Source organism: Salinicola sp. 4072, from assembly GCF_036663415.1.
GTDB classification, from domain to species: Bacteria; Pseudomonadota; Gammaproteobacteria; order Pseudomonadales; family Halomonadaceae; genus Salinicola; species Salinicola salarius_A.
In genome coordinates this window covers 57,298-108,003 of the sequence record NZ_JAXOVV010000012.1, presented here as the reverse complement: position 1 = coordinate 108,003, position 50,706 = coordinate 57,298, and the positions used below count along the sequence as shown (strand labels likewise).

Genomic DNA, 50,706 nt, shown 5'->3' with positions numbered 1-50,706 from the left:
AGGTGGATAGGCTTTCACCCATAGCGGATGGCTCTCTTGGTTCAGATTCTTGGCGGAACACACTGAATTTTCAAGAGAATACCATCCGCTATCTTCGTTTTCGGGCCGGCCTCATGAATAAGCCGGGATCAAGCTGGCCGACATCAGCAGATGCTTAGGATTCAGCGTAGCCACCGTGTCAGGGTATTCGCGCCATTACGTGGCCGCATTAGCCGAAGAGCTTCTGAACACTTCTGTCGACACCCGTGAGGCCTATGAAGGCTGGCGTCGTGACTTCAATACCTTCCGCTATTCTCTTGCCAATACGCGGCGCTCACGTGAAGTTCTCACGCGACTCACACGTCTGACCATTGAGCACCTCCACCGCGAGGGCCATACAGTCGCTTATAGTGAGGTTCTGCGGCTCTCCGAGCACAACGATCGTCGCATTAAGCAAGAGATACGTCGTTGGGAAGAAGAAACGGGGCATCAGGCGAGACCATTGCGGGTATGGAAGGATATCACTCTGCAGATGGTGTTCGACAGCGTATCGCCGGCACTCCATCACCTGCCGTTGACCTTTCTGGAATCACCGAGCATGGGGCAGTATTTCAAGGAGTCACAACGACGAATGATACACTCCATTTCGCAGCCGAAACTGCGAAATGTGGCCTTCTTTGTCATGACCTTCGCCGACGGAAATCGGCGCAACGACATCACCTTCTTTGCCAGCATGTCGCGCTATCTGAAACTGTTGAAGCTACCGGATATCGACGCACTAGACCCCGAAGTGTTTTACCGAAGATACCATGATGGAGAGGTAGTGCCGGAAGAAGGCTCACCCAAACGCGGTCGGTTCCTGCAGACCTACTTCCGCCTGCTGCGCAAACAAGAGGATTACCTGCTCAGACTGACGCCCGAGCAGCGCCGGGCCGTGGCGCCCTGGCAGCTCAGTGGATTGAAGGATGACCACTTCTGGCACCGCTCCACCATCCACCGAGACGTGAGAACCGACCAGAGGATGCGTCGCAAGGCAGCGACCGCCGTTGTCCACGATCGATTCTATCTGCTTCGTGATGTGGCCGAGCGTCGATGCACTCAGGTCGAGCGACTGCATACAGCCTTCCAGGATGCCATTGCCCATCATGAACGGGAGGGGGAGGCCCTGCCGATGTCATTCTCGATCACCGATGAAACGGTATCAACATCAGGCCGCACTCGACCGACACAGCAGCATTTCAGGCTCTGGGATGCAGCAACATTGCGTTCTGTGCATGAGCCCGTGGCAGAAGACTTCTATTATCATCAGGATCAGCGTCAGCGTATACGTGCGACGGTATGTGACCAGGCAGGTTACTTCCTAAGCTATGAGAGTGGCCATGCTCGCAATGATACCACTTTGATAGAGCCCTACTGGTTCATCGAGCTTCTGCAGGCCAATGTACTGAAGTCTCAAGTTACCGATTCTGACTTTCTGACGCTTAACGGCTACTCAAAGGGGGCTTTCCAACTTCCGCCCCAATCAACTTGGGGGCTGTCGACATCCCATTGGTTGGAGCGAATCTCGCGGGATATTGGCATAACCTTTATTCCACTGGAGGCACTCAGGCTAGCTGCTCTCGTCGGGCATGCGGCCATTCAGATCATGACCAAGACCGGTGCTCGCATGAACGAGTTCCTGCAGATCAGATTGAGTCAAGAGCACTTATCACGAGTGCTGCTCGCCAAGGAGCGTGAAGCGATTGCCTTCCGCGCGATCCCCAAGGGGCGCCAGGCAGAGGAACCCTATTATATTGACGAACGCTGCATGAGAGCGCTACATGCCTGGTGGAAGTTCCAACGAGAGCGGGGACAGAGCCTGGAGACCATCCCGCCTACCAGAAGTTTACGGCATAAACTTCGACCGGCGCCCTACTTATGGCAGCATGCCGGAAGGCATTTCAGCCATAAGGATATCAATGCGACGATGTCTATCATGTTGCACGGTATCTCGCTGCAAACTGCTGCCGGTGAGGCCGTACGGGTCACCTCCCACCTGCTGCGCCACGGCTTTGCCACCGAAATGCGGGCGTTAAACACGCCTGTGGATGTGATCGCACTACTCATGAAGCAGCGAGATGTGCGAGTGACCGAATACTATTCCCAGCCGACGCCGGCCAGGCTGGTGGAGTTGCAACGAAAGATCTTTGAAAGCCGTGTGGATCTGTCCCGTACCCATATACGATCCCCAGCGCAAATCCGGCGGCAGGTCGAAGCCGCGCAGGAGCAGGTGGGTGCACTGATCCCGGTTATCGGTGGACGTTGCACAGTGGCCAGTCAGTGTCCCATCAAGTTCGCCTGCATCGGCTGTGCCGGGAATGCACCCGACTGGCGCAAGCGCGACCAAGTTATCATCTACCGGCAGGCCTGTGCGCAGATGGCAGAAATGGCGGAAGCACAGAACCTACCCGCGGAAGGGCGCAAGGCAAAGGAAGCCATGTTGAGCTGCGACGATGTGCTGGCCGAGATGGAACTTCTTGAGCAAGCTGATCAGGCGGCAGCAAATCCCGTCATACTGATCATCGGGAGGAAGGAGAGATGACACGACAATCCAGTAAGGCACGTTCAGAGGCTGCGATGGCTGGTTTGAAACGCAGTCATCAGCAGCGTCGCAATCGAAGCGTTACGATCGTGCGCCGGGCGATCAGTCGGCTACAAGAAATCGACAGCCCCGTGACGCTGGGACGTATTTCGAGAATATCGCATGAACTCTCCGACACGGGAGTTGGTGTTTCCGAATCCACCATTCTTCGAAATCCTGAATGCCGTCAATTATACGAAGAAGCCGCCCAACCTGTTCGCCGGCGGCGTACTGTTGGTCGGCCACTTGCTCGCGAGGTGGAAAGACCCAGCGATGCGGAGCGGCGTCGCATGCATTACTTGATGCGCCAAACCAAAGCTGAGCTGGCCGCCCGCATTATCGCTGTGGAGCGAGAGCTGGCTTGCTCCGAAAAATCGAATGGAGTCCTGCGCGATCAGATTATCCGGGAAAAGTTGGGTCTATAATCACCTTCTCAATTGTTATTTGTCAGAGTCCTGGGACTTAAGCGGCGAACTCTTAGCTTGACCAAGAATAGGGCCGCAACACGCAGCGCGCCAAAACCTGTCACAGGCCCGAACCGATGCCCTGTTTCGATGCATCATTTGTAAACAAACTGCAATCTTTACCAAATAGACTTTCCATTGATTCTTCAATACCCACAAGCAAACTGAAAGGAAAAAACCACTATGAGCAAGAAATATTTGGGCTTGGCTTTGGCGATTTCTGCAGCTTCCGCCGCACAGGCCGGAACTGTTACGTCCAGCGGCGAAGACCTTGTGATTGATACCAAGAGCGGAATCAAGGTTAAAACGTCTGACAATTCAGCGTCTTTTCAGCTCGGCGGGCGCCTTCAATGGGATTACGACGCCACGCAGTCTGACGACAACGGTGTTGACACTACCGATTTCGACGTGCGCCGGGCACGCCTCTACGCCAAGGGCCACTTTGGCGACTGGGCGTACAAAACCCAGTTCAACGTGGCTGAGAGTGATGGCGCCGACGGCGGGACCGCTGAGGACCTGTACATTCGCTACCTGGGATTTGGCTCGACGGCAACCGTGACTATTGGTAAGCAGAAAGAGCCATTCGGCCTGGAACAATTAACGAGTTCAAAAGACATCTCGGCCCTTGAGCGATCCGCCATGACCGAGCGTTATACCCCCGGTCGCAGCGGCGGCATCCAGCTCAGTGGCAAAGGCAGCAACTGGACCTACGGTATCGGCTATTTCGAGGCAGACGGCGATGGCAGCGACGACTTCAATAACACGGCAGTAACCGCGCGGGGCACATTTGCACCCGTTCAAACGAATAATGCTGTTGTTCATCTTGGCGCGGGCTATACCACGCGTGACGCCGACGTTCAGGCCGATGAGGTCGATACGTTTAATCTGGAATTGGCCGGCGCTTCCGGGCCCTTCCATGCCCAGGCCGAATATTTCGATTCCGAGGAAGGTCAGGTGGATGTTGATGGTTATTACGTACAGCTTGGTTGGGTTGTCACCGGCGAAAGCCGTCCTTACAAGGCTGGGGCGTTCAAGCGAGTGAAACCGTCATCGCCCAAAGGAGCCTGGGAAGTTGTTGCCCGTTTTGAAGATGGCGACGGAAAATACAGTGATGTGGGGCTGGCCACAACTGACGGCGAGCAAACGACACTGGGGCTCAACTATTACGCCAACAGTAATGTCCGACTTGGCGTGAGCTATATGGATGGGGAAGAAGCCAATGGCACTAGTGGAGATGAAGTGCGTGCAAGGTTGCAATATGCATTTTGAACGCATGGGAGAGTGCTTGGTTGAGCTCACCACTTGATAGGGCACTGGTACGGGAAACATTGTCCTGAATCCGTGAAGCCGGCGCCGACACTTTCCCTATCACCGCCAGCGAGCACTTTTTGATCATTCGCCCCGTGCAAGTTGGCTTTCGCAAGCCCGTTATTGCCAAAACCCACCGTGCTGATCGGTGCTGACGGCCCGTTTTGTCATGCCTTTCCACCCGCCAGGCACGACATATCTGGCGATCGCGTGTCGCTTGGAACTGCTTGTGGATAGAGTGTCGCCGATTGACGGTCAGCATGGCGTTCCTCGTGGATAACGCAGTCGGCTCCGCAGCGTCTTGAGCACCGTCATGCGCCCGATATCCTGCCCGAAGTCGAGGATGATCTGCCGTGCCTTGTGAATCACGAGAGCCGCACGGTGCACCAACTCTTGTAGCACGGTGCGCAGCCGGCGCCGCTTGGCCGGGTGGCGAACCGGGCTCAGCTCGCCGGTCATGCCCAGCTGTCCCATCAGGCGCAGGATGTTGTAGGCCAACTGGGCGAGATGCAGGATCAGATCGTTGGTGGCGAACTTGCCGGACGGCAAGCGCTCCAGGTCGAGATCGGTCTTGATCTCGCTGTGAAACTGCTCATGGGTGGCATGCGCCTGGTAGCGTTTGATCACCGCCTCCGGCGCCTCGTCCAGGCTGGTCCACCAGCCTTCCAACTCATAGTCCGGTTCGAGCAGCAACTGGCCATCGCGATCGGCGGTGCGCTCTACCAGGCGCATCACGCGTTGGACGACGTATTCGGTCTTGTTGTCGTCGTGGATCGAGACGGTCTGCGGCCACAGCGCCTGGCTGTCGAAGCCGCTGTCCTCGCGTAACAGGATCGGTTGCTTGGTCAAGCATTGGGCGCGAGGCAGTACCCGCTCCAGGAAGGCGTTGCTCTCCTTCATGGTGTGCTGCTTGCCAGGCCGCAGTTCCAGACCCAGGCACCACCCTTCGTTGCCCAGGTAGGCGGCGATCGGGGTGTAGCCATCGACCTTCTGGTAGGTCCGCGAGACGCCTTCCTTCTTCGAGTTGCTGTTGTCCATGACGAAGGTGTCGATGTCCAGGCAGACGTGCGTCGTCTCGGCGGTGATCGGTGCTTCGATCAGTGACAGCAGGGTCGTGGACCAGGTGGCGGTGCGCGCCTGCAGGTCGTTGGCGGCAAGTTTTTCCAGCCGCTGTCGCAGCGTCGCCGCGCTCGGCACCTTCTGCAGGGTCAGCAGTTGTTGGAAGGGCTTGTCGCGGCGGAAGTTCTCGACAGCGTCATAGTCGCTCATGCCCAGACACAGCAGGCCCAGGTAGCTCTTGATCACGTCACTGGTGCGCATGCCCAGCGTGGTGGGGAAGCGGCTGTCGATGCTGTCGACGCCAGCGATCTCGAAGCATTGCCCGATGATGGACAGCCCGGCGTGGCTGGTGAGGGTGCGGCAACTGGCGCGGAACTTTATGTTGGGCATGGCACTGTCTGGGTGAATGGCGATAATGGCTATATTGCCATGCAGGTCAGTGGGTTAGAAGTGCTTCCGGGGGCCGGTCTCACGGATTCAGGAAGACTTCAGGGCTTCAGCCCCTAATCAAAAGTGGGTGGGTGATATCACCTACTTGGCGACGGGTGAAGGTTGGCTTTATCTTGCTGTGCTAATTGATCTTTACTCTCGCAAAGTCGTTGGTTGGGCAATGAGCGAGCGTATGACGGCAGATCTTGTCTGTGATGCACTACAAATGGCGCTATGGAAACGTAAAATGCCAACAGGCGTGATCGTCCATTCAGATCGAGGTGGTCAGTACTGTTCGACGCTGTATCAGTCGCTACTGACGCGACATGAACTCAAGTGCAGTATGAGCGCGAAAGGCAACTGTTATGATAACGCCTGTGCCGAAAGCTTCTTTCACAGCCTCAAGGTGGAAGCGATCCACGGCGAGAACTTTAAAACGCGAGATATGATGAGACGCCAGGTGTTTGAATACATCGAACTGGACTACAACAAGCAACGACGGCACAGTGCTATAGGGATGATCAGCCCAGAGGCGTTTGAAGTCCGAATGATCGCTTAAACGAGTGTCCACTGTTGCTGGGTAAGATCAGCATCGTGTCATCAATACCAGTGGCCGGGAACGCTACTCCATAGCGACCTTTTATGACCCCGACTATACGGCTCGCGTTGACCCTGCCGACCTTGGTGTCTCAGCAGCAGAAGCTCAATATCCACCGGTAGCCGCGGGTGACTACATCTTGGGTCGCATTGATGCCTCAATGAGCTACCGCAAGGCCGCCGCATCCTGATGAGGAGCAATCAATGAAGCTGCCTGAAACGTTACGCTATGCCGAGCTTGTGCCGGTCGCTTGGCAAAATGGCGGTGGAGTGACACGTGAAGTGGCGCGCCAGGAGGGTGATGGGGAATCGCCGGACTGGCGGGTTTCGGTGGCTGAACTTGACAGGGAAGGGCCATTCTCGATTATTACTGGGGTCAGGCGTCACTTTACGGTGATAGGCGAGCATCCGGTCACGCTTGTTTTGCCTGATCAGCGTGCTGTTTTGGCATCTCGGGAAAGCTTTATCTTCAAAGGTGAGGCAGTGGTGAATTGCTTGTTGCCCGAGGGGCCGAGCCAGGCGCTGAATATAATGTATAATCCAGCAAACTGGCAGGCTTCTGTTCGTTGGCTAACGCCTGGGGAGCCGCTAAAGCAAGCCCCAAACGCTGAGACACTTATCTTAGCCGTTGGTGGGCAGGCGTGGCGGGTCGGTGAGCCGTCGCTGCCACTTGGTAGTGGTGATGTTTGGCACTGGCCCAGGCTAAACGCTGATGACGAGCTAGCGACCGATAGCAGTAACACAATGACATTTGAGACGCTGCCTGCAACGCGCCTGATTAGGGTCGACCTGTCTCCGCGGGGTTGATGCTCCTTTTCAGAGTGCTAAGCGGGGTGGTGAAAGGGATTTGAGGAGAGCACGTGGGACGCCAACCGCCCCGGTATCAACAGATTAAGCAGTACTTGCTGGATAATATCCAAACGGGGCATTTTCCCGTCGATCACAAGATCCCGCCTGAGGAGCAGCTTGCGGTTACCTTTGGTGTCAGCAGGATGACTGCCAATAAGGCAATTCGCGACCTAGTGCAGGAAGGTTATCTGGTGCGTCAATCGGGGATCGGTACTTTTGTAACGGATCGCCGCTCTGAGTCGTCATTGGCCGAAATTAATAATATCGCTGATGAGGTACGCAGCCGTGGCCACGAATACGCTAATCGTGTGGTGAGTTGCGAAGCGTTGAATGCTGACGATGAGGTTGCCCTGCGGATGGGTGTGCGTATTGGGACTAGGTTATTTCATTCGATTCTCATTCACCTGGAAAATGGCCAGCCGATCCAGCTCGAAGAGCGCTTCGTCAATCCACGTTGGGTGCCTGGCTATCTGGAGGCAGACTTCAATCGCCAAACCCCCAACGAGGTGTTGGTTGCCGCTTGCCCGATTACCGATATGGAGCACGTGGTAGAGGCGGTGCTGCCTGAAGCGGGCGCGGCAGAGTGGCTGGAAATTGATGCTGCGCTACCCTGCCTTAGTGTTCGTCGGCGCACTTGGTCAGGCGACCGCCTAATTAGTTATGCTCACCTGCTGCATCCCGGTGACCGCTATAAATTGCGTACTATGGCGCGTTCAAATACCTAGCCCGCTACCCAAGCTGCAAAATAACCAGCGGGAATGGCCAGTGTCAGACTGAGCATCGTTCGGATCAACCAAATGATGACGATACGGCCAACGCTGAGTGGAATGGTCGTCGATAAAATGCACGGAATTGATGCCGAGAAGAACAGAATCGACGATACGGAGATCACACCGGCGGCGAAGCGTGCAGGCAAGGTCGCATCAGCCATCAGTAGTGCTGGCAGAAACATTTCGGCGAGTCCTGAGGCTGTTGCCTGGGCTAGTTGGCTGGCTTCTTCTATGCCGAACAGGGCGATTAACGGATAGAAAATTAGTCCCAGCCAGTCGAATACCGGGGTGTATTTGGCCAATAACAGGCCGAGCAATCCAACTGAAAGGATAGAGGGCAGGATGCTCATGGTCATTAGCATCCCTTCCTTAAAGTTGATTGCCACGCTGCGCAGGAGTCCAGGCGCGCTTTCAGCCGCGGTTAGACTCTCCTGCCAAGCCCTTGTCAGCCGCTGGCCGTTCGCTACTGGCGCCTCTTGGTGAGTTGTCTCATCGTCCATTCGCGAGAGTGGCGGCAGGCGTACGGTGATCGCGGTAACCGTGAAGGTGATCAGTAGCGTCAGCCAGAAGTACAGGTTCCACATTGACATCAGGTTGAGGGTTTTGGCGACGATGATCATGAAAGTGGCTGATACAGTAGAGAAGCCGGTGGCAATAATCGCCGCTTCGCGGGCCGAATATTGGCCCGATTGGTAAACGCGATTAGTAATAAGCAGGCCGATTGAGTAGCTGCCGACGAATGACGCGACAGCGTCAATGGCCGAACGGCCTGGGGTGCGCCACAAGGGACGCATAAGGGGCTGGCAGAGGACGCCGACGCCCTCAAGCAGGCCGTAATTGATGAGCAGTGCCAGAAAAACTGCGCCGATCGGTACGATCAAGCCCACCGAGATGACCAATTTGTCGAACAGAAAGGGCAGCATATCTGGCGTATGCAGTGCCGACGGCCCTGCTCCGGTTAGCGCCATGATAGCGCACAAGACCCCCACCCACTTGAACACGGTGAATACACGCTCGGTGCGATTAGCCCGCCAATGACCGGTAATCACCGGATAGAGGGCGCCTGCGACAATCACCGCCATGGCGTAGTAGGCCACGGCGCCCCCTAATATGCTGCGCACGGCGCTTACCATATGATCGAGAAGAATCGTGGTCTTGCCGTCAAAAGGTAGTGGTACAAAGAACACCAGGATGCCTAGCAGGCTTGGCACCAGCAGCTTAAACAGAAGGGTTGGTGTGGCTTTGAGGGTGTAGTTATTGTCAGGCATAGGGGCTCCAGGGGCAGGTGGAGAGAGTTGACCAGTGGGGCGCTATTGGCTAGGCGATCTCACCAAACAGCTTGGTCAGTGCGGCATTGTTCGCTTCGTCAAGGGCGTGACGCCGCTGCTGGATAACCCAGCGGCCTGCGACCATGACATCGCGTATCTGTTGCTTGGAACCGCCAAACAGCCAACGCCCTAGCCGCGTTTCGTCTGAACTGGTGGCGAGGTAGGGGTCACTGCCATCAAGAACGACAATATCGGCCCGCTTGCCCGCTTCGAGCGCGCCGATGGGTTGGCCAGAGGCCTGGGCGCCTCCCGCTAATGCATGGCGGTAAAGCCAGTCGCCCACCGGGCGTATGTCGCTATTGTGCAGGCAGTTGCGCTGTTGGGTGGCAAGGCGCTGGCCGTACTCAAGCAGCCGTAGCTCTTCAACCACATCGAGTGATACATGGCTATCAGAGCCAATGCCCAGACGCCCACCCTGGGCGGCATACTCCACTGCGCGGAAGATGCCGTCGCCCAGATTGGCCTCGGTGGTCGGGCAGAGCCCCGCTACGGCGCCGCTAGTGGCGAGGTCATGTACTTCTGAGTCGTCTAGGTGAGTGGCATGGATCAAACACCAGCGCTCATCCACCTCAACGTTATCCAGTAGCCAGCGCACAGTGCGTTTGCCTGAATAGGCGAGGCTGTCTTCCACTTCGCGTTGCTGCTCGGCGACATGAATGTGGCGTGGCCCGACAGGGTTCGTCGCCAGCACCGCCTGGATCTCTTCCAATGTCACCGCGCGCAGGGAATGAAACGCCATGCCTAGTGCCTGTGTGGAGTGGTCGGCAAAGCTTGGCTTCAACGTCTCAAGCAATTTCAAAAAATCTGGTACGGCGTGGATAAAACGTCTTTGCCCATGATTGGGTGGCTGGCCGCCAAAGCCGCTGTGGGCGTAAAGCACCGGTAGCAAGGTAAGCGCAATGCCACTGCGATCGGCTGCTTGGCTAATCGCCCAGGCCATTTCAGCCGGATCGCTATGGGCTTGGCCCGATACATCGTGGTGCAAATAATGAAATTCGCTGACCTGCGTATAGCCGCCCTTGAGCATTTCGATGTAGAGCGCCTGGGCAATGGTGCCCACTTGATCCGGTGTCAGGCGGTCAACCAAGCCGTACATGCGGTCTCGCCAGCTCCAGAAGCTGTCTGGCTGGGGGCTACCGACTTCTGCTAGGCCCGCCATGACGCGCTGAAAAGCGTGTGAATGTAGGTTAGGCATACCGGGTAGCGCTGGCCCGGCTAAGCGCTGGGCGTTGCCGGGCGAGCTGTTGGGCAGTACCGATGTAAGCATGCCCGTGGCATCGACTTCGAACAGCACCTGAGAGGCCCATCCAGTCGGTAGTAGGGCATGATCAGCAAAATAGCAATGGGTCATTGGAGCTCCTTTTTGTTAACGAATAACGGGTAATGTATATACATATAGCGAAGTCCGCTTCTTAGGTAAAGAAGAGAGTTGGAATTTCCTCGTAAAGTCCATTTTGGTGCGTAATTTCGCCATATTTTTGGCGTTTGCACTATGTTGGCGAATATTTGGGGCTGAGTTGTTTTTTTGCTAAAAAGGGCGATTTAGGTGATTGCGCAGAAGCGTTTGTTGCCATAATGTATATACAAGCTTTGACAACAAACAGGAGTTACCATGTCTCTTTCACGCTTTCGCGATACCGAAATTCGGGCACCTCATGGAGTCGAGCTCTCCTGTAAGAGCTGGCTGACTGAAGCACCGCTGCGCATGCTGATGAACAACCTAGATCCAGATGTCGCCGAGAATCCCAAAGAGCTGGTGGTCTATGGCGGGATTGGCCGCGCCGCCCGCAATTGGGAGTGTTTCGATACCATCGTTGAAACGCTCAAACGTTTAGAAGATAACCAGTCACTGCTGATTCAGTCTGGTAAGCCGGTGGGGGTATTTGAAACCCATAAAGACGCCCCGAGGGTGCTGATTGCCAATTCCAACCTAGTGCCAGCCTGGGCTAACTGGGAGCATTTCAATGAACTGGATAAGAAAGGCCTGATGATGTACGGCCAGATGACGGCTGGTTCATGGATCTACATCGGTTCTCAGGGCATTGTTCAGGGCACCTACGAGACCTTTGTTGAGGCTGGTCGGCAGCACTACGACGGCAAGCTGGCCGGGCGCTGGATTCTGACGGCCGGTCTTGGTGGTATGGGCGGGGCGCAGCCATTGGCGGCAACGCTAGCGGGTGCCTGCAGCCTGAATATTGAGTGTCAGCAGAGTCGTATTGATATGCGTCTGCGTACCCGCTATGTGGATGAGCAGGCGAGTGACCTCGACGATGCCCTGGCGCGCCTGGAGCGCTATACCTCAGAAGGTAAAGCCGTCTCGATTGCGCTGCATGGCAATGCCGCTGAAATATTGCCGGAACTGATTAAGCGTGGCATCAAGCCGGATATGGTAACCGACCAGACCAGCGCTCACGACCCACTGCATGGTTATCTGCCCGCAGGCTGGTCATGGGATGAGTATCTGACACGCGGGAAGACCGAGCCCGAGGTGGTGGTTAAGGCGGCTAAGCGCTCCATGGCGGTGCATGTGCAGGCCATGCTCGACTTCCAGGCAATGGGTATACCTACCTTCGATTATGGCAATAACATTCGCCAGATGGCTCAGGAGGAGGGCGTTTCTAACGCTTTCGACTTCCCCGGCTTTGTGCCTGCCTACATTCGCCCACTGTTCTGCCAGGGAATTGGCCCATTCCGCTGGGTGGCGCTCTCCGGTGATCCAGAAGATATCTATAAAACCGATCAGAAAGTCAAAGAACTCATCCCAGATGATCCGCATCTGCATAACTGGCTGGATATGGCCAAGGAGCGTATCAGCTTCCAGGGCTTACCGGCGCGCATCTGCTGGGTTGGCTTAAAGGATCGTGCTCGCTTGGGGCAGGCGTTTAACGCCATGGTCGCCAGTGGCGAGCTCAAAGCACCTATTGTGATTGGTCGCGACCACCTGGACTCCGGCTCGGTGGCCAGCCCCAATCGCGAGACTGAATCAATGCAGGATGGCTCGGATGCCGTCTCCGACTGGCCGCTGCTCAATGCGCTGCTCAACACCGCCGGAGGCGCCACCTGGGTCTCCCTTCACCACGGCGGCGGGGTGGGCATGGGTTACTCCCAGCATTCGGGCGTGGTGATCGTCGCCGACGGTACCGATGATGCCCACGCACGACTTGGCCGCGTGCTGCGGAATGATCCGGCTACTGGCGTTATGCGCCACGCTGATGCCAGCTATGAGATCGCCAAGAACTGTGCCCGTGAAAACGACCTTGATCTGCCGATGGTCAAGTGAACGGCCTGACTCCAACAAACAAGAGGACATGACATGAAATATATGCCGAACAGTGAGAAGTGCCCGCTGCCTTACTCACCCTTCAAAAGCTGTACCGTTCCGCGCCCGATCGGCTGGCTCTCTTCTATCAGCCCGGATGGGGTCGAGAACCTGGCACCTTACAGTCAATGGCAGAACCTGACGTTTGATCCGCCGATGGTGATGTTTGCTGCCAACCAGTATCCCGATGGCCGGCGCAAAGATACGGTCATCAACGCAGAGAAGACCGGCTGGTTCGTCTGGAACATGGTGACCTTTGATCTCAAGGACGCCATGAACACGTCCGCCATGGCGGTGCCGTATGGTGAAAGTGAAATCAGTCTCGCTGGATTGAAGACGGTCAAGGCTGACCTGTCCAATGTGCCGATGGTGGCAGATAGCCCCTGTCATTTCGAGTGCAAGTACATCTCGACGCACCGTCTCAAAGGCAACTCGAACGTGGGTACGATCGATATTGTCTTTGCAGAAGTCGTGAAGATTCACGTCAAGGATGAGTTCATTACCGAAGAAGGTAAGATCGACATCATGAAAGCGCGTCCTATCGCGCGCATGGGCTATCACGATTATACGGTGGTAGATAACCGTTTCGAGATGAAGATCCCGAAAGCTTCTGAAGATGAAGCAGATGGCCTCGAAGGTCGCCCTTGATAACTGGCCGATGGGGGAGACCTTCTCCCCTGTCGTCATCCTAAGCTAAGAGGATGCGGGAAATGGACAATAGCGCTGTTGACAACAATGCCAAGAGAAAACATTCACTTGCCGAAATCTTGAGGGTGGCGATTCCGAGCTTCCTTGGAATCATGGTCTTCTTCGTTCCGATAACAATAGCCGAGAAGAACACCATTCTTCTCGACCATTTGGTGATCTGGTGTGAGAACCTGCTGGGTGAAAACAGCCAATGGTACGCGCTGCTGCTTATCATTGGTGGCTCGGTATTACCCATCATGCAGAAGTTCTGGCGACAGGGCTTTGGCAGTATCGTGTTCACCCTCTTCAAGTTCATCGGCCTGGTCCTGGCAGGCATGGTCATCTTCAAGGCCGGCCCGGCAGCGCTTTACGAGCCCTTCATGCTGGAGTTTCTCTGGAAGGCGCTGGTCATTCCGGTTGGTATCCTGGTGCCGATTGGCGCCATCTTTATGCCGCTTCTGGTCAACTATGGCCTGGTGGAGCTGGTCGGGACTTTGACCCAGCCCTTCATGCGCCTGGCGTTCAAGGTGCCCGGACGGTCTGCTATTGACGCGGTGGCGTCATTCATCACCAGTTTTGCCGTTGGGCTCTTGATTACCAACAAGGCTTACCTCAGTGGGGAGTACTCCGCGAAGGAGGCTGCCATTATTGCTACGGGGTTCTCCACGGTATCCGTCGCTTTCATGGTAATCGTGGCCAGAACACTGGGGCTGATGGATATCTGGGTAGTGTTCTTCCTGGCAACGTTGTTCACTACGGTTGTGGTAACGGCTATCAGTGCACGCATTCCTCCCATCTCCAGCATGGACGATCACGCCTCGAATCGAGAAGCGACACCGGACAAGGGAAATCGCGTGGCAACGGCAGTGGCGGAAGCCATTGGGGTCGCCAACAGCCCGAAGAGTTTCCTCAACCTGGTCAAGGATAACCTCAAGGATGGCATCGTGATGACGATGACCATCCTTCCAACCATTCTCTCGGTCGGCACGATCAGCCTGTTGATTGAGAAGTACACGCCAGCCTTTGACTACATCGGGTATATCTTCTACCCCATCACGCTACTCTTTGGCATGGAGAATGGGCTGGAACTCTCTTCAGCAGTGTCTACGAGCTACTCAGAGATGTTCCTTCCCGCGTTGATCATGGCAGAGGCTGATGTTGTCTCGAAGCTGGTGGCGGGGATTACGGCCATCTCTTCTATTCTCTTCGTATCTGCCTCAATTCCTTGCATCATGGCGACCAATATCCCGATTTCATTCTATGGACTGACGGTCGTCTGGGTGGTCAGAACAGCCCTGACGATGGTGATAGCCATTCCGCTGTCTATGGGTATTGCTTCATTCATAATGTAGTGTTTATTTCAGATGGAAGAGAAGAAACTCCGCTCTGCTACTGATAACCCGTTAGTGGTTCCAGTTGAAGATGACAACCAGACTGTGACCCAGGCTAATCCTCACGGCGCCTCGGTGGCGATGGCCTGCGATCTGTTGGCCATCGCGGCCTGTGAGTGGAGTTCGATCTCAGAGCGGCGCGCCTACCGTTTAGTGACCCCCCAGGCGAATCAGCTGCCACCTTTCTTGGCCACTGAAAGCGGCGTCAAGTCCGGCATGATGATCGCCCACTACTCGGCGGCTTCCCTGGTGGCGGATAACAAACGTCTGGCGCAGCCCGCAGTAACCGACAATTTTATCACCTCGGGCCTCCAGGAAGACCATCTAAGCTTTGGCGAAAGTGCTGCCCTGAAACTGGACAAGACCCTCGAAAATGCTTTCTACGTTCTTGCTATCGAATATCTACTCGCCTCTCAGGCCCTTGATTTAATTGGCAGCGATGAGTTTGCCAAGGGCACGTCGCTGGCTTGGAAATCACTGCGAGACGTCTTGCCTGCTTACCAGGAAGAGCATGCGCTGCACCTGGATATTGAGGCGACTTACCAGCGCCTAAAGGAGACTCAAGTGATCGATAAGCTCCTGTCTATTGCCCCGAACTTACTGCCGAGTCGGCAGCCTAGCGATTAGGAGGAAGCATGAAACAGCTATGGCACCACTGCCATGCGGTGACCCTGGCGGGTGGCCGCTACGGAATTGTGCGCGATGCGGCGCTGATTATAGACGCGGGACGCATCGCCTGGATTGGCACTGAGGCGCAACTTGACCGCGATGCTGCATTCGATGAAGTGCGTGACCTGGGTGGGCGCTGGCTAACGCCAGGGTTGATCGACTGCCACACGCATCTGGTGTTTGGCGGTGACCGCAGTAATGAGTTTGAGCAGCGCCTGGAGGGCGTGAGCTATAGCGAGATAGCTAAACAGGGCGGTGGGATCGTTAGCAGCGTGCGGGCCACTCGCGAGGCCAGCTTTGACGAATTACTGGCCAGCGCTGAGAAGCGCGCCAAAGTACTGCTGCGCGAAGGCGTCACCACGCTAGAGGTCAAGTCGGGGTATGGGCTTGATCTGGAGAGCGAGCGCAAAATGCTCAAGGTGGCCCGGGCGCTGGGGGAACGGCTACCTGTCGAAGTGCTTACGACGTGCCTTGCGGCCCACGCGCTGCCGCCCGAATACCGCGAACGTAGCGATGAGTATATAGATCTAGTCTGCGAGGAAATTCTGCCGACACTGGCGAAGGAAGGCCTTGTCGACGCCGTCGATGGCTTCTGTGAAGGTATCGCCTTCTCTGTGGAACAGATGCGGCGCGTATTTGAAACCGCCAAGCAACTGGGCCTGCCGCTCAAGCTACATGCTGAGCAACTGTCGCACCTTGGCGGTTGCCAACTGGCTGCGGAGTTTGGTGCGTTTTCCGCTGACCATGTTGAGTACGCCGATGAAGTCGATGCGCGTGCGATGGCACAAAGCAGCACTGCCGCGGTGTTACTGCCGGGGGCCTTCTTGACGCTACGTGAAACCCAGCTGCCGCCGATTGCAGCCTTTCGTGAGCAGGGCGTCACCATGGCGCTGGCCAGCGACCTTAATCCCGGTACGTCGCCGGTGCTGTCGTTACGCTTGATGATGAATCTTGGCTGCACGCTGTTCCGCCTTACCCCTGAAGAAGCGCTGGCAGGCGTGACCATCAATGCCGCTAAAGCGCTGGGTATTGAGGCCACTCACGGTTCGCTAGAAGTAGGTAAATGGGCAGACGCGGTCGTATGGGATATTACCGGTCCAGCGGAGCTTAGCTACTGGCTGGGCGGGCAATTGCCGGTCACGGTATTCAAAGCAGGTAAGGAGATAGAGGCATGATCGAAAGTTACCAACTCACCCAGGGCGATACGCCGCTATTGATTTCAATGCCTCACGCAGGCACCGCGCTAACGCCGGAGGTAGAGGCGGGGCTTAATAAAGCTACGCTCAGCCTTGCCGACACCGACTGGCATATTCCCAAGCTTTACAACTTCGCCGCCGAGCTTGGGGCGAGCCGTATTGAGGCGCGCTATTCGCGCTACGTTATCGACCTTAATCGGCCGGAGAGTGATACGCCACTCTATACTGGCGCGACGACCGGGCTGTTCCCCAGCACCGACTTCGACGGTGAGCCGTTGTTTGAAGAGGGGAAGGAACCCACTAAGGCTCAGCGCGACTGGGCCAAAGAGCATGTTTGGCGCCCCTATCACAACGCTCTGGCAGGCGAATTGGCGCGGCTAAAGGCGCGCTTCGGCTATGCGCTGCTATTTGACGCGCACTCTATCCGTTCAAAGATACCGCGGCTTTTCGACGACCAACTGCCTGATATTAATCTGGGTACCTTTGAGGAGCAGAGCTGTAATCCGGAGCTTAGTCAGCGGTTACTAACAGTGTGTGCCGCCCAATCTCGCTTTAGTCATGTGATTAATGGTCGTTTCAAGGGGGGGCATATTACCCGTAGCTATGGAGACCCAACTAACCATATTCACGCCGTACAGCTCGAACTTTCCCAGCGTACCTATATGAACGAACCATGCGACGAACAACCAATCTTTGCCTATCGTGAAGACCGTGCCGCTGAAGTGCGCCCACTGCTACGAGAACTACTTGAGGCCATGCAGCGGTGGGGAGAGGTTAGGGGCTGTTGAAGTTTCAGGGCAGGGATATTGGCAAAACGAGTTATTGTCAAATTCTGTGTATGGCCGGTCAGGCGGCAGTCCTGTCTGACTGATCGGTCAAGGGTTCGCCGTCCTTGAACTGGACGTTGTTCACGACCAGCTCCAGCTTGTTGAACCCCTTGATCCGCTTCCAGCGCTTCTGGGCGCTCTGAAGCAGCTTGAAGACCATCGCCAGGGTCGTCGCTCTGGAGCCGCAGTTCCGGCTGCGCTTGCTCCGCAGGCGGACCGTGGCGAAGGTCGACTCGATCGGGTTGGTGGTGCGGATATGCACCCAGTGTTCTGCCGGGTAGTCATAGAACGCCAGCAGCTCCTCCCGATCCTTGGCCAGGCACTCCATGGCTCTGGGGTACTTGGCCTCGAAGCGTTTCACCGTGCGATCGAAAGCCTTGTGCGCCTCATCGCGGGTCTCGGCCATCCAGATCTCATGGAGGTCGGCCTTGACCTTGGGCTGCACGGATTTCGGCAGTTTATTCAATACGTTGGCAGTCTTGTGGACCCAGCAGCGCTGGTGCTCGGTCTCTGGATAGACCTTGCTCAACGCCGCCCAGAAGCCCATGGCGCCGTCGCCAACCGCTAGCTTGGGGGCAGTGGTCAGCCCGCGCTCGCGTAGACCCGTGAGCAGCTCTTTCCAGCTGGCCTCCGACTCGCGTTGCCCATCCTCGACAGCCACCAGCTCCTTGCGGCCCTGATCGGTAACACCGATGATCACCAACAGGCACAGGCGGTCATCCATGCGCACGTTGCTGTACACGCCGTCTGCCCACCAGTAGACGTAGCGCTGCTCTGATAAGCCCCGCTTCTGCCACTCGGCGTGCTCAGCCTCCCACTGCTTCTTGAGCCGCGACACAGTATTGGCCGAAAGCCCCTTGGCCTGGTCGCCCAGCAGGGCTGCCAGGGCCTCCTGGTAGTCACCGGTGGAGACCCTCTTCAGGTAGAGCCAGGGGATCAGCTCTTCGATGCTCCGGGCCCGCTTCAGGTAGGGCGGCAGCAGCGCGCTGCTGAAGGTAACCCCATCACCGCTGCGATCGCGGGTCCGGGGCACCTTGACCTCGACGTCGCCGATACCGGTCTGCACCGTGCGCTCCGGCAAATGGCCGTTGCGTACCACCGCCTGTCGACCATCCGCCAGGGTCGTGTCGGCATACTGGGCCAGGAAAGTGGCCAGTTCGGCTTCCACGGCCTTGGCGATCAGGTCTCGTGCCCCTTGGCGCAGCAACTCATGCAACGGGTCGGTGGCCTCGGGTTCTGGCTGCGATAAGGCTCGGAGGGTAGAATCGGTCATGGCGTATCCACTCGTGTTGATTGAGATCTTGGTCGTGATCAATCAACAGGATACGCCACCCTTCCTACCTTCTCTCATACACCAGAAATCACCATAGCTCTGGTCGGAAGTGGAGGGAATATAAGCCGCCACGGGCTCATTATCATAGGACAAGGCATAACCTTGTATATCTCCCGGGGCATTAAAGGTTCCGTGGAATTTGAGTCCTTGATCCAATAATGCCGTAATCGATGCGGGTAGGGGTGTTCCAGTATCGGCTGTACTAATGGCCTGGTGGCCTTCAAGAGAATCGCCCCCCGTTTCCTCCGCCAGAGCGGGGAGCGTAATGAGACCGAACAGCCCTACAACAGCAAGGCAATAAGTGGAGTAGATGATTTTCTTCATGAACGGCCTCTTCATCGCTCTCTGATCAACCCGGGGAATCGAACCTGTCGTAGCGATTGGTTGTCAGCTATCACGCTTCTTTCCGAAGAACAGATACTTGGCGAGCGCGGCGACGCCAAGCACCAACGCAATAATCAGCAGGATGGAAATGAGCCCCATCCCCGCCATCCCCCACGTGCATGCTTCGCTTCCCATCATCTTGGTCTCCTATTAAATTTTGCTACTCAGACTTGGTGGGCCCGAACCGCCTGGGGTTCACCGCTCGTCACCGGCGAAGCGTCATCGATATCCGGCGTGAAGCGGCGTAGCCGCAACGAGTTGGTCAACACGAAGACGCTGGAGACACTCATGGCGGCAGCCGCCAGCATAGGGTTGAGCAATACGCCGATGAACGGATAGAGCACGCCCGCCGCCACGGGGATCAGCGCCACGTTGTAGCCATAGGCCCAGACGAAATTCCCGATGATGGTCCGATGGGTACGCTTGGAGAGCGCCACGGCATTGACGATTCCCCTCAGGTCGCCACGCATCAGCACTACGTCGCCGGCCTCGATGGCGATATCCGTCCCGGTACCGATGGCGATGCCCACGTCGGCCTGCGCCAACGCCGGGGCATCGTTGATGCCGTCGCCCACGAACGCGACCTTGCCGCCCACGGCCTGTAGTCGCTTGATCTCGTCCGCTTTCTGGTCCGGCAACACCTCGGAGAGAATCCGCTGGATGCCGACCTGTCTGGCGATGGCCTCGGCGGTGGCGCGGTTGTCGCCGGTGAGCATGGCCACTTCCAGCCCCAGCGCCTCGAGCGCCGTGATGGCCTCGATCGAGCCTTCCTTGAGCGGATCGGACACCGCGATGACCGCGGCGAGCCGGCCGTCCACCGCGGCATAGAGGGGGCTCTTGGCGTCCTCGGCAAACGCCTTGGCGCATGCTTCCGCCTGGCCGAGCTCGATCCCCAGCCGATGCATATAGCGATCGGCCCCCACATGAAGCCGGTGGCCGGCGACCTCGGCCTCGATGCCGTAGCCCGGTTCGGCGCTGAAATGACTGACGGCCGGCAGCTCGAGTCCACGCGTCTGGGCGCCGCGCACGATGGCCTCGGCGATGGGGTGCTCGCTGTGGGCTTCCACAGCCGCGACCAGTTGGAGCACTTCGCTCTCGTTCCCCTCGATCACCTCGAAATCGGTCAGCTCGGGGCGACCCTGAGTCAGGGTGCCGGTCTTGTCGAGCACGACGGTATCCATCTTGGCCAGCGTCTCGAGCGCCGCGCCCTTGCGGAACAACACTCCCATCTCGGCGCCCTTGCCGGTACTGACCATGATCGCGGTCGGGGTGGCCAGGCCCATCGCGCAGGGGCAAGCGATCAGCAGCACGCTCACCGTGGTGACGAAGGCGAAGGACAGGGCCGGCGCTGGCCCGAAGGCGAACCACACCCCGAAGGTGATCAGGGCGATGACGATGACCGCGGGCACGAACACCCCGGCGATCTTGTCGGCCAGCTGCTGGATCGGGGGCTTCTCGGCCTGGGCCGATTCCACCATCTTGACGATCTGCGACAGCACGGTGTCGGCACCGACCCGAGTGGCGCGGAAGGTAAGCGCGCCGTTCTTGTTGATGGTGCCGCCGACGACTTCGGCATCCTGCTGCTTGGCAACCGGCACCGGTTCACCGCTGATCATCGACTCGTCGACGTAGGAATGGCCTTCTTCAACGATGCCATCCACTGGGATACGCTCCCCCGGGCGGGCCAGTATGCGATCGCCGGGCACGACGGCCTCGATCGGCACCTCGATCGCTTCACCGTCGCGAATGACGCGGGCGGTTTTCGCCTGTAACTGCAGGAGCTTCTTGATCGCCTCGGAGGTGCGGCCTTTGGCGATGTGCTCGAAGTAGCGTCCCAACAGGATCAGCGTCACGATCACGGCTGCCGCCTCGAAGTAGCTCACGGCGGTACCGGAGGGGAAGAACCCGGGCGCCAGCAGGGCGGCGACCGAATAGAAGTAGGCGGCGCTCGAGCCGATCATGACCAGGCTATTCATGCCTGGGTTGGCGTGTCGGAGTTCGGCGTAGCCGGCACGATAGAAGCGTGCCCCGGCATAGAACTGCACGGGGGTGGTCAGCAGCCACTCGACGCCCATCCAGCCGCGATGCGGCATCAGACTCGATAACAGCGCCTCCAGCGCCGGGATCATCTTGCCCATGGCGATGATGGCCACCGGGATTGTGAGCACTGCAGCAAGCACGACTCGGTGGCGAAGCTGGGCTCTCTCCCGGTCCTTGCTGTCCGCCTGTTGCGGCGTACCGACATCCTGCGGTTCATAGCCCGCCTCGCGGATGGCATGCTGAATGCGCGACCGCGATACGGTCCCCGGCAGGAAACGGACAGAGGCCTTCTGGGTGGCAAGATTGACGCTCACCTCCACCATGCCGGGTAGCTTGCCGAGCGCTCGCTCTATCCGCGAGACGCAGGATCCGCAGCTCATGCCGGTGACGGGAATGTCGAGGCTCTCCACTACCGGTTGATAACCCGCCGTTTCGATGACATCGACCAGGTTGGCAGTCGTGGTGCTTCCCTCTATCTGGATCGCGGCCTTCTGCGTGGCCAGGTTCACCTGAGCGTCGATGACGCCCGGCTGCTGGCCGAGGGCCCGCTCCACGCGCCCGACACAGGAGGCACAGGACATGCCGCGAATCTCGATATCGACGCTTTCCGCCATCATTGTGCTCTCCCTACTCGATTTATCGACGGCTCGGCGTGCGAGCGTTGGATACCCTGCGTTACGCTGCCGGGGGCGACGATGTCGATCATTCGGCCTTCTCGGCGATGGCCTCGACGATCGGGCAGCCTTCCTGCATCGGCCCTTCGCCCGCACATTCGTCGAGTGTCTTCGACAACACGGCCTCGATCCGCGAGAGATGTCGAATTTGCTCGCGGATCTTGTGCAGTTTCTCTCCGGCGATGCGCTTGGCCTGCGCCCGGTCGCCGTTGGCATCCTGGAGGATCAACAGCTCACGGATTTCCTCGAGCGTGAAGCCCCACTGCTTGGCATGGACGATGAATTGCAGCCTGGCCACGGCATCCAGGGGATAACGACGATAATTGGCGTCCGTCCGCTGGGGGGCGGGCATGAGTTTCTCTTTCTCGTAGAAACGAATCGCCTGGCTGGCGACCCCGCTGCGTTCGGCAAGCTCGCCGATACTGAGTGTTTGCATAGCTTCACCTCACGACACTGTGAATCGGAGCTTCCAACAGGCCGCCTGGGACAGGCGGCCTGATTCGCGGCCGTGGTGCCGATTAGTCCGGTTGGCGCACGACTCGCAGGTAGGACGTCTTGGCGTCCCAACCCTCGGGGAAGTGTTGTCTTGCGTCGTCATCCGAGAGCGACGGCAAGATGATGACATCGTCACCATTTTGCCAGTCGACAGGCGTGGCCACCTTGTGCTTGTCGGTTAGCTGGAGCGAGTCGATGACCCGCAGGAGCTCGTCGACGTTACGCCCGGTGCTGGGCGGATAGGTCAAGGTCAGGCGGATTTTCTTGTCGGAATCGATGATGAAGACGGTACGCACCGTCACCTTGGGGTCGGCTTTCGGGTGGATCATTCCATATAACTGCGCCACCACCTGGTCCGCGTCCGCCAGCAGGGGGTAGTTCAGGGCCGCGCCCTGGGTCTGCTCAATATCCCCCGCCCAGTCGTGGTGGGAAGCGAGGGGATCAACCGACACCCCCACCAGCTTGACGCCACGCGCGGCGAACTCGTCCTTGCGCCTGGCAAACGCGCCCAGTTCCGTGGTGCAGACTGGCGTATAATCGGCGGGGTGCGAGAACAGCACGGCCCAGTCCTTGCCCAGCCACTGATGAAAGCCAAGCGTGCCTTCGGTGGATTCGACCGTGAAATCGGGAGCTATCTCCCCTAGCTGTAGGGTCATCTCGCTTTCCTTATCTCTGGCAAGTGTTAGATGATGCACTACGCACGATATCCTTAAAGTCAACTTCAAGGTCAAGGGCTTTCGAGGAAAGGAGCATATTCTTTTGCGTTATATCGGAAGATATGTATCCATGGTTGACCTTGCAGTAGATGCAACCTTTAGAATCTTTCGCCGAACCATGTCCGAAGTAGGCGGCTGGCCCTAGGCTGCTTCGCATCGAGCACCTTGCCCCCAGGAAGCGTAACGCCTTGGAATCTCTCTCTTCTATTGGCTTGATCGGCGCCTTCGCCGGCGGGTTGGTGTCCTTCTTCTCGCCCTGCACGCTGCCGCTGCTACCGGCCTACCTGTCGGTGGTCACGGGTGGTAGTGCCGGCAAGGCCGATAGACGCCTGGAGGCATTGATCCTCAGTGCCTTCTTCGTCTTCGGCTTCAGCATCGTGTTCATCCTGTTGGGACTCGGCGCCAGTGGTATCGGCCAACTGATGCGGGGGTATCGCCAGGAATTCAACTGGGTCGCCGGCTCGGCGGTGATCGTGCTGGGCCTGTTCATGACCGGTGTGTTCCGGTTGCCGCTGTTCCAGCGCACCCTTCAGTTCACACCGAACGTCCAGGGTGGCTCCCCGCTGTCGGCGACGGTGTTCGGGGTCTCCTTCGCCATCGGCTGGACGCCCTGTATCGGCCCCATCCTGGGCGCCATCCTGATGGCCACCTCCAGCGCCGCCAGTGCCCAGGCCGGCATGATCTATCTCAGCGCCTACTCGGCGGGCCTGGCGCTGCCCTTTCTCGCCAGTACCCTGCTGATCAATCGAATCGCCCTGCATCGGCAAAGTCTGGGCAGGTGGAGTGCCTATGCTCGCCCGATCGCCGGCACGATCGTGATCCTGATGGGCATCGCTATCGTCTCGGGCACCATGACGCGGCTCTCCAGCATCATGGTCGACTTGTTTCCCTCGCTGGCGACACTGGGGTAGCCCGGCCGTATATCAGTCATGCGACAACCACACTGAAGGCGGTTCCTGATGTCCTTCTACGAGAATCACGTTTTGCCACACCTCCTCCACCTGGCGTGTGGCCACGAAGTGGTCGAGCGCCAGCGGGCGGCCGTGGTGCCGCAGGCACGGGGCCGAGTCCTAGAGGTGGGCATGGGGTCCGGACTCAACCTTCCCCACTACGATCCGCGCCGGGTCGAACTGGTCTGGGGGCTCGAACCCTCCGAGGGCATGCGCCGCAAGGCGCGCCGCAACGTCACCCGCGCGCCGTTCGAGGTGCGCTGGCTGGACCTACCGGGAGAGGAGATCCCTCTCGACGACAACAGTGTCGATACCGTGGTGCTCACCTACACCCTGTGCACGATTCCGGACTGGCACCGCGCGCTCGAGCAGATGCGTCGCGTCCTCAAGCCGGGTAGCCAGTTGTTGTTCTGCGAGCACGGCACGGCACCCGACGAGGCCGTGCGACAGTGGCAGGACCGCGTCAACCCCCTGTGGTGCAAGGTGGCGGGGGGCTGCCATCTCAACCGCGACATACCCGAGCTCATCGAGCACGCCGGCTTCGGCATCCAGCGGATGGAGACGGGCTATCTTTCGAAGGTCCCGAGGTTTGCCGGTTTCAATTTCTGGGGGGCTGCTGTTCCCCGCTGATCAAGCCCTCGTGTAATGAGGCGATCAGTGGGCAGGTAATACTCCCTTCCTGCTCATGACACGCATGTACCAGGTGGGCCAGTGTCCGCTCGATACGCTGGAGGCTGGCGATCTTCCCACGTACATCCCGCAGTTTATGCTCGGCCAGTGTGCTGGCCTCTTGGCAATGAGTGCCATCCTCCAATCGCAACAGCTCAGTGATCTCGTCCAGGCTGAAGCCCAGCCGTTGGCCGGTTTTGACGAAGGTCAGCCGCGCCACGTCGGCTGTGCCATAGCGGCGAATACTGCCGGCAGGACGTTCGGGCTCTGGGAGTAGCCCGCGGCGCTGATAATACCGGATGGTCTCGACATTGACGCCAACCGCCTTGGCCAGGCCACCAATGGTCATGGTGCCCGCTACTCTATCTGCCTGTCTCTTCATGACGCTTGACTCCGTATTCAACTACGGAAGTAACCTTATCGCAGTACCTCATGTCCTGAAAGGAGAAGCGTCCATGCGGAAATCGAAAACGGGGCGAGGGCCCCTGGCTGCCGGAGGGCTTGCGGCCCTCCTTGCCTCGATCTGCTGCCTCGGCCCGCTGGTGCTGATCATGCTGGGGATTTCCGGCGCCTGGATCGGCAACCTGACGGCCCTGGAACCCTACCGCCCCCTCTTCATCGGTGTGGCACTGGTGGCGATGTTCTTCGCCTGGCGCAGGATCTTCCGGCCAGCGGAACAGTGCCAGCCGGGGGATGTGTGCGCTGTGCCCCGAGTCCGTGTGGCCTACAAAGTGATCTTCTGGCTCGTGTCGCTGCTGGTACTGATCGCGCTGGTCTTTCCCTACACATTGCCCTGGTTCTATTGAGAGGAGGTTCCCCATGAAAACTCGTATCGCCCTCATCGCGCTACTCGCGCTGCTCAGCTCGCCCGCCATGGCGGCCCTGCAGACCGTGACGCTCTCGGTACCGGGCATGACCTGCGCCGCCTGCCCGATCACCGTCAAGGCCGCACTCAACAAGGTGGACGGCGTCTCGCAAATCGACGTGAGCTACCCGGATCGTGAGGCCGTGGTCACCTTCGACGATGCCAAGACCACGGTTGAGGCCCTGCTCCAGGCCACGGCCAATGCAGGTTATCCCTCGACGGTGAAGGAATAAGCGTGAAAGGTCCGAAGAAATTTTCAAACGTCGTGCTTGGCAGCGTGCTGATGGTGTTGTGTTGCGTCGTGCCAATAGTCCTGATTCTGTTCGGCACGGCGGGCCTGGCCGCGCTGACAGGCTATCTCGACTACGTGCTTTTCGCTGCCCTGGCCCTAGCCATCGTCATCGGCTTACCTCTCTACGCTCGACACCGCAAGCGAAAGCAGGACGCCTGCCGCACCCATGAAGCCTCGGAGAAGCGTGATGATTGAACTCAACGTGAGTGGCATGACCTGTGACAGCTGTGCGAACCATGTCAGGGAAGCCCTGGAGAAACTGCCCGGCGTGCAGTCGGTCGAGGTATCCTATCCGCGGGGGACGGCATCGGTAGCCGTTGATCCGGGTACACCGGCCTCGGCGTTGACGTTCGCCGTGACCCGACTTGGCTACCAGGCCCGACTGGCCAACAGTGGGATACCTTCTCCGGCAGACGCATCGGTTTCCAAGGGCCGCGGTGCAGACGCCCCGCACATCGCGGTCATCGGCAGCGGCGGCGCCGCCATGGCGGCGGCCCTGAAGGCCGCCGAACGCGGCGCCCACATTACCCTGATCGAACGCGGTACCCTCGGTGGCACCTGCGTCAACACCGGCTGTGTGCCCTCGAAGATCATGATTCGCGCCGCGCTTATTGCCCACTTGCGCACGGCAAGTCCCTTCGATGCGGGCCTGAGCGCCCAGGCGCCGGTAGTGGATCGGGCGAAGCTGCTCGAACAACAGCAACGGCGTGTCGAGGAACTGCGTGATACCAAGTACGAGGGGATTCTGCGCGACCACCCGGCCATTACGGTCATGAAGGGGGAGGCCCGGTTCGTCGATGCCCATCACCTGGCGGTCAGGCTGGATGAGGGCGGCGAGCAGACCATCCGCTTCGATCGCGCCTTCATCGGCACCGGCGCCCGTCCCGCAGAACCGCCAGTCCCGGGCCTGGCTGACACTCCGTACTTGACATCCACCAGTGCGCTGGCCCTGGACACCCTACCTGAGCGGCTGATCGTCATCGGCGCCTCGGTGGTGGCCCTGGAACTGGCCCAGGCCTTCGCCCGGCTGGGCAGCCGGATCACCCTACTGGCCCGCAGTCGCCTGCTCTCCCAAGAGGACCCAGCCGTGGGGGACGCGGTGGAGGTGGCGTTTCGCCGTGAGGGCATCGAGGTGCTCAAGCAGACCCAGGCGAGCCGCGTGGACTACACCGACAATGAATTCATTGTCGACACCAACGCCGGCACCTTGCGGGCGGATCAACTGCTGGTGGCCACCGGACGGATACCCAACACTGAGGCGTTGAACCTGGCGAGCCTCGGCGTGGAAACCGCGCGTGGCGTGATTCTGGTGGATGAGCATCTGCAAACCACGGTGCCGGGACTCTATGCCGCCGGTGACTGCACCGATCAGCCGGAGTATGTCTATGTCGCCGCTGCTGGCGGTAGTCAGGCCGCCGTCAACATGACGGAAGGCGACGCCACCCTGGATCTCAGCGCCATGCCGGCGGTGATCTTCACCGACCCCCAGGTGGCTACCGTCGGCCTGACGGAAGCCGAGGCACTCAAGCAGGGCTTCAGCGTGGAGACCCGCGTGCTCGACCTGGAGAACGTGCCACGAGCGCTAGTGAATTTCGACACCGGTGGTTTCATCAAGATGGTGGCCGAACGCGACTCAGGGCGGTTGCTGGGGGTGCAGGCGGTGGCGGGAGAAGCTGGTGAGCTGATCCAGACGGCGGTGATGGCACTGCGGGCACGCATGACCGTACAGGCCATCGGTGATGAGCTGTTTCCCTACCTGACCATGGTGGAAGGCCTCAAGCTCTGTGCCCAGACCTTCACCAAGGATGTGAAGCAGTTGTCATGCTGTGCGGGGTGAACAGGCTGAGCTTGAGGTTCTATTGAATATCACTACTTGCACAAGTCAGGAAACAGACTTGATTGAGCTTTCAGCCAGGTTTGATGTTCTACGGATAAGGCCAGGGTGCGGGTGGGCGCCACGCCCACGCAGACGGGGATGCCGGTGAACTGGCGCACGTTGCGGTAGAGCGTGCGCGCCAGGGCCTGGGTGGTGGCCGTGTCGAAGCCGTCGAATCTCACGAACATTTCGTCGATGGAGTAGGGCTCGACGCCGGCGGAGAACTCCTCGAGGACCTCGCGCACCCGGGCGCTCATGTCGCCGTTTATGTGGAATGGAAAATCAAGAGGGATACGAACCGTTTCGTCCTTTTACTCAATAAAATACAGCGTCGCTTGTCAGGTTCTGTCTGAGAAGTCATGGCAGCAATGCTTTCCCTGTTCACTGAGCAGGAGCCCGCCAAGGCTGGCCGTTACAGCTTTCGAGCACCAGCATTCTTTGGATTTTCTGCTTTCATACCTAATGGAGATATGACTGAGCGATAGGTTTTTGGAAACAGAGGTCCCGGGGGCCTTCGCCAGTGGTGTGACAACTTCCTGTTTCAGGATGCTCTATTGCACGTCTAATTACAGACCGAAGAAGATGGCGAAAAATATGCTGGCTTTTCTTGTCTCTGTGTATTTATCATGAAGGCTGGGTAAATTTTGCACAGGACCTGCTTCATCTCATGATGTTCATCAGGCTTATTCTCATTGCGATATTGACACTATCGATTCCAGCCCTTGGGTTGGCGTCGTCAGGTGTTGGTGAGCAGTGCGAGATGATGCCAGGAACATTCATGATGCATGATGCACCTGACCAGCAGGATTGTGATGTGATGGCACAAAATTTCGCATCACAACCCGACTCGAGCGATAAATGCCCGCCAATGCAGGACTGTGTTGTCGGCATGGCGCTATATATCTCCAACTCGAATTTATCCATCTATACCTTACATCCCGTTCGCGTTTCCCCTCTGCTGTATGACCCGCCTGCCGTTTTCCGTTCTACCGACGGCTTATGGCGCCCTCCTCGTTTGAGCTGACTCCCTACTGAGATTCAACTTTCGCAGCTTCTATCGACTGCGAGGTTAAGCACGACTGTGCGTTGAAAAATCTGGAGTTAGAGCATGTATCTTCACAGATATCATGTCCTGTTTGGCTGGCTAATGAATGGCTGGCTGGGCATGGCCGGAGGCGTTCATGCCTCATCACTAAGCTTTAATGATGCCCTTGCAATAGGCGTACAAAACGCCCCCGAACTGGCTGCCAGCATGTCTGGTATCGCCAGCGCTCGTGAATTGATTGAGCCTGCCGATGCACTGCCTGACCCCAGACTAAGTCTTGGTGTCACCAACTATCCCGTTTCCGGCCCCGACAGGGGCAGCCTGACAGATAGCATGATGACGATGCAGCGCATCGGTTTATCGCAGTCCATACCCAATGGCGCCAAGCGTCATGCCCGCAAGACCATTGCCGAGGCCGAGTTGGGAAATGCCCAGGCATTGCGTTCTGTGGTGCATCTCATGGTGCATCACCATACGGCGCAGGCCTGGTTCAAGCGCTACTACCTGGAACGCAAGCTTGAACAGCTTGATGAACTCGACCAAGAAAACCGCCTTCTCACGACTACCGTTCAGGCTCAGATCGCATCAGGCAGCGCCCCGCTGACTGACAGTGTGCTTGCCAGACAAGCCGTGGCCGAACTTGCCGACCGACGTGACGCTCTGGAAAGCGAGCGGATCGCAGCCATCGCCGAGCTTCGCCGCTATGTGGGCGATGCGGCCGATGAGCCGCTTGAAGGGACACCGCCTTCTTTTGCCATTGCGCCGGAAGCCCTGCGCACACGTCTGAAACGCTATCCCGAAGTACTTGCCTTGAGTGCTCAGACTCGCATTGCCGAGGCCAGACTCGCTGAAGCGAAGGCCGAAAAGCGTCCTGACTGGGGCGTTGAACTGGCCTACCAGCATCGTGATGAACGCTACGGCGACATGGTCTCGGCACAGGTGTCGTTTGATCTGCCGCTGTTCTCCGGCAGCCGTCAGGACCCGACAATTCGTGCCCGTCAGCACACCGTGGAACGCCTTCAGTTCGAATACGATGCATTGCTGCGTGAGCAAATGAGTGAGCTGGACCATCAGCTGGCCGACTACGCCGCACTATCCCAACAGCTCAATCGAGCGCAAACCACCTGGCTTGATCTCGCCAATCAGAAAGTCGAGCTGCAGTACGCCGCCTACAAAAACGGCCAGAGCACTCTCGACGCCATCCTGGCCGCACGCCGCGAACTGATCGACCAACGCCTGCGCATCATTGATCTCAAACAACAGCGCGATCTGATCGCGATGCAGCTTCACTTTTCCTATGGGGAGCCCATGAATGAATAAGAATACGCTTAAAGTGGCTGCCCTGTTGGTTACCGTGACCGCTGCTAACGTGGGCATCACCTCCTGGCTGATTCATCGGGATACATCAGGGACTGAGCCTGCATCCAAAAAAGCGCAGGACCAGAGTGAACAGCGCGAGGTGTTGTACTGGTATGACCCGATGGTGCCGGATCAGCACTTCGACCAGCCGGGGCAATCCCCGTTCATGGATATGGCACTGGTACCCAAGTATGCCGACGAAGCTGGTAATACAGATGCTGCCGTCAGGATCAATCCGGGGGTGGTACAGAACCTTGGCGTACGCACCGTCCAGGTTACCCGTACCGCGCTCACCAGCGCTATCGAGGCTGCCGCCAACGTGCAGTTCAACGACCGCGATGTAGCGATCGTCCAGACGCGCAGCTCAGGATTCGTCGAGCGCAGCTACGATCTTGCGCCGGGTGATGTGATCAAGCAGGGCGCGCCCCTGGCCGATCTGCTTATCCCCGCCTGGGGCGGTGCGCTGGAAGAGTATCTGGCTGTGCTCAATACCCATGATCGCACTCTGATTAATGCTACGCGTCAACGGCTGATACTGATGGGAATGCCGTCAGCCTTGATCGAGCGTGTCGAAAAAAACCGCCGGGCCCAACCCGTCATCACGATGCATGCGCCGATTGGCGGCACCGTGCAGCGTCTCGATGTCCGGGCAGGAATGGCGTTGGAGAAAGGTGCGCCACTGGCAGTGATCAACGGGCTGGACACCGTCTGGCTCGAAGCCGCTGTGCCTGAAGTCCAGGCCGGCCGGGTCCGCGTCGGTCAGTCTGCCACAGCGCGGTTGACCGCCTATCCTGGCGAGACGTTCGAGGGTCAGGTGATTGCCGTGCTGCCCACAAATGATCCGTCCAGCCGTACGCTGCAGGTGCGCATCGCGCTGCCCAACCCCGAGCTGCGCCTGCGTCCCGGCATGTTTGCGCGTGTCCAGCTTGAAAGCACCGCAGAAAGCGTACTGACCGTACCCAGTGAGGCCGTGCTGCACGGCAGTCAACGCGACTATGTGCTCGTCGCTGACGGTGAGGGTGGCTTCACGCCGGTAACCGTTACCCTGGGAAGACAGTCCGGTCAGCAGACCGAGATACGCGATGGGCTGCAGGAAGGCCAGCGCGTCGTGGCATCGGGTCAGTTCCTGATCGACTCCGAGGCCAGTCTGGCCGGTGCACTCGATCGTCTCGGTGATACAGAGAGTGCGGGCACTGGCAACGCGGAAGCCATGGGCAACATGAATATGGACGCCCAGAGCAGCATGTCGGCTGAAGAGGCCAGCAGTGCGTCGATTGAAAGCCGCGGACGTGTCGAGGACTTGTCTGCCACGCAGATTACCCTGTCGCATGAGCCCATCCCGGCGCTCGATTGGCCAGCGATGACGATGCCATTCGAACTGGCCGACCCAGGATTGACGGAAGATATTGAGGTCGGCGACACCGTGACCTTCACGATGCGCGAAGGTGATAGCGGTTACGTTATCGATCAGCTGCAGCAAAGCGGAGGCGCACAATGATTGCACGCGTGATTCGCTGGTCAATCGGCAACCGCTTTCTGGTGCTGCTGGCAACTGTATTCATCGCCGTTGCCGGCGTGGTCTCGGTCAAGAATATGCCGCTCGATGCACTGCCGGACCTGTCCGATGTGCAGGTCATCGTCCGTACCCCCTATCCCGGTCAGGCGCCACAGCTGGTCGAAGAGCAGGTGACCTACCCGCTTTCGACCATGATGTTGTCGGTTCCGGGGGTCAAAACGGTACGCGGCTATTCGTTCTTCGGCGATTCCTATGTCTACGTGCTGTTCGACGACGATACCGACCTTTACTGGGCGCGTTCGCGGGTGCTCGAGTATCTGAGCCAGGCCCAGGGCCAGCTACCCAATGATGTCACGCCAGTGCTGGGCCCTGATGCGACCGGCGTGGGCTGGGTGTATGAATACGCACTGGTTGATCGCAGCGGCCAGCACGATCTGTCCCAGTTGCGTAGCCTGCAGGACTGGTTCCTGAAATATGAGCTCAAGAGTCTGCCCGGCGTTGCCGAAGTCGCTACCATCGGCGGTATGGTCAAGCAGTACCAGGTGGTGCTTGACCCAGCGAAACTGGCCGCTTATGGCATTACACAGCGTCAGGTCATCTCGGCCATTCAGAATGCCAACCAGGAAACCGGCGGCTCGGTGCTTGAACTTGCCGAAACCGAGTACATGGTGCGGGCGTCCGGCTACCTCGAGTCGCTTGAGGACTTCCAGCACATTCCGCTCAGGGCCAGTGCCGAGGGCGTCCCGGTCACGCTGGGTGACGTGGCGAGGATTCAGCTCGGGCCCGAGATGCGTCGCGGCATTGCCGAGCTCAACGGCGAAGGCGAAGTGGTGGGCGGCGTGGTGGTACTGCGCTCCGGCGGCAATGCGCTGGCGACGATAGAGGCGGTCAAGGACAGACTAGCCACGCTAAAGGGCAGCCTGCCCGAAGGCGTCGAAATTGTGCCCACCTATGATCGCAGCCAGCTGATCGAGAACGCTGTCGAGAACCTGAGCCACAAGCTGATCGAAGAGTTCATCGTCGTCGCGCTGGTGTGTGTATTGTTTCTCTGGCATCTGCGCTCGGCTTTCGTCGCGATCCTGTCGCTGCCGCTGGGTCTGCTGGTTGCCTTTATGATCATGCAGTGGCAGGGCATCAATGCCAACATCATGTCGCTGGGCGGTCTGGCCATTGCCATTGGCGCAATGGTCGATGCTGCCGTGGTCATGATCGAGAACGCCCACAAGAAGCTCGAGGCCTGGCACCATGCCAATCCGGGGCAGGTGCTCAAGGGAGAACGCCGCTGGGCGGTCATCGGCGATGCCGCTGCCGAAGTAGGGCCAGCCCTCTTCTTCAGCCTGCTGATCATCACGCTGTCATTCATTCCGGTGTTCACGCTGCAGGCTCAGGAAGGTCGCCTGTTCGGGCCGCTGGCATTCACCAAGACCTATGCCATGGCCGGTGCGGCAGGCCTGTCGATTACCCTCATCCCGGTATTGATGGGCTACTGGATTCGCGGCCGAATTCCCGATGAGAACCGCAACCCGCTCAACCGGCTGCTGATCTGGTTATACCGGCCGCTGCTCAACGTCACGCTGCGTCGCCCCAAAACCACGATCTTTCTGGCGCTGGTGTTGTTGGCAAGCGCGGCCTGGCCCATCAATCGGTTGGGCAGCGAATTCATGCCACCACTCGATGAAGGCGACCTGCTCTACATGCCCTCTGCCCTGCCGGGGCTATCGGTGGGCAAGGCATCGCAATTGCTGCAGCAGACCGACCGCCTGATCAAGACCGTGCCTGAAGTGGAAAGCGTGTTCGGCAAGGCCGGCCGCGCCGAAACGGCTACTGATCCGGCGCCCCTGACCATGTTCGAGACAACGATTCGTTTTAAACCACGTGACGAGTGGCGGCCTGGTATGACGCCTGACAAGCTGGTTGAGGAGCTTGATCGCATTGTGCAGGTACCGGGCCTGACCAACGTGTGGGTGCCGCCGATTCGTAACCGCATCGACATGCTTGCCACCGGTATCAAAAGCCCGATTGGGGTCAAGGTTTCAGGTACCGACATTACTCAACTTGACCGTATTGCCCAGCAGGTCGAACAGGCAGCGAAGAAGGTGCCCGGGGTGACCTCGGCCCTGGCTGAGCGCCTCAAGGGCGGGCGCTACGTCGATATTAATATCGACCGAGCAGCAGCGGCGCGCTACGGGCTCAATATCAATGATGTGCAGGCAATCATTTCCTCAGCGATCGGTGGCAAGAACATCGCCGAATCAGTCGAAGGGCTGGCCCGCTATCCGATCAACGTGCGCTATCCACGCGCCGTGCGAGATTCGCTCGAAGAGATGCGCCAGCTACCGATTCTTACCGCCAGCGGCGCGCAGATCACTCTCGATAGCGTGGCGAATATCAGCCTGAGCGAAGGCCCGCCGATGTTGAAGAGCGAGAACGCACGCCTGACCACGCTGGTGTATGTCGACGTACGCGACCGTGATCTCGGCTCGGTAGTCGCCGATCTGCAAGAGGTGGTCGGTCAGCAGGTCAAACTCGCACCCGGTACCTCGATCGCTTACTCGGGCCAGTTCGAATATATGCAACGTGCCAATGCGCGGCTCAAGCTCGTCGTACCGGCCACACTGTTAATTATCTTCGTACTGTTTTACCTGGCATTTCGCAGGATCGGTGAAGCTGTGCTGCTGATGAGCACGCTGCCTTTCGCGCTGGTTGGCGGGGTGTGGCTGCTTTATCTGCTCGGCTACAACATGTCGATTGCCACAGGGGTAGGATTCATTGCATTGGCCGGCGTCTCGGCCGAGTTCAGTGTCGTGATGCTGCTTTATCTCAAGCAGGCCATTGAACGCTATCGCGCGGCAGATGGCACTCTTGAGCCGCAGACGCTCGATGCCGCTATTCAGGAAGGGGCAGTACTGCGCGTACGTCCCAAAGCGATGACTGTAGCCGTTATTCTCGCCGGACTTATCCCGATCATGGTAGGCAGCGGTACCGGATCGGAAGTCATGAGCCGCATTGCCACGCCAATGGTCGGAGGGATGATTACCGCCCCATTCGTTTCAATGCTTCTGGTGCCCATCGTGTATCGCCTGATGCGTACCCCGCGTCATCGAGCCGCCATTTCTCATCATGCAACACAAGATTAACCGTTCCACATCTTATGAGGATTTACCCATGAATAAGCTGATTCGTCCATTGCTGACCGCTGCCACGCTGGTGCTGGCCACCCAGACACTACCTGTCATGGCAGCGGAAATACAGAATATGGACATGAAGTCATCATCGGGGCAGAACCAGACCAAAGCCGTTGAGGGCGATGGCGTGGTCAAGGCTATCGACCCACAGTCGCAGAAGATTACCCTGGCTCACGGCCCCATCGAGGCACTCAACTGGCCAGCGATGCAGATGGCCTTCAAGGTGGCTGATCCGACGCTATTGGAAGGTATTAATGTAGGCGACAAGGTTCATTTCGGACTGCAGGGCGCTGACCATGTCGTGACAGAACTGAGCAAGAACTGAAGCGTGGCTTTAGGTTGTGCCAGCCTGATAATTATATCTTGACCTTAAAGTCAACTTCAAAGTTATCGTTAGAGCGGCTTCCGAAAGCCCCTAAAACCAAAACACGATATCTGCGTATCGCTCAGCAACCTGAATAAACGAAAAAGTCACGTTCACTATTGAAAATTTCGAGGATTATACAAATGCGTAAAGTAAAAACCTTGCTCGCTACTGGTATTACATTTGCAGGTCTAGCTTCAGTATCGATGGCATTTGCCTTGACGGATACCAGCCGTACCGGACAATCCGAGGCAATGATGCAATCAATGGCTACCCATGAGCAGTCAAACTCAAACGCAATGCAGCATGAAAGCATGATGCATAACAATGGCATGATGCCTCAGATGAAAAAATGCCGTCATATGATGATGCAGGATAAAATGGAGGAAGGCTGCTAAGTAGTATTAGGTATGGGCCGGCTTTTATATAATAGAAGCCGGCCTTCAAGTCGAGTGAATGCTCGTAAAAGTAAATATTTTATATCAGTATTATTGACTGAAATGTCATAAGCGCGACATTTTAAATATATTTGTTCAACTGGTTTAAAAAGTCTTTGTATTGCGAACGCAGAGTGGCATCTTCAGGGCCATGGTGACACTATTCTGTATCAAACTATGCATGCGGGCTGATTTTCCAACCTGAGTCTGGATGCAGTTTTGCGCACAAGGGCAAGATAGATCTCAATTTCCTTGGTTCTTGATCCCGATCTCAATTGGTGTTCTGCCGTCCAGAGTGGGCACATTGTCGAGCTTGTGAATAAGACCTTTCAATTTTTCCAGATCACCCTCGGCAATAGCTCGTTCGTCGGGAGTCAAAGGCACTGCCTCTAAATATCTTCCGATAGACGACTTGCTTTCAAGGGCTTGGGCTCTTGCACTGGCTTTTGGCAAGTTAAAGTCACAACCTGCACAGGCCATGCGATGTGGGCAGCTGCTCCAGAAAGGGTTTGAACAATACGAGTCACCCAGGTCATAGAAGGTGTAGGGCTCATCTGAATGGCGAGCAATTACATCATGGTCGATCAGGATGGAGACCATATTGGCCATTTGATCAGCTTTGATAAATGATGCTGCCAGCTTGGTAGGCCGAACTCGAATATAATGTAAAGTCGAATTCGGTGAGCTATGTCCTGACCACTGCATCAACTCTATCAGCGACATGCCTTGAGGAACGCTGGCAAGCGCCGTCACTGCGGAAGCACGCCCCCTATGGCTTGTGATTCGCCCGCGACTGTCTTCTAAAGGTACACCTGCCTTGGCACACAATATAGGAATGATGGTGCCATTGATAACACCGGAACCTATGCGTTTGCCTCGAAACTGGAATAGATAGCTAACTTTTCTCCCGGTTCGCTCATCAAATAATGCGGCCTGGTTGATAGGTCTATCTTTCAGCCAAGCATCGATGTATTTCTTTACGGCTATCGCTACGGGCTTGACGAAGGGCTTGAATGTTTTGCTGGCAGGAATATCGAGGTAGCATAAGGACCCTGCTGGAGTGATAGTCCCATCCTCGTGTACCACATCATTGGTTTGGAAATGTGCGCATTCTTTGTCCAGTCGCATAATTTCATTACTGCGCAAACCTGCGTGAGTCCATATCACGGCAAGGGCTTGCACCATCGATAGGGGGTAATGAATCTCAGAAAGCAGATCATTACGTTCGAGATTGAGGCTTGCCCAAATAAGCTTGAGCCATGTCGAATCATCAATAACGCGTGGGTTAATGCCGGAGTTGAATGTTACGGATCTTGGCGTGGCCAGGTGATATCTTGGACTGAACTTTAAACGTCCCCAGCCCCACAGCTCAAAGTCTGTAAAAAAGCGTCGCAATGCATGCAAAAAACTGCGCTTTGAGTTGGCAGCGATGGGCTGTCCAAGTCCTTTGAAGTTTGTTCCCTTCGCTGATTTCAAAGCCCATTCCCCGACAGTCATCCGATCAACAGCGGCAATGAAGGCAGCGCAAGTAGACATGCTCCAATCGATGGGCGCTGCAGTGTCGGGTTGCTCACGTTTCAACCAAAGACCAGTTCTCAGGAGAAAACTGTAATTACTTTCACGTGTGTGGGGACGTAAGGTGGATGTATCACGCCAGCGACGACACCACATTACCCAAGCTGGGTCGATGCCTTCGATGCTTTTTTCTCGCCAACTGATATAGCCTCGCATACGAATAGGTTTCGACAGGATGCCCATTGCAGCTAGTCCGTGAGATACCTTTCCAATCGATCTCGCAACACCTTCGCTTCGATGCTGCTGACCCTTCAAAAGCAGTTCCTCAGTGAATGTCTCCAGTCGCGGATCGCCATTTTCCAGCATCAATGTGCCCAGTACGCTGGAAAGGAACTGTTCAAGATGAAGCGCAGCATAACCTAGCGATCTCAACGCTCGGCTTAATCGAACGTGCTCATGTCTGAATACTTCATGGCCAAAGATAAAAGAGGCGTATGTCGCCGGGTGCCGGAATTTATCAAGGCGCTGTGGTACTCGAAAACCGCCAAGGTGATAGGCAACAGAAGCAAGGTAAGGTCGTGATCCTGCTTTGCTAATGAGTAAAGTCAGCCACTGTGACTCAGTCCAAAGCCAGTGGGGTTTGCCAGTCTTGCTGATATTCCAGAGAATGGCTGCCACCGAAATGATTGCTAAACGCATGGAAACCCCACTGTGAGTCGCCAGGTCAATGAGCGGTCTCATGAGTCCGGGTATCTCCGATTGTAGATAGCACCAGTCCGAACGGTAAGAACGATTGGAAAGTATGGTCAGTTCCAGATTCGATAGAGTAGTTTGACGTTCGTATTGACTCACATCGAATGGAATATAGTCGGCGGAAGAGGTGTTCATTGTGATACCTCATTCTCGAAGAGTTCACAAAAAATCCGAGCATCTAGGCTGCTTACAGAGTGCGACATCTTTGCAGTTAAGTCTGCTCCCGATAGATGGAGGTAAGCCAACGTGGTTTTGGGATCGCGATGTCCTGCATAGGTGGTTAATTCATGAAGCTTCCAGCCGGCCCGGGCCAGATGGGTCAGACGAAGATGACGAAAGGTATGAGTGCTAATGTGCGATAGTTGTGCCTTCTTTGCCCAGCCTTCAACTGTTTTGCTCCACGTCCAATGAGTCAATGATGAGCCACGATTGCGGTCCGATTCTGATCGAAACAGCGAACCACTTGACCAGCCGGCACGGCGAAGGACATGCATATGCTCGATTAATACTCACATCTACCAATGCCGCCAAGATGTATGGTTTGTACCCACGCAAAGGCAGCATCGCAATCGGGGCGGATGCTGACCTGGTCATCTGGAATGAAGGCGACCCGGTACGGGTTACCAACGACATGTTGCATCACAACGTTGATTACACCCCCTATGAAGGCATGCAGCTAAGTGCATGGCCTGCAGTAACGCTGGCACGAGGCGAGGTCGTCTGGGACGGCGAACCAAGGGCTAAGCCGGGGCATGGGAAGTTTTTAACCTGCGAAAGGCCTGTTCCCGCTCAATCCCGTCGTCGTCAAAATGAACTGCCGCTATGAATGGCACGACCGAGGTAGCAGCGGCATTGCTTCATGCTTGGCGAGAGCGGCGAAATTTGCCGCATGATGGGCTCGGTTTGATGACCGAAACCGACGCTTATCGGGTTCAGCAAATCGTCGCCTCGGAGCTTGGTTGGTTCAGTGAGTCTTCGGTGACAGCCTGGAAGCTTGGTGGAAGCCCAGGGAAGTTGGTCAGCGCCGCGCGTGTCCCGAGCCGCGCAATTCATCTATCAGGTTGGGAGGTTCCTGATGGCTATTGCAACCGGTTCGGAATCGAGGGTGAACTGATCGTACAACTTGGACGAGATGTCGATGGCGATGTCGATCGCGCGGCAGTATATGAAGCGATCGAAGCATGGCAGGTCGGGATTGAGTTGTGCGATACGCGTTTTCAAAATGGTGAGCGAGCTCATCCATTGCTTCGTCTGGCCGACCAACAACTCAACCGCGCGTTGGTTTTAGGGGAAATAATCCACCCTCCCGCAGACTGGTCGGAGCAGGCTGTCGAGGTTTGGGTAGATGGGAGACTGCAGATCTCCGGTATTGGAAGCCATCCCTTCACGGACCCCTTGGCTTCGATACCATGGTTGGCGAGGCATGCAGCGACTCAGAACCGGCCATTGAAAGCTGGTGATTTGTTCGCCACAGGAAGCTGGACAGGCCTGCTTTGGGCCCGGCCAGGCGCAAATGTGAAAGTTGCGTTTCCAGTCTTAGGAGAGGTGTTGCTCTCAACCGGCCCGCTTAGAAACGATTTGAAGATGCCACCCTTGATTTCATGGGGTTGAATCACGATGTTCATACAAACACGGTGAGTTATGGCGAATTGCGCAATCTGATGACGGAGCTGCGCGACAGCTTCTGAAGGTGAGGCGAGCAGGCTCGCCTCTGGTTTTTCGGACAGCCCGTTTTCGGCCGATTCTGTTGAAAAAGTAGCTGTTTCCCCATGCCGCCGGTAAAGCTCTTTCACCGGCACACCGGCCCCTGCCTGCTTGAGAAGTCGAAAATCTGTTCTCCCGTAAAATGCTTTTCACTGCCGTCTCCCGCTCGGAAAACGGACTCCACTAACTTCAGCTTGGGACTGAAATCGGGGAGCAGGTCACTTGCTACTTCAATCGCGTGTTATTAAAGAATCGAATTTATGAAAAAGTCTCCTCCAATACACATGAAGTCACCTTGTAAAAATAATTTTTACAGCAGTGTTCTATTGGATGATTTGCTCACCGCGCTGCGCAGGTTGTCCGGCACCACGATCTCCGGCACGCCGCCGAGGAAGGCGAAGCAACGGGTGTGCGAGCCCAGCCAGTCCGGCAGTTGCTGCGACCAGGTGGCTTCGGCGAAGGTGTAGCCGGACGCACCAAGCACCGCGACGAACATCTGCTCCTGGCGGATCTCGCCGCTATGGCGGTCGATCACCGGCACCGTCTGGCCAGCTTAGTCGACGGATAGCTTCTCGCCGACGCGGTGCTCCTGACGCATCACCACGTCCAGCTTGCTCTGCCAGACTCGGTAATTTTCGCAGAACCAGCTGTACCGGAAGCCCTGCGGCTGGCTCAGGCGGTACTCCTGCCAGAGCAGCGCCAGGGTTACGCCGGGGCGGCGCAGTTCGGCATGCACCCATGCCCAATCGGGCAGGGGCCGCTGCTCACTGGCAACCGCAGGGGCCGGCGGGAACAGTTGCTACTCCAACTCGGCATTCGACAACGAACAGGGCCAGGTGAGACCGCTGGTGGCAAAGCGGCAGAGATAATCACCGGCACTGCTGTGGCTAATGCCCAGGCTGCGGGCGATCTTGCGCACGGACAGGCCTCAGTCGAACTGAGGCGCAACATCTCTCGGATTTTACGCATGGATAAACGCTCCACGGCGACCTCTTCGCTTTGAAAAAGAGGCCGATGGTAGCGAAATCCTGCGTAGCTGCCTGCCAGAAAAGTGTCCGGTTGGCCGTAGAATCACTGTCCGGATGTGCGTGGAATGGGTGTCCGAGTTAGCATGGAGTCCGCTATTTTGCAGAGCCTCCGCGCCGCGTCAGCCGCAGCCCGAGGACTTCATCCGCGGCGACCGCCTGGTGGGTGTACGAGCGCGTCGCCCAGGGGATGGCGGCTGCGCAGAAGTCCGGGGTGTTGGAACTGGGTGGGCTTCGTGACCGACCCGGGCAGCGACCAAGGTGAGCCGAAAGACACCCCCATGAAACTGCATCGGCACGCCCGCTGACGCTGGCGTGTCATCGTCGGCTGCACCGATCACGGACACCAGCATGTGTGAGCGCCTTCGTCGAAGATTCGACGATCACCGATGATGACCAGGCGCGCGGCACGGTTGACGGCGTCGTCCGCTGCCAGTTTTGCCGTCAACTCGGCGCTGATGCCGGCAGGGTCGCCCATGGCCAGGGCGATGATCGGCAGCTCGGATACGTCGTGACGCGGGGGGGAAAGAGCCATGGTGTCTCCTCATCGTGGGGAGCAGCACTTCGTGGGAAGCACTCGCTTGAGGAGGAGATTGCGCTCAAATCTAAAATGTATACATTATACGTTGGTATGGAGGCAGAAATTGGTCAGGGCGCAGTATGATGGCTTCAGACTTTTCGCGGAGGCGTCCTTCATTGAGCGCTTCCAAGCTGAATCGATACATTCCATGCATCAATTTCAACTACTGGTCTGACATTCATGAAGAAGACAACCGTGTCCGCCACGTCATCGCCTCGATCCGCGATTGCCCGGCATTCGCTTCATGATGCGATTACCAGCCACCTTCGTGACATGATCATCGAGGGGGAGCTTGAACCGGGTAAGCGCATCTACGAAGGCCCGTTGTGCGAGCGTCTTGGCGTATCGCGGACCCCCCTGCGGGAAGCGCTGCGCTATCTGGCCAGCGAGGGCCTGGTTGAGCTGACACCACAGCGTGGCGCCTCGGTTCGCCGCTTTTCGGCCAAGGACATTCAAGACATGCTCGTGTTGATTCGCGCGCTCGAGGAGCTGGCGGGGCGCCTGGCCTGTATCGAAGCGAGCGACGAGGAGATCGCCGAGGTGCGAAAGCTTCACGACGACATGCTGGATTACTATCGGGAGGAAAATCGGCTCGATTACTACAAGACCAATCAGCGTATCCACTCTGCCATCGCGGCGTTGAGTCATAACGAGTCGCTGATTCAGGTTCATGCCTCGCTGCAATCAAAGCTCAAGCGCGTACGGTTCATCGGACACGAAGGGCGGGAAAAGTGGGCGGCGGCGGTCGCCGAGCATGAGTCGATGATCAAGGCCCTCGAGGGGAGAAATGCGCCAGCGCTGGTTAATGCGCTGAGCGAACACCTCGAACATGCCTGGGAGCGAGTGCGTGATGTCGTGTCGTAATCGCGGCCAAAGGGTTAAGGAGGGGATTTCCGACATCCATATACTCATAAACCAACTTGCATTGTCGGCAATCTCTTACACGAAAATCAGATCTTAGATCTATTTACTTCCAAGCCGTGGCGCTATGATTTTGGTCCGTTGTAGATCCTTGGGCTCCCCCCGACTTCGGTCGGGGGTTTTTATACCAGGAACTGACCTCCATTTTTTTCAGTCGTCAGCCAGCTGGCCAGAAAATTTAGCCCAGACGGCGCTTTCGACTATTCGGATTTGTCGGTACAAAAGTTACCTCTAAATTAGATATGTTATTTAACACAGGATAATTTATTTTGGGTGAGCGGGGTTTAACGGGCTCATGGGTTGGCAACGAAGCTTATTGGCCGGGTAAAGTCATCCATAACTGAAGCGGATAGATTGAAGAATAGCGGTAACAGCCGCATTCAGGGATAGCGGCATTGAAGCGATCTATTGGATAGATCGCCTTTACTTTCTTTCAAGGATGGCGGTAGAGGAACCCGTGAAGGAAGACGGAGCCATGGAAGCGGTACAGAGCAGTCCGCGACTTTCAGCAAGTTAGGCGTGTGCTGATCGAAAGCCCGGCCGGCCAGCGATGATCGGTCGGGCTTTCTCTTGTCTGATGGGGAGAGCCCATCCTGGGTATCACTACTGGCATGGAGAAGCTTGCAAGTCTAAGTGGTTGGATTTACTATCAAAACCGTTGCGGGTGTAGCTCAATGGTAGAGCAGAAGCTTCCCAAGCTTAAGACGAGGGTTCGATTCCCTTCACCCGCTCCATCCTTGTTTATCCGTCACCTTATCTTATTGCTTATAAATGATTGTTTATAAAGAACAATCGTGATCTTTTGCTCCGCTTGGCCCAGCTTAGGCGCCGGATGGCAGACGAGGCAACGCGAATCTACAGTAGATCCGCTACGCTGATGAGGACAGCTCAGAAAAAGGAGACGTCCTCATGGCAGAAGCCCTTACCAAATGCCCGAAATGTGGTAACGAAACGCTTGATGTTCCCTCTGGCGATGCACCGGATCAGGAGGTTCGTTGTACGTCCTGCGGTGCCGTCGTTGGTAAGAGATCGGACTTTACCAGTGACATGCAGAAGCGAGAGGAGGCTTTCGTCAAGGAAGAGGTTGCAGACAAAGTCGATAGATCGCTTCCGGGCAGCGATACGACGAAAAAGTAAACATTGACTCGTGAGCGGTGATCAAGATCAATAACGCCACTCTCCAGGAGTGGCGTTGTCGGTCACTTCCTGTCATTCATGCCTGGGGCGGCCTTGCGGTCCTATCGGATTTTTGAGCGCCAGGCGAATGGCCTTGTCTCTATCAAAGCCTTGGTCGGTCAATTTCTTTACCCGCGTCTTGAGTGTGCCTAGAGGCATCCCGTGTTGTTCGGCGAGAGCTGCCAGACTTTTCTTATCAGAGGTTATCCTTTTTTTTATGAGAGGCTCCACTCGATCCTTCACCATCATCCTCATTACGACCTCATTGTCAGCCATTTGCGATACGCAATATCTCCTATTACGCATTGATATATAAACGGCAGGAGGCCAAGAAAATTTAGGCTTTATATGACTATCAGACAAACTTATTCAGTATTGTCTTCGATGGACGGCTTCTCGAGGCCCAATCAAGGAGCTTGGCCTTGTTATTTGGCTTATTTGGAAGAACTCATACGGCGCTGCTGAGGTCACTGACTCCTGGAAACAGAGTCGAAGAGAGGCTAGATAGCATCGATTAGAGAGCGTGTCATGAAATTGAGCGGTGAGGCGGTGGCCTAAGGCAGGGTGGCGGTTGTTCGCGAGACGCCACAGCCGCCACGATCCTGCGAGGAGCTTTAGCGGGGATTACGATCCGAGCCGGGTTTCGGACCGTTTTTACGCTGTTGGTACTTGTCATAGGCTTGTTTGGCCGTGCGTTTGGCTTTTTCCCGGTTCTCCGGCTTTCTTAGCCAGCTGGCGATGGCCGCGCCGATCATCTTCTTCATGTCATCCTCCTGATTCGGAGTGGTCGAAACACCGGTGCGTTGTTGCAGGATCCCATCTGCGGGAGCCTGGCTCAATCGACGCTCCCGATGGGTGACGTGTCATTACCGTTGAGGCGTTCGGCCTCCATCTCGGCCTCCTCCGAAAACGCATGGCGGGAATGGATCCAGCGGTCATCGCCGCTTTCGTCATAGCGGCTGTCGACGACCAGCCATTCAGGAGCTTGTTGCGTTTCGTTGATGTCGGAATGACGCACGACGAATGAGTTCACGGAATCTCCCTGTCTTGACCGCGTTCTGTCTTGATGATGGCGTCAATCTTGGCAGCTATCCTGCTGATGCGACACCGTTGACATCGAAAAGGGGCCGAGGCCCCTTTGGCTCGCCCCGCAGGGTCACTGGCTCTCGATGGCGTCACCGGCCGCGTCGCTTTGACCTTCGGCGTTGATATCATCGAGCTGGTCGGAATCGGGAACGTCGGTCGTTTCGTCCGTCTCGGACTCGACGGCGTTCAGAGACTCTTCCGTGGCCTGGCTATGGCCCGACGCCGCATCCGACTGCTCGCCGCTGGATTCGGTGACACCGCTACCTTCGGTCAAAGGTTCTTCATTGGCTTCGTAGGCTTCCTCCATCGCCTCGCTCTGCGCGAGCGCGTGGCCTGCTGCGCCCATCAGTAGCATGGCAGTCAAGGAGGCAGTGATCAGATTCTTTCTCATGACAAGGTCCTTTTGCTAGAGATCTACGTGATTAAGAGAACTACGGTGATATAGAGAACGACAGCGTCGAAGATGACGATACCGAACACGATAGGAGGTGGACACGGCAACCACCTACAGTGTCACGCACCTTCACTATAGTTCATAAACCCGATCTGACGGGAGGAATCCATTCCTTATGGCGCTGTTGGCGCCGTTGTCACTAGGGGATGTCGTTGTCGGCTTGAAGTAGGGCGAGGTCGTCGCCATCTCTCGTCATTATGGATTCACGCGTTGTGCGTGGATCCGACGTGGCGGCCAGGAGGATCTGACCATGAATGCTCAAGATTATCTTGCCAAAAAGGGAATCGCGCTCGACAAGGAAGAGGAAAAGCCGCAGTCGCTCGAGGAGAAGGCCTGGGCCCGAGCCAGAGAGGCCATGGAGCATGGCCCTCGCAGCGGCACGCCTCATGACTGGGAGGACTGGGAGCGCCATCATGAGGCGCTGGCTTCCGAGTCCCGCTCGATCAGCGCCAAGGTCAGCTCGCGTCGCTCGTCTCGCGAGGCCCCGGAAGACGATCACGAGTGAGAAGAGCGCCCAGGTCGGCAGCGTTGGAGGCGAAAGAACGCTATGCTGTGACCGGGTGAATCAAGATTTTTCAACGGGATGTCGTCATCTCGTCTACTTTGAGAATCCAAAGGTTTCGGTTTCTCGAAGTACTGGATTTATCGAAGTACTGGATTTATCGAAGTACTGGATTTATCGAAGTACTGCAACGGATTGTCGAGCACAAACGATGTCGTTTCGAGCAAAGGAGGCCATATGGACATCATTCGCATCATCTTCGCCATCATTCTGCCGCCGGTAGGGGTATTCCTGCAGGTGGGGCTGGGGCTGCAATTCTGGATCAACGTCGTGTTGACGTTGCTGGGGTACATACCGGGCATCATCCACGCGATCTGGATCATTGCGACGCGCTGAGGCTGCGCAGCGACTCGTTCATCGGCTTCCTTCGGGAAGCCGATGTCGTTTCAGCGGGTTCGATAGTGGTAGAGAATTTGTTCGTCCTTGCGCGGCCCGACGATGCGCCACGCGAGATCGATCCCGTCCTCCATTAACGTCAGTCTGGCGCTATAGGCATCGGCAGCACACTGATGTACCTCTGCGCTGACCAGGGTGTCATCGTTTTCGACGACCAGGTCGAAGAGCGAGACGGCATCGGCAGCACCACGGCGCTCGTGGGAAAGCGCAATTCGATCCGGGTGGATATCCCAGCGGTAGACGTTGCGCATGGGTACGCTGCGGGTCTGGCCATCCAGGGTGAAGGTGCCCGATTCGAAGAAGCGCACGCTGTGGTTCTCCCGAGTCACATCGATCCTGCCTTCGCCACGGCCATTCCAGCCTACCGCCGAGGCCTGGCCCGATTGCGCGCTGAACACGAAGCGCGAGAGGTTGGGCAACAGCGACTCTAGCCGTATAATGGCTGTCAACTTGTCGTTTTCATAAGGTTGACCATTCATGTCGTATCTCGTCGGTGTCACGGCGTTGTGGGCTTTTTCGTTCAGTCTGATCGGTGTCTATCTCTCCGGCCAGGTCGACAGCTACTTCGCCGTCATGGCGCGAATTTTGCTCGCGACCGCGATTTTCCTGCCGTTTCTGCGTCCCGCTGCCCTGCGCTGGTCTTCCCGCCTCGGCTTGATGGCCATCGGCAGTCTCCAGCTTGGCGTGATGTACCTTTTCTTCTACCAGTCCTTCCTCTTGCTTACCGTGCCGGAAGTGCTGCTGTTTACCATTTTCACGCCGCTTTATATCACGCTTGTCGATGACCTGCTGGCGCGGCGCTTTTCGCCACGCTACCTGGTGGTGGCAGCGTTGGCCGTGGTGGGCGCGGCCGTCATCCGGTATGACGGCGTCACGAACGATTACTGGCTGGGGTTCCTGGTCGTGCAGGGCGCCAACCTGAGCTTTGCGCTGGGGCAGGTCGCGTATCGGCACCTGGCACGCAGCCTGCCCGATGGCGTGGCGCATCGCCACCTGTTCGGCTGGTTCTATCTGGGCGCGCTCTGCGTTGCCATACCGGCATTCTGGCTGCTGGGCGACTCGGCGAAGTTGCCCACGACGCCGCTGCAGTGGGGCGTTCTGGGGTGGCTGGGTCTCGTCGCCTCGGGGCTAGGTTATTTCCTCTGGAACAAGGGGGCCTGCCGCGTCGATGCCGGCACGCTGGCGATCATGAACAACGCCCTGATTCCCGCCGGATTGGTCGTCAACCTGATGATCTGGAACCGGGACGCCGACCTGGCACGCCTGGGGATCGGTGCCGTGATCCTGGCCGGTTCGCTGTGGCTCAATGTGCGCTGGGCGAAGCGCTCCGGGGTGGTAGCGGCAACGCCAGCGGCCAGTCGTCCCTGACCACGAAGAGCCGGCATCGCCGATCATCCGGAAGGATCAGCAGCAGATGCGCGGGCCTGCCGGGAGCGCTGAAAGAGTGGGCCAGTTCATGGTCCAGCATCGCCAGCGGCATCGGTTCGGTCGCGGGCGGCGCAAGCCAGTGAGGCTTGGCCAGCCGATGGCCGCGAGTCCCTTCCGGTAGCAACCGGATCAGTGAAGGCCAGGCTTGCCAGTGACACCACAGGCCCTGTTCGGCCCCGGCATTGGCAAGCCTTGGCAAAGGCAGGTGCTGATTCCACGGGTGGTAGAGACATCCCGGCATGATGATGCGCTGTTGCAGCGTGCCGGTGGCGTCCAGGGCCTGGCGCTCGCGATCGGCTGCCGGGGATCGGCCCCCGGGGAGCTGATGAGACGCCAGGCGATGGCATTTGATGGCCAGTGAGTCGAAGCTGCCGATGCCGATCCAGCGCGCGGCATTTCGGTCGTCGCCCGGACCTTGGGGCAGGCCGAGAAAAAACTTGATCGCCAGCTCGGCATGGAAGGTCTGTGGATCGTGGCAACCTCGATTCGCTTCCGTCACCGAGCCCTCGGCCCACCCGGAAGCGTAGAGCAGGTCGAGCTCGCCAAGGGTCTGCCTATTCTCGCGCAGCGCCACGTTATGGGCCAGAAGCCGGGTGCGCGGTGCGTGATCCAGAATCCATTGCCATAGCGTTTCGTGATAGATACCCAGACGCTGTGATCGGCGTGCCAGGCGCCTTTGCTGGAAGCGCTCCCCTTGATCCTCTTGCTGACGCAGCCAGGTGCGCCTTCGTCGCGGTTCCTCCAACCCGAGCTCGGCCAAGGTGGGCCGGCCGACATAGTCCAGCGTCGCCATGTCTGGCGCATGCAGCAGCCAGGCGATATCGCGGACCCAAGGCTGACGAAGCGATGCCAGATCTTCCCGCAGCGCGTCATCGAGAGGGACGAAGGCATCGAGCAAGAGGGAGGCTCCGTGGGGTCGTGCATTGGCCGGCATGACGCTGTACGCCTTCGGTACTCCGCGGTCTCGTCATCGACGGCATTCCATCATTCGGGCTCGCGGTAGAAGTTGAATTCGCGTGTCCGCGCCGTCCGCTCCAGGGTAGCCATCCAGCCCGGTGAGATGCTGCGGTGATGGAAGAACAGCGCGCCGTGGGTGATGTCGGGAAGGGTACCGTTGAGCGCACGGCGCGCCACGTCTCTTGCCGCCGCGTATTGCTCGGGCTCGGTGGCTTCGTCGGGGCGGCCATCGCACCACCACGAGAACTGGCACTGCCCGGTCTCCGAGCCTTGCTGGACGATGTCGCACAGGCTCGATGGAAATTCCGGATTTCCCAGCCGGTTCATGATCACGTTGGCTACCGCCTGCATCTCGCGCTGATCGGTGCCCTTGGCTTCCCAGTAGATCGATCTCGCCAGGCAGGTAATGGCGTCGTCGAGCGGTGCCAGGCCGCGAGGGTCGACCGCCTCCGTGCCCGCTGGTGTCAGTCGTGCCGCGTCCGGGGCCGGTTCGATCTTGTCCGTCTCGACGACGCGCTGTTCGAGCTGCTCGGCTTTCTGGCGGGCGATCTCGGCTTTCGTCAGTGGCGGTTCGGCCAGTGCCGACGCGCCTTGCAATAGCAGACCCGTCAGCAAGAGAGCTCCCGTCAGGCGCCGATATCGATCAGATGGCCTGATCATCGCTGCCGATCGTCTGGATGACCTCGAAGCCTTCGAACTTGGGCGGCCCGAGATAGAGACCCTCGCGGCGGCTCTGGCCGGCGTTGGCGTGGGCGGCACGGAAGGCCTCCGAGTGCGTCCACGCCTCGAAATGCTGGCGGGTGCGCCAGAGGGTATGGGAGGCGTAGAGAACGTGATCTTCCTCCGCCGGACCGCGCAACATGTGGAATTCGACGAACCCGGGCAGCCCCTGAAGATGCGTTTCGCGCTCCAGCCACAGCGTCTCGAACTCCTCGGTGCGTTCCGGATTGACGCGAAAGCGGTTCATGGCGATGAACATGAGTCGACTCCTGATTGGGAAAACCGGCGCCCGGCGGCGAGGGAGCCGTATGAACGAACCGAACGAACGACGTCGCCGCGCGTTTTCGGACATGACCGAGCAACATTGCCAGCATCCGGTGGCAAAAGTCGAGCCGGCAAATGGCGAGTCGGGTCCGTTGACGTCCATGCGAGTTAGTGGACTAATCGAGGCAACAGTTCCCGCTCCCGGTCATCATCCATGGATATTCCGCACCAGCGCCTGGTCTACTTTCGCGTCACGGTCGAATCCGGCTCGTTGCGCAAGGCGGCGGCAAGGCTCGATATCGCCCCCTCGGCAGTCAGCCGACAGATTGCGCTGCTGGAATCGGCCTTCGGGGCGCCATTGCTCGAGCGCACGCCGCGAGGGATCAGGCCCACGCCCGTCGGTGAAATGGCACTGGATTATTGCCGCAGGCGAGGGGAGCTGGACGACGATTTCATCACGCGGCTGGAGGCCTATCAGCGCCTGGAAACCGGTACGATCTCGCTGGTCGTGGGCGAGGGCTTTATCGACGACCTGATCGATGCGCCGCTAAGAGCCTTCGCCGAGCGCTACCGCGGGATACGTCTCGACATCGAGCAGGCCGGCACCGACGAGATCATCGAGTCCGTGGTCGAGGATCGGGCGCATATCGGGCTGATGTTCCATGAGCGAGTGCATCCGCAGATCCGCTTCTGGGCCTCCAGCGGGCAGCCGCTGCTGGCGATCTGCCCCGTCGATCACCCCCTGGCGCGGGAGGCGCATCCGGTCTCGCTGCAACGGCTCGGCGAGATGCCCATGGCGCTGTGGAACACCGGGCATGGTGTTCGTCGGCTGGTGGATCAGGCCTTCGTGCAAGCGGGGCTGCGTCCGCAAGTCGCCGTGGAAACCAACTCGATGGCGGTGCTGCGCCGCGCCGTGGTGGCGGGAATGGGGATCACGCTACTGCCGCGCTTTGCCGTCGCTCGTGAACTGGCCGAAGGGAGTGTCGTCGCCGTTCCCGTTGCCTCGATGCTTTTCCAGAACTCCCAGGCGCACATGATCACTCGGGTGGGTCGGCGTCAGCCTGAGGCCAGTCTCAAGCTGCTGCGTCATCTGAGCGCCTGGATGCAGGCATTCCGCTCGCCCGGCGATCCTTGACTGCCCGGTGTCGGCGTCGTTCGGGTCGTATCTAACGTTGCTCGAAGCGGAGTAGCGTCCCCAGTACGCCGGACGCGATGTCGGCCTGGGTCTCGCTGTGACGGTGGTAGTCGATGCCCTGGCTGTCCCAGCAGGCGATCGCCGCATCCAGGTCTCGGCAGGTAAGCGTAAGCGCCACGGCGCGCGGCGGTTCCGGTTCGATATCGCCGAGGGTCGGGAAGGTCGCCGCCAGTGTCTGGCGATCGAGCAGGTGACAATCGCCCTTGTGGGTATGGATGGTCCAGGCGGTGTCGCTGCCGCGGACCGAGCTGTCGCCGTGAATGCGCCGGAAGTGCTCG

The 50,706-nt window shown here is 57.8% G+C and carries 52 protein-coding genes, 1 tRNA gene and 2 pseudogenes (1 of these 55 only partly in view); 32 read left to right on the top strand and 23 right to left on the bottom strand.

Annotated features, from left to right (window positions below):
• The first annotated feature begins 199 nt into the window (after positions 1–199).
• From R3F72_RS10270 to R3F72_RS10260, 3 genes are all read left to right on the top strand, one after another.
• Positions 200–2,560 carry a tyrosine-type recombinase/integrase gene (locus R3F72_RS10270; RefSeq protein WP_289124397.1) on the top strand — a complete coding sequence of 787 codons (2,361 nt, stop codon included), beginning with the start codon at positions 200–202 and terminating at the stop codon, positions 2,558–2,560.
• Positions 2,557–3,024: a hypothetical protein gene (locus tag R3F72_RS10265; protein ID WP_289124399.1), complete on the top strand. Its 468-nt coding sequence runs from the start codon at positions 2,557–2,559 to the stop codon at positions 3,022–3,024. The genes R3F72_RS10270 and R3F72_RS10265 overlap by 4 nt, the downstream gene beginning before the upstream one ends.
• A 222-nt stretch (positions 3,025–3,246) precedes the next feature.
• A complete protein-coding gene (locus tag R3F72_RS10260; RefSeq protein ID WP_332779569.1) occupies positions 3,247–4,332 on the top strand; it encodes an OprO/OprP family phosphate-selective porin in 1,086 nt (361 codons plus the stop codon).
• 294 nt (positions 4,333–4,626) lie between these two features.
• Here R3F72_RS10260 and R3F72_RS10255 read toward each other — a convergent pair whose 3' ends face one another.
• Entirely contained in the window at positions 4,627–5,820 is a 1,194-nt protein-coding gene (locus R3F72_RS10255) for a transposase (protein ID WP_172416275.1), read from the bottom strand.
• Positions 5,821–5,905: 85 nt separating this feature from the next.
• On the opposite strand from R3F72_RS10255, the pseudogene R3F72_RS10250 reads away from it, so the two are divergent.
• The 3 genes and pseudogenes from R3F72_RS10250 to hutC all read left to right on the top strand — a co-directional run.
• A pseudogene (locus R3F72_RS10250) lies at positions 5,906–6,418 on the top strand (IS3 family transposase); the annotation flags it as partial.
• 242 nt (positions 6,419–6,660) lie between these two features.
• On the top strand, positions 6,661–7,263 hold the full coding sequence (locus R3F72_RS10245; protein ID WP_054645286.1) for a HutD/Ves family protein: 603 nt from the start codon (positions 6,661–6,663) through the stop codon (positions 7,261–7,263).
• A gap of 53 nt (positions 7,264–7,316) precedes the next feature.
• Positions 7,317–8,030: a histidine utilization repressor gene (hutC, locus tag R3F72_RS10240; RefSeq protein WP_054645287.1), complete on the top strand. Its 714-nt coding sequence runs from the start codon at positions 7,317–7,319 to the stop codon at positions 8,028–8,030.
• Here the strand turns inward: hutC and R3F72_RS10235 are convergent.
• Together R3F72_RS10235 and R3F72_RS10230 are read right to left on the bottom strand one after the other, a co-directional pair.
• On the bottom strand, positions 8,027–9,343 hold the full coding sequence (locus R3F72_RS10235) for a YjiH family protein (RefSeq protein ID WP_137095028.1): 1,317 nt from the start codon (positions 9,341–9,343) through the stop codon (positions 8,027–8,029). The genes hutC and R3F72_RS10235 overlap by 4 nt on opposite strands.
• Positions 9,344–9,392: 49 nt before the next feature.
• Positions 9,393–10,754, bottom strand: a complete 1,362-nt coding sequence (locus R3F72_RS10230; RefSeq protein WP_332779568.1) for a formimidoylglutamate deiminase — start codon at positions 10,752–10,754, stop codon at positions 9,393–9,395.
• A 261-nt stretch (positions 10,755–11,015) separates the two neighbouring features.
• Between R3F72_RS10230 and hutU the strand changes: the two genes are divergently transcribed.
• The 6 genes from hutU to hutG all read left to right on the top strand — a co-directional run bounded on the left by hutU (position 11,016) and on the right by hutG (position 17,453).
• The gene (gene hutU / locus R3F72_RS10225; protein WP_054645289.1) at positions 11,016–12,683 is read left to right on the top strand and encodes a urocanate hydratase; all 1,668 of its coding nucleotides are present in this window, start codon (positions 11,016–11,018) and stop codon (positions 12,681–12,683) included.
• 33 nt (positions 12,684–12,716) lie between these two features.
• Positions 12,717–13,370, top strand: a complete 654-nt coding sequence (locus R3F72_RS10220; RefSeq protein ID WP_054645290.1) for a flavin reductase family protein — start codon at positions 12,717–12,719, stop codon at positions 13,368–13,370.
• A 62-nt stretch (positions 13,371–13,432) separates the two neighbouring features.
• Positions 13,433–14,761 (top strand): YjiH family protein, encoded by a 1,329-nt coding sequence (locus R3F72_RS10215; RefSeq protein ID WP_180090621.1) that lies wholly within the window; start codon positions 13,433–13,435, stop codon positions 14,759–14,761.
• A 12-nt stretch (positions 14,762–14,773) separates the two neighbouring features.
• Complete coding sequence (locus R3F72_RS10210; protein WP_332779567.1) at positions 14,774–15,427, top strand: aromatic amino acid lyase; 654 nt, start codon at positions 14,774–14,776, stop codon at positions 15,425–15,427.
• A gap of 8 nt (positions 15,428–15,435) precedes the next feature.
• Positions 15,436–16,644 (top strand): imidazolonepropionase, encoded by a 1,209-nt coding sequence (hutI, locus tag R3F72_RS10205; protein ID WP_137095034.1) that lies wholly within the window; start codon positions 15,436–15,438, stop codon positions 16,642–16,644.
• The gene (hutG, locus tag R3F72_RS10200; RefSeq protein WP_332779566.1) at positions 16,641–17,453 is read left to right on the top strand and encodes an N-formylglutamate deformylase; all 813 of its coding nucleotides are present in this window, start codon (positions 16,641–16,643) and stop codon (positions 17,451–17,453) included. Before hutI ends, hutG begins: the two co-directional genes overlap by 4 nt.
• 58 nt (positions 17,454–17,511) lie before the next feature.
• Here hutG and R3F72_RS10195 read toward each other — a convergent pair whose 3' ends face one another.
• The 6 genes from R3F72_RS10195 to R3F72_RS10170 all read right to left on the bottom strand — a co-directional run bounded on the left by R3F72_RS10195 (position 17,512) and on the right by R3F72_RS10170 (position 23,074).
• Complete coding sequence (locus R3F72_RS10195; protein ID WP_332779565.1) at positions 17,512–18,765, bottom strand: IS256 family transposase; 1,254 nt, start codon at positions 18,763–18,765, stop codon at positions 17,512–17,514.
• Positions 18,766–18,807: 42 nt separating this feature from the next.
• A complete protein-coding gene (locus R3F72_RS10190; protein ID WP_332779564.1) occupies positions 18,808–19,149 on the bottom strand; it encodes a hypothetical protein in 342 nt (113 codons plus the stop codon).
• Positions 19,150–19,212: 63 nt separating this feature from the next.
• Positions 19,213–19,347: a hypothetical protein gene (locus R3F72_RS10185; protein WP_023005305.1), complete on the bottom strand. Its 135-nt coding sequence runs from the start codon at positions 19,345–19,347 to the stop codon at positions 19,213–19,215.
• Between the two features lie 26 nt (positions 19,348–19,373).
• Positions 19,374–21,863 carry a heavy metal translocating P-type ATPase gene (locus R3F72_RS10180; RefSeq protein WP_087720539.1) on the bottom strand — a complete coding sequence of 830 codons (2,490 nt, stop codon included), beginning with the start codon at positions 21,861–21,863 and terminating at the stop codon, positions 19,374–19,376.
• Positions 21,864–21,951: 88 nt separating this feature from the next.
• A complete protein-coding gene (locus tag R3F72_RS10175; protein ID WP_087720525.1) occupies positions 21,952–22,359 on the bottom strand; it encodes a heavy metal-responsive transcriptional regulator in 408 nt (135 codons plus the stop codon).
• Positions 22,360–22,441: 82 nt separating this feature from the next.
• On the bottom strand, positions 22,442–23,074 hold the full coding sequence (locus tag R3F72_RS10170; protein WP_087720524.1) for a peroxiredoxin: 633 nt from the start codon (positions 23,072–23,074) through the stop codon (positions 22,442–22,444).
• 248 nt (positions 23,075–23,322) lie between these two features.
• Between R3F72_RS10170 and R3F72_RS10165 the strand changes: the two genes are divergently transcribed.
• The gene (locus R3F72_RS10165; protein ID WP_087720523.1) at positions 23,323–24,045 is read left to right on the top strand and encodes a cytochrome c biogenesis CcdA family protein; all 723 of its coding nucleotides are present in this window, start codon (positions 23,323–23,325) and stop codon (positions 24,043–24,045) included.
• A gap of 72 nt (positions 24,046–24,117) precedes the next feature.
• Complete coding sequence (locus R3F72_RS10160; protein WP_256961343.1) at positions 24,118–24,714, top strand: class I SAM-dependent methyltransferase; 597 nt, start codon at positions 24,118–24,120, stop codon at positions 24,712–24,714.
• On the opposite strand, the gene merR is transcribed toward R3F72_RS10160, so the two are convergent.
• Positions 24,683–25,135 carry an Hg(II)-responsive transcriptional regulator gene (merR, locus tag R3F72_RS10155; protein WP_087720521.1) on the bottom strand — a complete coding sequence of 151 codons (453 nt, stop codon included), beginning with the start codon at positions 25,133–25,135 and terminating at the stop codon, positions 24,683–24,685. The two genes, R3F72_RS10160 and merR, sit on opposite strands and share 32 nt — an antisense overlap.
• A gap of 73 nt (positions 25,136–25,208) precedes the next feature.
• Here merR and merT point away from each other — a divergent pair, with 73 nt between their 5' ends.
• From merT to merA, 4 genes are read left to right on the top strand one after another with little or no spacing between them, the layout of a single operon-like run.
• Positions 25,209–25,559, top strand: coding sequence for a mercuric ion transporter MerT (gene merT / locus R3F72_RS10150; RefSeq protein ID WP_087720520.1), 351 nt, complete (start codon positions 25,209–25,211; stop codon positions 25,557–25,559).
• Between the two features lie 13 nt (positions 25,560–25,572).
• On the top strand, positions 25,573–25,851 hold the full coding sequence (gene merP / locus R3F72_RS10145) for a mercury resistance system periplasmic binding protein MerP (protein ID WP_087720519.1): 279 nt from the start codon (positions 25,573–25,575) through the stop codon (positions 25,849–25,851).
• Between the two features lie 2 nt (positions 25,852–25,853).
• Complete coding sequence (merF, locus tag R3F72_RS10140) at positions 25,854–26,105, top strand: mercury resistance system transport protein MerF (RefSeq protein ID WP_143543307.1); 252 nt, start codon at positions 25,854–25,856, stop codon at positions 26,103–26,105.
• Positions 26,098–27,747 carry a mercury(II) reductase gene (gene merA, locus R3F72_RS10135; RefSeq protein ID WP_332779563.1) on the top strand — a complete coding sequence of 550 codons (1,650 nt, stop codon included), beginning with the start codon at positions 26,098–26,100 and terminating at the stop codon, positions 27,745–27,747. Before merF ends, merA begins: the two co-directional genes overlap by 8 nt.
• Before the next feature lie 32 nt (positions 27,748–27,779).
• On the opposite strand, the gene R3F72_RS10130 is transcribed toward merA, so the two are convergent.
• Positions 27,780–28,043 (bottom strand): Y-family DNA polymerase, encoded by a 264-nt coding sequence (locus tag R3F72_RS10130; protein WP_256961342.1) that lies wholly within the window; start codon positions 28,041–28,043, stop codon positions 27,780–27,782.
• Between the two features lie 851 nt (positions 28,044–28,894).
• Between R3F72_RS10130 and R3F72_RS10125 the strand changes: the two genes are divergently transcribed.
• From R3F72_RS10125 to R3F72_RS10105, 5 genes are all read left to right on the top strand, one after another.
• Positions 28,895–30,151: a TolC family protein gene (locus R3F72_RS10125; RefSeq protein ID WP_218777061.1), complete on the top strand. Its 1,257-nt coding sequence runs from the start codon at positions 28,895–28,897 to the stop codon at positions 30,149–30,151.
• The gene (locus tag R3F72_RS10120) at positions 30,144–31,688 is read left to right on the top strand and encodes an efflux RND transporter periplasmic adaptor subunit (protein ID WP_087720517.1); all 1,545 of its coding nucleotides are present in this window, start codon (positions 30,144–30,146) and stop codon (positions 31,686–31,688) included. Before R3F72_RS10125 ends, R3F72_RS10120 begins: the two co-directional genes overlap by 8 nt.
• Positions 31,685–34,843, top strand: coding sequence for an efflux RND transporter permease subunit (locus R3F72_RS10115; protein WP_332779562.1), 3,159 nt, complete (start codon positions 31,685–31,687; stop codon positions 34,841–34,843). Before R3F72_RS10120 ends, R3F72_RS10115 begins: the two co-directional genes overlap by 4 nt.
• Positions 34,844–34,871: 28 nt before the next feature.
• Positions 34,872–35,216, top strand: a complete 345-nt coding sequence (locus R3F72_RS10110; protein ID WP_286987831.1) for a copper-binding protein — start codon at positions 34,872–34,874, stop codon at positions 35,214–35,216.
• Between the two features lie 182 nt (positions 35,217–35,398).
• Positions 35,399–35,653 carry a hypothetical protein gene (locus R3F72_RS10105; protein ID WP_087721088.1) on the top strand — a complete coding sequence of 85 codons (255 nt, stop codon included), beginning with the start codon at positions 35,399–35,401 and terminating at the stop codon, positions 35,651–35,653.
• Positions 35,654–35,935: 282 nt separating this feature from the next.
• On the opposite strand, the gene R3F72_RS10100 is transcribed toward R3F72_RS10105, so the two are convergent.
• The gene (locus R3F72_RS10100) at positions 35,936–38,095 is read right to left on the bottom strand and encodes a tyrosine-type recombinase/integrase (RefSeq protein ID WP_303852970.1); all 2,160 of its coding nucleotides are present in this window, start codon (positions 38,093–38,095) and stop codon (positions 35,936–35,938) included.
• Complete coding sequence (locus R3F72_RS10095; RefSeq protein ID WP_332779561.1) at positions 38,092–38,454, bottom strand: site-specific integrase; 363 nt, start codon at positions 38,452–38,454, stop codon at positions 38,092–38,094. Before R3F72_RS10095 ends, R3F72_RS10100 begins: the two co-directional genes overlap by 4 nt.
• On the opposite strand from R3F72_RS10095, the gene R3F72_RS10090 reads away from it, so the two are divergent.
• Positions 38,379–38,786, top strand: coding sequence for an amidohydrolase family protein (locus R3F72_RS10090; protein WP_256961190.1), 408 nt, complete (start codon positions 38,379–38,381; stop codon positions 38,784–38,786). The two genes, R3F72_RS10095 and R3F72_RS10090, sit on opposite strands and share 76 nt — an antisense overlap.
• Positions 38,783–39,571 (top strand): 2-keto-4-pentenoate hydratase, encoded by a 789-nt coding sequence (locus R3F72_RS10085; RefSeq protein WP_087718882.1) that lies wholly within the window; start codon positions 38,783–38,785, stop codon positions 39,569–39,571. Before R3F72_RS10090 ends, R3F72_RS10085 begins: the two co-directional genes overlap by 4 nt.
• Before the next feature lie 424 nt (positions 39,572–39,995).
• Here the strand turns inward: R3F72_RS10085 and istA are convergent.
• Together istA and R3F72_RS10075 are read right to left on the bottom strand one after the other, a co-directional pair.
• Positions 39,996–40,633, bottom strand: a pseudogene (gene istA, locus R3F72_RS10080) (IS21 family transposase); the annotation flags it as partial.
• 393 nt (positions 40,634–41,026) lie between these two features.
• Positions 41,027–41,224 (bottom strand): hypothetical protein, encoded by a 198-nt coding sequence (locus R3F72_RS10075; protein WP_087718883.1) that lies wholly within the window; start codon positions 41,222–41,224, stop codon positions 41,027–41,029.
• 225 nt (positions 41,225–41,449) lie between these two features.
• Here R3F72_RS10075 and R3F72_RS10070 point away from each other — a divergent pair, with 225 nt between their 5' ends.
• The 3 genes from R3F72_RS10070 to R3F72_RS10060 all read left to right on the top strand — a co-directional run bounded on the left by R3F72_RS10070 (position 41,450) and on the right by R3F72_RS10060 (position 43,327).
• Positions 41,450–42,133, top strand: coding sequence for a GntR family transcriptional regulator (locus tag R3F72_RS10070; protein ID WP_087718884.1), 684 nt, complete (start codon positions 41,450–41,452; stop codon positions 42,131–42,133).
• A gap of 717 nt (positions 42,134–42,850) precedes the next feature.
• Positions 42,851–42,924, top strand: a tRNA-Gly gene (locus tag R3F72_RS10065).
• Between the two features lie 175 nt (positions 42,925–43,099).
• On the top strand, positions 43,100–43,327 hold the full coding sequence (locus tag R3F72_RS10060; protein WP_087718885.1) for a hypothetical protein: 228 nt from the start codon (positions 43,100–43,102) through the stop codon (positions 43,325–43,327).
• A 653-nt stretch (positions 43,328–43,980) separates the two neighbouring features.
• Here the strand turns inward: R3F72_RS10060 and R3F72_RS10055 are convergent.
• From R3F72_RS10055 to R3F72_RS10045, 3 genes are all read right to left on the bottom strand, one after another.
• Positions 43,981–44,130: a hypothetical protein gene (locus R3F72_RS10055; protein ID WP_179208873.1), complete on the bottom strand. Its 150-nt coding sequence runs from the start codon at positions 44,128–44,130 to the stop codon at positions 43,981–43,983.
• A 71-nt stretch (positions 44,131–44,201) separates the two neighbouring features.
• A complete protein-coding gene (locus tag R3F72_RS10050) occupies positions 44,202–44,399 on the bottom strand; it encodes a hypothetical protein (protein ID WP_087718887.1) in 198 nt (65 codons plus the stop codon).
• 123 nt (positions 44,400–44,522) lie between these two features.
• The gene (locus tag R3F72_RS10045; protein WP_087718888.1) at positions 44,523–44,843 is read right to left on the bottom strand and encodes a hypothetical protein; all 321 of its coding nucleotides are present in this window, start codon (positions 44,841–44,843) and stop codon (positions 44,523–44,525) included.
• A 313-nt stretch (positions 44,844–45,156) separates the two neighbouring features.
• On the opposite strand from R3F72_RS10045, the gene R3F72_RS10040 reads away from it, so the two are divergent.
• The gene (locus R3F72_RS10040) at positions 45,157–45,411 is read left to right on the top strand and encodes a hypothetical protein (protein WP_087718889.1); all 255 of its coding nucleotides are present in this window, start codon (positions 45,157–45,159) and stop codon (positions 45,409–45,411) included.
• Between the two features lie 234 nt (positions 45,412–45,645).
• The gene (locus tag R3F72_RS10035) at positions 45,646–45,804 is read left to right on the top strand and encodes a YqaE/Pmp3 family membrane protein (RefSeq protein WP_071232076.1); all 159 of its coding nucleotides are present in this window, start codon (positions 45,646–45,648) and stop codon (positions 45,802–45,804) included.
• A gap of 50 nt (positions 45,805–45,854) precedes the next feature.
• Here the strand turns inward: R3F72_RS10035 and R3F72_RS10030 are convergent, their stop codons facing one another.
• Positions 45,855–46,343: a DUF6314 family protein gene (locus R3F72_RS10030; protein WP_332779560.1), complete on the bottom strand. Its 489-nt coding sequence runs from the start codon at positions 46,341–46,343 to the stop codon at positions 45,855–45,857.
• Between R3F72_RS10030 and R3F72_RS10025 the strand changes: the two genes are divergently transcribed.
• Complete coding sequence (locus R3F72_RS10025) at positions 46,342–47,232, top strand: EamA family transporter (RefSeq protein ID WP_303852980.1); 891 nt, start codon at positions 46,342–46,344, stop codon at positions 47,230–47,232. The two genes, R3F72_RS10030 and R3F72_RS10025, sit on opposite strands and share 2 nt — an antisense overlap.
• Here the strand turns inward: R3F72_RS10025 and R3F72_RS10020 are convergent.
• From R3F72_RS10020 to R3F72_RS10010, 3 genes are all read right to left on the bottom strand, one after another.
• The gene (locus R3F72_RS10020; RefSeq protein ID WP_303852981.1) at positions 47,168–48,190 is read right to left on the bottom strand and encodes a DUF1853 family protein; all 1,023 of its coding nucleotides are present in this window, start codon (positions 48,188–48,190) and stop codon (positions 47,168–47,170) included. The two genes, R3F72_RS10025 and R3F72_RS10020, sit on opposite strands and share 65 nt — an antisense overlap.
• Positions 48,191–48,276: 86 nt before the next feature.
• The gene (locus R3F72_RS10015; RefSeq protein ID WP_256961191.1) at positions 48,277–48,864 is read right to left on the bottom strand and encodes a cell wall hydrolase; all 588 of its coding nucleotides are present in this window, start codon (positions 48,862–48,864) and stop codon (positions 48,277–48,279) included.
• A 28-nt stretch (positions 48,865–48,892) separates the two neighbouring features.
• Positions 48,893–49,228: an antibiotic biosynthesis monooxygenase family protein gene (locus R3F72_RS10010; protein ID WP_087718894.1), complete on the bottom strand. Its 336-nt coding sequence runs from the start codon at positions 49,226–49,228 to the stop codon at positions 48,893–48,895.
• A 219-nt stretch (positions 49,229–49,447) separates the two neighbouring features.
• On the opposite strand from R3F72_RS10010, the gene R3F72_RS10005 reads away from it, so the two are divergent.
• Positions 49,448–50,368: a LysR family transcriptional regulator gene (locus R3F72_RS10005; protein ID WP_087718895.1), complete on the top strand. Its 921-nt coding sequence runs from the start codon at positions 49,448–49,450 to the stop codon at positions 50,366–50,368.
• Between the two features lie 31 nt (positions 50,369–50,399).
• Here the strand turns inward: R3F72_RS10005 and R3F72_RS10000 are convergent, their stop codons facing one another.
• A protein-coding gene (locus tag R3F72_RS10000; protein WP_087718896.1) for a VOC family protein crosses the window boundary here: on the bottom strand, positions 50,400–50,706 show its final stretch. The gene runs 566 nt beyond the window's last position; the window shows 307 of its 873 coding nt (coding positions 567–873); the start codon falls outside the window, past its right edge — the gene reads right to left on this strand; it ends in the stop codon at positions 50,400–50,402.

Coding starts and splice junctions, on each gene's coding strand:
- R3F72_RS10055 (WP_179208873.1), bottom strand. CDS start 44,130: ATGAAGAAGATGATCGGCGCGGCCATCGCCAGCTGGCTAAGAAAGCCG.
- R3F72_RS10095 (WP_332779561.1), bottom strand. CDS start 38,454: ATGCATGTCCTTCGCCGTGCCGGCTGGTCAAGTGGTTCGCTGTTTCGA.
- R3F72_RS10025 (WP_303852980.1), top strand. CDS start 46,342: ATGTCGTATCTCGTCGGTGTCACGGCGTTGTGGGCTTTTTCGTTCAGT.
- R3F72_RS10120 (WP_087720517.1), top strand. CDS start 30,144: ATGAATAAGAATACGCTTAAAGTGGCTGCCCTGTTGGTTACCGTGACC.
- R3F72_RS10010 (WP_087718894.1), bottom strand. CDS start 49,228: ATGTTCATCGCCATGAACCGCTTTCGCGTCAATCCGGAACGCACCGAG.
- R3F72_RS10115 (WP_332779562.1), top strand. CDS start 31,685: ATGATTGCACGCGTGATTCGCTGGTCAATCGGCAACCGCTTTCTGGTG.
- R3F72_RS10210 (WP_332779567.1), top strand. CDS start 14,774: ATGGAAGAGAAGAAACTCCGCTCTGCTACTGATAACCCGTTAGTGGTT.
- R3F72_RS10195 (WP_332779565.1), bottom strand. CDS start 18,765: ATGACCGATTCTACCCTCCGAGCCTTATCGCAGCCAGAACCCGAGGCC.
- R3F72_RS10030 (WP_332779560.1), bottom strand. CDS start 46,343: ATGAATGGTCAACCTTATGAAAACGACAAGTTGACAGCCATTATACGG.
- R3F72_RS10090 (WP_256961190.1), top strand. CDS start 38,379: ATGAGCCACGATTGCGGTCCGATTCTGATCGAAACAGCGAACCACTTG.
- merP (WP_087720519.1), top strand. CDS start 25,573: ATGAAAACTCGTATCGCCCTCATCGCGCTACTCGCGCTGCTCAGCTCG.
- hutU (WP_054645289.1), top strand. CDS start 11,016: ATGTCTCTTTCACGCTTTCGCGATACCGAAATTCGGGCACCTCATGGA.
- hutG (WP_332779566.1), top strand. CDS start 16,641: ATGATCGAAAGTTACCAACTCACCCAGGGCGATACGCCGCTATTGATT.
- R3F72_RS10040 (WP_087718889.1), top strand. CDS start 45,157: ATGAATGCTCAAGATTATCTTGCCAAAAAGGGAATCGCGCTCGACAAG.
- R3F72_RS10190 (WP_332779564.1), bottom strand. CDS start 19,149: ATGAAGAAAATCATCTACTCCACTTATTGCCTTGCTGTTGTAGGGCTG.
- R3F72_RS10245 (WP_054645286.1), top strand. CDS start 6,661: ATGAAGCTGCCTGAAACGTTACGCTATGCCGAGCTTGTGCCGGTCGCT.
- R3F72_RS10035 (WP_071232076.1), top strand. CDS start 45,646: ATGGACATCATTCGCATCATCTTCGCCATCATTCTGCCGCCGGTAGGG.
- merA (WP_332779563.1), top strand. CDS start 26,098: ATGATTGAACTCAACGTGAGTGGCATGACCTGTGACAGCTGTGCGAAC.
- R3F72_RS10180 (WP_087720539.1), bottom strand. CDS start 21,863: ATGGCGGAAAGCGTCGATATCGAGATTCGCGGCATGTCCTGTGCCTCC.
- merR (WP_087720521.1), bottom strand. CDS start 25,135: ATGAAGAGACAGGCAGATAGAGTAGCGGGCACCATGACCATTGGTGGC.
- R3F72_RS10085 (WP_087718882.1), top strand. CDS start 38,783: ATGAATGGCACGACCGAGGTAGCAGCGGCATTGCTTCATGCTTGGCGA.
- R3F72_RS10265 (WP_289124399.1), top strand. CDS start 2,557: ATGACACGACAATCCAGTAAGGCACGTTCAGAGGCTGCGATGGCTGGT.
- hutI (WP_137095034.1), top strand. CDS start 15,436: ATGAAACAGCTATGGCACCACTGCCATGCGGTGACCCTGGCGGGTGGC.
- R3F72_RS10215 (WP_180090621.1), top strand. CDS start 13,433: ATGGACAATAGCGCTGTTGACAACAATGCCAAGAGAAAACATTCACTT.
- R3F72_RS10175 (WP_087720525.1), bottom strand. CDS start 22,359: ATGCAAACACTCAGTATCGGCGAGCTTGCCGAACGCAGCGGGGTCGCC.
- R3F72_RS10045 (WP_087718888.1), bottom strand. CDS start 44,843: ATGAGAAAGAATCTGATCACTGCCTCCTTGACTGCCATGCTACTGATG.
- R3F72_RS10230 (WP_332779568.1), bottom strand. CDS start 10,754: ATGACCCATTGCTATTTTGCTGATCATGCCCTACTACCGACTGGATGG.
- merT (WP_087720520.1), top strand. CDS start 25,209: ATGCGGAAATCGAAAACGGGGCGAGGGCCCCTGGCTGCCGGAGGGCTT.
- R3F72_RS10060 (WP_087718885.1), top strand. CDS start 43,100: ATGGCAGAAGCCCTTACCAAATGCCCGAAATGTGGTAACGAAACGCTT.
- R3F72_RS10070 (WP_087718884.1), top strand. CDS start 41,450: ATGAAGAAGACAACCGTGTCCGCCACGTCATCGCCTCGATCCGCGATT.
- R3F72_RS10105 (WP_087721088.1), top strand. CDS start 35,399: ATGCGTAAAGTAAAAACCTTGCTCGCTACTGGTATTACATTTGCAGGT.
- R3F72_RS10185 (WP_023005305.1), bottom strand. CDS start 19,347: ATGATGGGAAGCGAAGCATGCACGTGGGGGATGGCGGGGATGGGGCTC.
- R3F72_RS10110 (WP_286987831.1), top strand. CDS start 34,872: ATGAATAAGCTGATTCGTCCATTGCTGACCGCTGCCACGCTGGTGCTG.
- R3F72_RS10170 (WP_087720524.1), bottom strand. CDS start 23,074: ATGACCCTACAGCTAGGGGAGATAGCTCCCGATTTCACGGTCGAATCC.
- R3F72_RS10125 (WP_218777061.1), top strand. CDS start 28,895: ATGTATCTTCACAGATATCATGTCCTGTTTGGCTGGCTAATGAATGGC.
- R3F72_RS10235 (WP_137095028.1), bottom strand. CDS start 9,343: ATGCCTGACAATAACTACACCCTCAAAGCCACACCAACCCTTCTGTTT.
- R3F72_RS10260 (WP_332779569.1), top strand. CDS start 3,247: ATGAGCAAGAAATATTTGGGCTTGGCTTTGGCGATTTCTGCAGCTTCC.
- R3F72_RS10075 (WP_087718883.1), bottom strand. CDS start 41,224: ATGGCTCTTTCCCCCCCGCGTCACGACGTATCCGAGCTGCCGATCATC.
- R3F72_RS10100 (WP_303852970.1), bottom strand. CDS start 38,095: ATGAACACCTCTTCCGCCGACTATATTCCATTCGATGTGAGTCAATAC.
- R3F72_RS10255 (WP_172416275.1), bottom strand. CDS start 5,820: ATGCCCAACATAAAGTTCCGCGCCAGTTGCCGCACCCTCACCAGCCAC.
- R3F72_RS10130 (WP_256961342.1), bottom strand. CDS start 28,043: ATGAGCGCCCGGGTGCGCGAGGTCCTCGAGGAGTTCTCCGCCGGCGTC.
- R3F72_RS10005 (WP_087718895.1), top strand. CDS start 49,448: ATGGATATTCCGCACCAGCGCCTGGTCTACTTTCGCGTCACGGTCGAA.
- R3F72_RS10220 (WP_054645290.1), top strand. CDS start 12,717: ATGAAATATATGCCGAACAGTGAGAAGTGCCCGCTGCCTTACTCACCC.